Origin of the sequence: Caballeronia sp. INML2, from assembly GCF_023631365.1 — a bacterium.
Taxonomy (GTDB): domain Bacteria; phylum Pseudomonadota; class Gammaproteobacteria; order Burkholderiales; family Burkholderiaceae; genus Caballeronia; species Caballeronia turbans.
The window spans coordinates 1-57,671 of record NZ_JALQDH010000024.1; the positions used below are offsets into that span (position 1 = coordinate 1).

Consider the following 57,671-nt stretch of genomic DNA (forward strand, 5'->3'; position numbering starts at 1 on the left):
GAGCTCGAGGCTCAGTCAACTGTTCGGGTTCAAAGCGGTAAGGAGAAGCGGCGCCACCAGCTTTCTTTCGGGCTGCGGGCCCATGTAACACAAACGGGCTACCGCTTCGAGTAAGTGGAAAGATAGTTTGAATACTTGGAGTCAATATACAAGTAACCAAAGAAAGCAGCTCGAGACGCCCGCGGTCACACGCAATTTGGCCATGCTTGCCAGCCGGTCGTGGGCTGCCTAAGTGTCGCCCTCAAAGGTCTAACCGGGCTTGGATCGCGCACGGTCTGTCGCCTCGCGTCGCATGGCGAAGCGGTTCAGCACCAAAAGGTTCCGGCCCGCTTCGCGGCCGTTGGGTTGGTTTCCCTTGTGGACCCGGCGGCAGCGCGTAGCGCTGTGCCGGCGCTGTTTCGTGCTGAACCAGCGCGTTTGAACAACTAGCTTGTCAGACCGTGCGCGATCCAAGCCCGGTCGGGCCTATGAGGGCGACACTTAGGCAGCCCACGATCACATGGCAAGCATGGCCAAACTGCGTGTGACCGCGGGCCTAACAAGCTGCTTTCTTTGGTTACTTTCTTTGCAGCAGCAAAGAAAGTGACTGCCGCCCCGCATAGGGGCAACGCTAATAAACCAACAAGAAAACGGGATCCGCCGGAAAAGCCCAAACATGTCAGGCACTACGAAGTGCAGGCCGCAGCCACTCGCAGTGCCATCCAAACCGGCGAAGCCATTCAAAACGGCAACTTGGCATCCGGCTTCTCAGCCAAAATCACACGACGAAAATCTTCCTGAATCCGCTTCAGCGCCGCGTCGTTGTCCGCCTCGAAACGCATCACGACGACCGGTGTCGTATTCGACGAGCGCGCGAGCCCGAACCCATCCGGATATTCGACACGCAATCCGTCGATCGTCAGCACATCGTCCGCTCCGGTAAACTTCGCCGACTTCTGCAAACGCGCGATCAGCTCGAAGTTCTCGCCCTCTTCCAGCTTCAGTTGCAACTCCGGCGTCGACAGCGAATTCGGCAAATCGTTCAGCAGCTTGCTCGGATCCGCCACGCGCGACAGGATTTCGAGCATGCGCGCGCCGGTGTACAGACCATCGTCGAAGCCGTACCAGCGGTCCTTGAAGAACACGTGGCCGCTCATCTCACCCGCGAGCGGCGCGCCGGTTTCGCGCAGCTTCGCCTTCACGAGCGAATGGCCGGTCTTCCACATCACCGGCTCGCCGCCCTGCTCGCGCACCCACTTCGCCAGATTGCGCGTGCACTTCACGTCGAAGATGATCTGACCGCCCTTGTTGCGCGACAGCACTTCCTGCGCGAACAGCATCAACTGGCGATCCGGATAGATGACCTGCCCATCCTTCGTCACGACGCCGAGACGGTCGCCGTCGCCATCGAATGCGAAGCCGACTTCGGCATCCGTTTCCTTGAGCGCCTTGATCACGTCCTGAAGGTTTTCCGGATGCGCCGGGTCCGGGTGATGGTTCGGGAAGTTGCCGTCGATATCCGTGAACAACTCCACGAGTTCGCAGCCGAGCGCTTTGAACAGTTTCGGCGCGAGGCCGCCCGCGACGCCGTTGCCCGTATCGACGACGATCTTCATCGCGCGCACCGGCTTCACGTCCGACACGATGCGATCGAGATAGATCTGCGACACGTCGAACTCGGTGTACGTGCCTTCGCCCGTCGTGAAGTCGCTGTCGACGATGCGCTTGTACAAGCCCTGGATCTGCTCGCCGTAGATCGCGGCGCCGCGCAGCACCATCTTGAAGCCGTTGTAGTCGGGCGGATTGTGGCTGCCCGTCACGACGATGCACGAATCCACGCGACGCTCGCCCGAGGGCAAAGGCAGCGGCACGCTCGCCGCGAAATAACCGACGGGCGTCGGCACCATGCCGATATCGACGACATCGACGCCCGCCGCCCGCAGCCCGTCCGAGAGCGCACCAACAAGCTCGGGGCCGGAGAGGCGCCCGTCGCGTGCGACCACAACCGAATCGCCGCCCTGCTTTTTGATCTCGCTGCCGAATGCCTGGCCGATGCTCTTCGCGACATCCTTGTCGACCGTCTTGCCGACGATGCCGCGGATGTCGTAGGCCTTGAAGATGGATTGGGATACTTGGCTCATGAGATGGCTACCTCTTCTCTATTAGTTGATGGTTTCTCGGCGATGCAGCCATGAGGGCATGCAGGTCGTGACGGGTGACGCGCCAGCGCAGCGGGCATGGCGCGCGAACGACTGCCAGATGACGTACGAATTCTGCCTATGCGTCTGTTAAATCAACACGAAAGAAACAATTGGAAGCAACTGGATGCAAAAGCCGAGCAGTGCGCGGGCCGTCCGCGGATCGCACTTATAATCGCTGTCTTTCGGCGCTCTCGTGGTTGCGCGCGGCGCTCACAGCCTGCGCGTTCATTCTAATCCAATGCTCAAACCCTCTTTCGCCTCGATGCCTTCGAATGAGGCGCGTCTGCGTGCAAACACACAAAACTTGACCGATCACGCGCGCTTCTTTCAAGGCGGTCAGGCTTGGGTAGCACGCCGCGTGCCCGTTTTTACGGCGGGAACGGCCGCATGAAGGCCCTGACCCGCTCCGGCAATCCAGACGTCGCCCGCGCGCTCGCCAATATCGTGTGGCTCGGGCTGGAGCGGCTCACGCAGATTGCAGTCGCCATCGTCATTGCGGGACTGCTCGCACGCTATCTCGGCCCCGGCGATTTCGGCAAATGGCAATACGCGAACACGCTCCTGCTCGTGATCGCGCCGATCACCTGGGTTTGCGGCGCCGAGATTCTCGTGCCGACGATCGTCACCCGCACGCCCGCCGAAGCCGGCGCGGTGCTCGGCAGCGCGTTCGTGCTGCGCATGGGCGTCTCGATCGCCGCGCTGATCCTGACGTGGATCTGGATCGCGGCGGGCGGCACCGATCCGATGGTCGGTCTGATGCTCGCCGGCCTCGCCGTCACGATGCTCTTTCGCGAGCCGTTCATCGGCGTTGTCAATTCGTGGCTGCAAAGTCTCACTTACAGCAAGCCACAACTCATCGCGAGCATGGCGGCGGCCGTCGTCAAGGCGGCGCTCGTGTTCGCGCTGGTGCGCGCGGCGGCCGCGCCGTCGAGCTTCGGCTGGCTCTGGGCGCTCGAAGCCGCGGCGATCAGCACCGCGCTCGTCGTGTATTACATGCGCCGTCACGGCGGCACGCTCGGCTGGCGCTTCGACCGCGCACTGTTCAGACATTTCGCGAGCGCGGGCACGGTGTTCTGGCTCGGTCTCATCTGCATGTATCTGTTTCTCAAGCTCGACCGGCTGATGCTCGCGCATCGCGTGTCGTTCGCGGAACTCGGGCTCTACTCCGCCGCGCAGCAGTTGAACGAGAACTGGATCGCGCTCGCGCTGATGCTCTCGCAGACCATCGCGCCGGCGTTCGTCTATCGCGTGCAGGACACCGCGCGCCTCAGACGCAACCTCGTGCGCCTCTTCGCAATGACCGGCGCGCTGATGATCGCGGGCGCCGCCGTCCTCGATGCGCTCGCGGGCTTCATCATCGCGCGTGTGTTCGGGCCGAACTATGCGGGCGCCGCCGATATTTTCCGTTGGGCCGTATGGCTTTCCGTGCCGGCGGGCATCGAGGCGATCGGCAATCTCGTCGTGCTGAAATATCAGGCGAAGTACGTGCTGCTGTCGAAATGGCTGTTCGCGCTGGCGGTCGCGTTCGCGGTGAACTGGTTCACGATTCCCCGCATCGAAGGCTACGGCGCGCTGATCGGGCTCGCGGCGGGCTATGTCGCGGCGGCGTCGGTGAATTTCTATTACATCCGTTTCCGGCTGCGCGCATGAACGATCTATCCGATGTCGTCGTGCTGATGCCCGCGTTCAACGGCCAGGCCGAGGTCGAACGCACGCTCGCGTCGTTCAGGGAAGCGTCGACGGTGAACGCGCTGATCGTCGACGATGGCAGCACGCCGCCGATCGTCGCGCCCGTCATCGACGGCATGCGCATCGACATTCTGCGGATGCCGCAAAACGGCGGCATCGAGCGCGCGCTCGAAGCGGGCATCGCGGCGCTCGCAGCGCGCGGGGCACGCTATGCGGCGCGCATCGACGCGGGCGATCTGGCGACGCCCGGCCGTCTGGCGAAGCAGCGCGCGTACATGGAGGCACATCCGCGCGTCGCGGTGCTGGGCATGTGGACGCACGTCGTCTCGAGAGAAGGCGCGCCGCTTTTCGACCTGACGCCGCCGACCGAGCCCGCCGCGATCCGCCGCATGATGCTCGCGCGCACGTGCTTCACGCATCCGTCGCTGATGCTGCGTGTCAGCGCCGTGATCGAAGCGGGCAACTATCGCGCGCACTATCGCGCGGCGGAGGATCTCGATCTGATCCTGCGGCTCCTGCAGCGGCACGACGGCGCGAACCTGCCCGAGTTCGGTCTCTTCTACGAACTGAACGAAGGCGGGATCAGCGCGACGAAGCGGCGTGCGCAAGTGATGTCGACACTGCGCCTGCAACTGCGTCATTTGCGCGTGACGAATCCGCTCGACTGGGCGGGCATCGCGAAGAGCGCCGCGCATCTCGTGCTGCCGTATCGCGCGTTGCGCAGCCTGAAGGCGCGGTTGTTGAAGGCCACGCCTTCCGCGTGAAAATTTCAATGTTCAGTTCGCGCTGCGTTCAGCGCTCTTTCCGGATGACGAAAGAAAAATCGAGTCTTCGCATCGCCCTCGTCTGCAACACGGCGTGGGCGATCTACACCTACCGGCAGGGCGTGCTGCGCATGCTGACCGCGCGCGGCGCGCAAGTGACGATCATCGCGCCGCGCGATCGCACCTTCGAGCCGCTCACGGAAATGGGCTGCCGCTGTGTCGAGCTGCCGGTCGCATCGAAGGGAACGGACCCGCGCCAGGACCTGAAGACGCTTGCCGCGCTCTATCGCGAATATCGCACGACGCGCCCGCACATCGTGTTTCACTACACCATCAAGCCGAACATCTACGGCACGCTCGCCGCGATGCTCGCGCGCGTCCCGTCGATCGCGGTGACGACCGGCCTCGGCTACGTCTTCATTCAGAAGAGCCGCACGGCGCAGGTTGCCAAGCTGCTGTACCGTTTCGCGTTCCGCTTCCCGCGCGAAGTGTGGTTCCTGAATCGCGACGATCACGAAGCCTTCCTGCACGAGAATCTGCTCGCGCATCCTGATCGCGCGCGGCGTCTGCACGGCGAAGGTGTCGATCTCGATGAGTTCGCGCTTCAGCCGCTGCCCGCGCGCGAGGACTTCGTTTTCATCCTGATCGGGCGGCTCCTGTGGGACAAAGGCGTGGCGGAATATGTCGAAGCCGCGCGCAGGATCCGCGCGAAATTCCCGCATGCGCGTTTTCAGTTGCTCGGGCCGGTCGGCGTCGACAATCCGAGCGCGATCAGCCGCACGGACGTCCAGAAGTGGGAAGCGGAGAATATCGTCGAATATCTGGGCGAAGCGAACGACGTGCGCCCGCTCGTGGCCGCGGCGGACTGCGTCGTGCTGCCCTCATATCGCGAAGGCGTGCCGCGCACGCTGATGGAAGCCTCGGCGATGGGCCGTCCGATCGTCGCCACCGATGTTCCCGGCTGCCGTGAGGTCGTCGAGCACGGCGTGAACGGTCTTCTCTGCGAGGTGAAGAGCGCCGACAGCCTGACCGAAGCGCTCGAACGCATGCTGACGCTCCCTTTGGACGAGCGCGAAGCGATGGGGCTGCGCGGCCGCGAAAAAGTCGCGCTCGAATTCGACGAAAAGAATGTCGTCGAGCGCTACAAGGGCACAATACATGCCATTACCGGCATTTCACTCTGATTTCGAGTTTTTGGAGAACGCATGATGAATGGCAATCAGTCGCCGATAACTGGTGCGAAGGGCACGATTCTCGTCACGGGCGGCGCGGGGTTCATCGGTTCGCACACGTGTGTCGAACTGCTCGATGCGGGCTATGGCGTCGTGGTCGTCGACAATCTCGTCAATAGCCGCGCAGAGTCGTTAAAGCGTGTCGAGCGCATCACGGGAAAGCGCGTCGCATTTTACGAAGCCGACGCGCGCGACGAAGCCGCGCTCAATCGCATTTTCGACTCGCACGAGATCACCGGCGCGATTCACTTCGCGGCGCTCAAAGCCGTGGGCGAATCGGTGGCGAAGCCGGTCGAGTATTACAGCAACAACATCGGCAGCCTGCTCGCCGTGCTGAAGGTGATGAAGGAGCGCAACGTGCGCAACTTCGTGTTCAGTTCCTCCGCGACGGTCTACGGCATGCCGAAGAGCGTGCCGATCGACGAATCGTTTCCGCTTTCCGCGACCAATCCGTACGGCCAGTCGAAGCTCATCGCCGAACAGATCCTGCGCGATCTCGAAGTCTCCGATCCGTCGTGGCGCATCGCGACGCTGCGCTACTTCAATCCGGTCGGCGCGCATGAGAGCGGTCTGATCGGCGAAGACCCGGCGGGCATTCCGAACAACCTGATGCCGTATGTCGCGCAGGTGGCCGTCGGCAAGCTCGAGCGCCTGCGCGTGTTCGGCAGCGATTACGATACGCACGACGGCACCGGCGTGCGCGATTACATTCATGTCGTGGATCTGGCGCGCGGGCACATCGCGGCCATCGACGCGCTGAAGACGCTCGATCGCAGCTTCGTCGTGAATCTCGGCACGGGCCAGGGCTACAGCGTGCTCGATGTCGTCAAGGCGTTCGAGGCGGCGTCGGGCAAACCCGTGCCGTACGAGCTCGTGCCGCGCCGCCCGGGCGATATCGCCGCCTGCTACGCCGATCCGGCCGCCGCCGCGACGCTCATCGGCTGGCGCGCGGAGCATGGCATCGAACGCATGTGCGCGGATCACTGGCGCTGGCAGTCGCAAAACCCGAACGGGTTCGCGTAAAGTCTCGCTGCGCCCCGCGTCGTCGTTCCGAGCGCTGCGGGGCTGCTTCTCCCAACCGGTTCTATTTTCATGCTTAGTTTCGCGCTTGCTTTTCTGGTCTCGCTGCTCGTGACCTTGTTGATCGTGCGTTTCGCACACCTGCAGGAAGGCGTGCTCGGCGACACCGATCTCGCCGGCGTGCAGAAGTTTCACGCGCGTCCCGTGCCGCGCATCGGCGGCGTGGGCATCCTTTGCGGACTGACCGCATCGGCCGTGCAATTGCGATGGGGTTATCCGGCCGTGTCGGGCGGCATTCTCGGCATCGTCGCGTGCGGCCTGCCGGCGTTTCTCTCCGGGCTGATCGAAGACCTGACCAAGCGCGTCTCGCCGCTCGCCCGCCTCGTCTGCACGATGGCCGCCGCCGGCCTCGCCTACGCGTTCCTGAATATCGCGGTTACGCGCATCAGCGTGCCGCCGCTCGATTTCCTGCTGTCCTACGCGGTGATTTCCTGCGCGGTGACGGTGCTCGCCGTCGCGGCGCTCGCGAACGCCGTGAATATCATCGACGGCTTCAACGGCCTCGCGTCGATGGTCAGCTTCATGATGTTCGCGTCGCTCGCCTACGTGGCGTTCCAGGTGCACGATCCCGTCGTGCTGTCAGGCTCGCTCATCATGATGGGCGCGGTGATGGGCTTCTTCATCTGGAATTTTCCCGCCGGCCTGATCTTTCTCGGCGACGGCGGCGCGTACTTCGTCGGCTTCATGCTGGGCGAGCTATCCATCATGCTCGTGATGCGCAACCGCGATGTCTCCGCGTGGTATCCGGTGCTGCTCTTCATGTATCCGATCTTCGAAACGTGTTTCTCGATCTATCGCAAGAAGTTCATTCGCGGGATCTCGCCCGGCATTCCGGACGGCGTGCATCTGCATATGCTCGTCTACAAGCGCCTGATGCGCTGGGCCGTCGGCGTGAAGAACGCGCACGAACTCACGCGGCGCAACTCGCTTACGTCGCCGTATCTGTGGCTGCTGTGCCTCGTCGCGGTGATTCCCGCGACGCTCTTCTGGCGGCACACGGTGCATCTCTTCTGCTTCGTCGTCGTGTTCGCGGCGACGTATGTGTGGCTCTACATGAGCATCGTGCGCTTCAAGTCGCCGCGATGGCTCGTGTTTCGACGACCGCACACCGTGAAGAAATGAACCGAACGCCGCCCTGCCCCGGGCGGCGTTTTCGTTTGCGGCGTCGATTACGTCAGATGCTTCTGGAAGAACGCGGCGGTGCGGCCGTTCGCAAGTTGCGCGGCCGCCGCATCGTAATGCACGCCCTTGTTGCGCGCGAACGCGTGATGACAGCCGGGGTACGTGAACGCCTCGACGTTCGCGTGCCCTTGCACCGCCGCGAGCACGCGATTGCGGGCATCGGCGGGAATGAACTCGTCTTCTTCCGCGAGATGCAGCATGAGCGGCACCTTGATCTTGGGCAGCTCGCCGAGGTACTGGTCCGTGCCGCCGCCGTAATAGGAAACCGATGCATCGACATCGGTGCGCGCGGCCGTCAGAAAGGACAGCAATCCGCCGAGACAAAAGCCGACCGAACCGATTTTGCCTTTCACCTGCGAGAGCCCGCGCGCAGAGCCGATGGTCGCCGCGATGTCCTCGACGCCCGTGTCCACGTCGAACGCGTTGTAGTACTTCAGCGCCTGCTGCCACTCGGCTTCGGTCTTGTCGGTAAGCTCGACGTTCGGCTCGAGCCGCCAGAACAGGTCCGGACACAGCGCGACGTAGCCCTGGCGCGCGTACTCGTCGCACGTTTCGCGCATGTCCGCGTTGATGCCGAATATCTCCTGGATCACCACCACGGCGGGCGCGGGTGTCTGCGCGGGATAGGCGACGTAGGCGTCGAAATTGCCGTCGGGCGTGGAGATGCTGAGCCGGTCGGACATGGGAGTCTCCTGAGTGATGGTGTCGATCGAAAGCGCGCAAAGGCCCGCTCGAGCGTGCGCGTGGCCGATAGTCGAAGTGTGATTCGCGTGTGTGACGGTGAGACGTGGGCGATCGGAGAAAGCCCCGCGCGTTGCGAAGATGCAATGGATGCACGCAGCGCAACGCGGCCCGCCTTGCGGCAAGAACCTATTTGATACGCGAAAATCGGCGCGCGCGCCAGCGTTGAATCGCGCGGTTTCGGCGTGCGAAGACGGTCTGCCTGGATACGGCAGCGCTCATCCCGGCGATGCTCGCGAGTCCCCGGATGAAATCGAATCGTATCGATCGATCGGGTTTCGCATGCGTGTCGCGCCGAACAGGCCCATGCCGTTTCCCTTCTGCGAGGGGTCGCTCGTTGTCGAGTGGCTTGCGCGGCCTGAACCGCACGTCCTCGTGGGCCTGCTTGCCCCGAAACCGGGGTTACCTCGTATCGGCGCGTGCACGCACATCGCACGTATTGAGTGGTCTCACGCCGGAACATGTCGCTTCCGGTGATTCAATCTTCGGTCCGGAAATCGGGGGCGATCCGCCAGAATCCCGTGCTTTGCGGACATGAACCCGACGCGCGCGCCGTCGCGGACCGTGGCGATGGAACGCGCCGGACAAAGCGTGGCGCGGCGCACATGTGCGTCCGTCGTTTCGCGCCGAAGACTAGTCGCCTGACGCCGCTGCAACGGCGCGCGCGAACGGCCGCTGATATATTCGGCAAAAAAATGGGGTTCCCGGGGTCGTCATGCGCAACAAGTTCGCCGTCTTCTGGATATGGCTTTGCCTGCTTCCGCTCGCATTCGACTTGAAGGGCGTGAAGATGGCGAACAGGACGGTCGATATTCTGCTCACCGTGACGTCGATGGGCGCCGCCTGTGCGATTCTCCTGATCGCGCCGCGCTTCGCACGCCGTTCGCGCATGCGCGCGCTCGTGACCTCGCTCTTTCTGCTCACGATCTTCGGCAGCGTCGCGACGCAATTGCTGCAGGGTAACGAAGCAGGCAACTACGCCCGCGTGATCCTGCCGTTCCTGCTGATGCTGCTCGGCTATTTCGTCGGCTGCCGTCCGTGGGATGCGCAACGTATCGAGCAGATCGAGCGCGCGTTGACCGGCGCGATGATCGCATCGCTCGTGTTCAGCGTCGGCTTCGATATCGCGATATCCGATGGAACCGGGAACGTGAGCATTCACGCCGTCCCGGTTACGTTCCTCTGTCTGCAAGGGCTGCTGCTGCACGAGTTCGTCTTCGCGCAGCGCATCACGAAGTTCGCCGCGCTGATCTTTCTCGCGACGCTCGTCATCGAGATTCTGTGCGCCACGCCCAGCCTGCTCGTCGGCACGGTGCTGCTCATCGCCTACGCGACGTGGCTCGCCGCGCCTTCGATCCGCCTGTTCTTCACCACCGGCCTGCGCGCGGTCGTGATCCTCGCGCTGCTCGGCGCAATGGCGGCCGCATCGGCGACGTTCTTCCCGACCGTCGCCCAGCAATGGGTGCAGTACATCCCGTTCGCGAAGGATGCGCCGCCCGCACGCGATCCGGTCGCGATCGCGCGTCTTGCTGAAATGAAGGATCAGGTCGATCAGACCACATCCTCGACGCTCTCGACGATGGTCGGCATGGGCTACGGACACGACTATCGCTATTCGCCTTCGTACTTGCCCGATCTTGCTGGCCTGATCAGCGAGAAGGATTTTTACGCGATCAGAAAGTGGGCGGCCGGCCGCGACTTCTGGGTCTATCAGTTCTTCGCGGGTGGTCTGCTGTTCGGCCTCGCGCTGCCGCTCGCCGTGCTGTGGGCGCTCTGGCGCGGCTCGATGGCCTACCGCGCGTGGCGGCATCGCGCGCCCGATGCGCCGCATCTGCCCGTGCTCGGGCGCGCGCTCTTCGTGCTCGCGGCGCTGCCCGCGACGTCGATCGGCGGCAATCCGCTCGGCGACCGCTTCTCGGGTGTCGTGTTCGGCGTCGCGCTCGGCCTCGTCGTCGCGTCGTATGCGCGCATCGCGCACACGATGCAGATCCGCGCCGCCGAAGCGGCGGGGCACCGGCCGCCGCCGCGGCCTCCGTGGTTCGGCACGCCGCCCGACATGCGCCCGCCCGGCGAGCCGCTACCGGAGATCCTGCCTGCGAACCCGCCGCGCGCTTCCGGCACGCTGCCCGCGCGATAACGCGGTCACATTCACTGCGCGGGCAGATGCGTCCTCAGATACGGCGCGAAGCCGTTCTGCACGGAAATGATCTTTCTCGCGCAGTCGTCGAAATCGGAGCCTCGCGCGCGCTCGTCGCCATACATGCCCTTGCATTGCGCGAAGAGCGAGATGGTCGCGCCGTTGCCGTTCGCGATGCGCGTCGCCGAGAACACCGGCTTGCCGGTACCCGAAGGTATATCCGTTTCGATGGCGGCATCGTCGGCGCGTGTCAGGCGTTCCTTCGAATTCTGCTCGACGTAAGTCTTCGTCAGCTTCCAGGCCGCATCGCATTGCGCGGCGTCGCGGCATGCGACGGTCGCGTTGCGTTGCGCCGTATCGAGCGTCTGCTGCGAGAGCAGGAACGTACGTTCCTTCTGCTCCTCTTTTTCGACGGACGAGCAGGCGGTGAGGACAACCGAAGCGAGTGCGAGAGCGATGAGCTTTTTCACGGACGGACAGCCTAATAACCAGGTCGGACGGCGATTATAACGACGCCCGCTTTCGTCGCACGTAATACGCGGCTGCATTGCGTGCCGGCCGGCGTGAATGGCCGCTCGTGCAGGGTTTTTGGCGTTAGTGGCCGGCGGCGCGCAATATCCTGTGTTCATGCGTGCGCGGCTCGCCGCCAACGCACCCGACAAGCAAGCCCGGAGGAGACTCATGAAACATGCGCTACGCACGGCGCTTTTGTCGCTGACCATGACCGCTCTCGTGCCATCGGCCGTGCAGGCAGGCGATGCCGCCGATCCATCGGCGACGGACAAGCTGCTCGCGCAGCAGAACGGATATGTGGGTAATCCCGCGGGCGGCGCGCGGCTGCGTCCGAGCCGACCCAAGGCCGACGCCCGGGCGATGATGATGCCGAAAAGCGCGGCTGCGGCGCTCTATCCGGCGCCCGCGGGCCTGAATCCGCCAGCGGCGAATGCCGCGCGATCGCGCGACATCTACAAGTCGCCTTACTGAAGATCCGCAGGCCCGAGCGGGCTTTCACTCCGCGATGCTTTCGTAGCCGTAGTAGCCGGCGTACGTGCTGCCCATCAATATCTTCGATTGCGGAACGTCGGTGAGCAGAACGCCCTTCATGTGCACGCCGCCGTGATACAGGCGCTTCATCGTTTCGCCGATCTCCTGCACCTGATTCTTGCCGTGCCGCACGACGAGCAGGCTCGTGCCCGCGTGCCTGCCGACCACCGTCGCGTCGGTCACCGCGAGCACCGGCGGCGTGTCGATGACCACGAGATCGTAGTGCTGCTTCAGTTCGGCGAGCATTTCACCGAGGCGGTCGCTCGCAAGCAGCTCCGCCGGATGAGACGGCAGCGAGCCCTTCGGGATCAGATCGACGCCGGGCAGCACGTCGTGAAGGATCGTGCTCATCACGTCGGCGCCCATCAGCACGTCGGAAAGACCGGGCGAGTGGCGCACGCCGAAGTGCGAGTGAATGTCGCCGCGGCGCATGTCGGCGTCGATCAGCAGCACGCGCTTTCTCGTCGAGGCGACGAGCGTCGCGAGATTCGCCGACATGAACGACTTGCCCGCTTCCGGACGCGAGCCCGTCAGCATCACGACGTTGTTGCGCGCATCGGAAAGCTGCAATTGCAGCGACGTGCGCAGGCTGCGGATGCCTTCGACCGCCGCGTCTTCCGGCGCTTGCGCGGCGAGCACGTGCAGCCCCTCGCGGCGCATGCCGACCTGGCGCTGCAGACGAAGCTGCTGCGTGCTGCGCGGCACGATCGCGAAGACGCGCGTGCCCAGTTGCCGTTCGATGTCTTCCGGACGCTCGACGCCGCCAAACAGCGCCTTGCGGACGAATGCGACGATGATGCCGAGCACGAGTCCGATCGCCGCCGAGATCAGGATCACGAGCGCGCGTCTCGGACGCACGGGATCGTCGGCGACCTGTGCGAGGTAGACGATGCGCACGTTGCTCACCTGCCCCGCCTTCGCGATGCGCAGTTGCTGCACGCTGTTGAGCAGGTTCGTGTAGAGCTCGCTGTTCGCGCGCACGTCGCGCGTGTAGCGCAGCGCGGTCTGCTCGGTATCGGGCAGCGTCGACACGTTCTTACCGAGGCGCGTCTGCGCGGCGGTGAGCGCGGCGATCTGCGCATCGAGCGCCTGGACCGACGGATGATTCGCCGTGAAGCGCAGCGACAGCTCCGCGCGCTGTTGCTGCAAGTCCGAGAGCTTCGTCTTGTTATCGACGATCTGTTGCAGCAGAAGCCGGCTTTCCTCGGAGAGATCCACCGACCCTTGCTTGTTGCGAAACGCGCTGTAGCGCTGCTCGGCTTCGTCGAGCTGCTTCTTCACGACCGGCAGTTGCTGTTCCAGAAACGCGAGCGTGTGCTCGGCTTCGGCCGAGCGCTTCTGCGTATCCTGCTCCACATAGCGGTTCGCGATGTTATTGACGATCGCGGCGATTTCCTTCGGATTACTACCTTCCAGAGACACGCCGATGATGCCCGATTGCAATGCGGTCTCCGCCACGGTGAGACGCTTTTGCAGACGGTCGATGGTCGTGAGCGTCGAGAAGCGCTGCAAGTCGAACTGCACGCCGGGCTTGCTCGTGAGCTTGTCGACCTTGAGCGTGATGGGGCCTTGCGGCGTCCTGCCGGAGGCTTCCTGGCCGACATGGCCGGTGAGAATTCCCAGGCCGTCCGGGTCCTGCAACACGTATGCGCCGCGTTCACCGGCGACGAGCGTGAACTTTCTGTCGTAGAGCGTCTTCGGCGTGTCGAAGCGCGGCACGTCGATCTCTTCGTCGCCCCATGCAAAGCGCGACAGATATCCCGATGGAACCGGCTTGTTCAGCATCGAGAATACGTTGCCGACGAGCTTGCCGACGACCGGAAACGAACGCGGCGACGCGCTGATGTCGAGATGCATGCGCCGCACCGTGTCGTCGATGAAGAGGCGCGAGCGCAACAACTCGATCTGCGCGGCGGTGATGGATTTCGTATCGGTGAGCTGCGGCACGACGGCCTGCGCCGCATTGGCGCTGGCGCTCGGCTTGTTGCCGCTGGCCTCGTCGACCTGGATCATCGCGTCCGCCTTGTAGGTCGGCGGCGCGAGGTAGGCGTAGGCGGTTCCGAGCGCGACCACGGCGAGCATGACGAACGTCACGAGCTTCCAGTTGCGCATCACCGCGGCCAGATAATCGGACAGCCGCAACTCGTCGGCTGTCGATACGTCCGTATACCGCGTATCAAAGTTCATCGCCATGATCTCGCTCGCTTGTATTTTTTGAGTCGAACAATGATGCTCCGGCGCGCCCCCGCGCGCGCCGGTCAAACGCCTGCGGTCAATCCACTTACTTCGTCAGCACGGCCGCCGTCAGACCCGCGTTGATCGCCGGCAAGAGCAGGTTCAGCACGCGCGAGAAGCGGACGAGCCCGTTGTTGTCCACGTACACGACGTCATGCGGCTGCAGTTCGAAGTTGTTCGCGAGCAGCATCGATACCGGCGAACGCGCATCGAGCTTGTAGACCTCCGGGTTGTCCGTCTGGCCGTTGCGGATCACGTAAAGCTCGCGCGGGTCCGACGTTTCCGGATTGAAGCTGCCCGCCTGCGAGATCGCGTCCGAAAGCGTGAGCTTGCCGTTGCGCATCGGGATGACGGTGGCGGGCTTGGTCACTTCGCCCATCACGTAGACGCCGTTTTCGTCGCGCGAATCGACACGCAGCGCATCGCCCGGCCTGAGCATGATGTCCGACGGGCTGCGGCCCTTCGCCGTCATGCCGGCCATGTTGATGTTGTACGTGACGCCGTCGCGGATCAGCGTGACGCGGCTCTGGTCCGCCGTCGTCGCAAAGCCGCCCGCGCGCCCGATCGCCTCGGTGAGCGTCATCGGAATGTCGTTGATCTGTTGCGCGCCCGGCGTGCGCACGTCGCCGTCGATATACACCTGCGACGCGCGGAACGACGCGACGCGCACCGTCACCTGCGGTTTCACGAACACCTTCGAGAGCTCCGAGTACAGCTCGCGCTGAACCTGCGTCTCGGTCTTGCCCGCGACATGCAGCGGACGGGTCACGTACGGGAACTGCAGATTGCCGTCCGCATCGACGACGAAGCCGGGTGCGGCATCCGAGGTGCGCGTCTGCTGCGCAGGCTGGCCGAGTGCCGCGACGAGCTCGGGGTGATCCCACACCGTGATCTGCAGCACGTCGCCGACGCCCAGCTTGTACGGCGCCGGCTTGCCGTAGAGCGAAGCGTTCGGATCGGTCGCAGCCGAAGGCTGCGCGGTGCGCATCTTCTTCACGAGCGCGGCGTCGATCGTCGTGATCGGAATGTTGGTCGTGGTGGCCGGATCACCCTGATCGTTCGACGTCTCGACGAGCGCGGCCGGCTTTTCCATGTGCATGCCCGGCGCGAGCCCGCAACCCGTCAGGATCACGGAGATGGAAGCTGCCGCAGCCAGGCTCGTGAGGCGGAAGATACGCGACACGTTGGTGTTGGCGGCCATGGAGGTGGTGCCCGGTTGTTGTTGATTGTGCATAATGGTCGTCCCCTGCATCAGTAAGCGTTGGTGTGGCGTAGTCCCTTGAAGATCGTTGCGGCAATGATTCTCATATCGAGTCCGAACGACCAGTTACCCAGGTAGTACAAATCGTGAGCGACGCGTCCTTCCATCTTTTCGATCCGATCCGTTTCTCCACGAAAACCGTTGACCTGGGCCCAGCCGGTGATGCCCGGCTTGATCCGGTAACGATGGATATACCCCGATACGACCTTCTGATACAGGTCGTCATGTTCAAGCGCGTGTGGACGCGGGCCCACGACCGACATGTCGCCACGCAGAACGTTGAAGAACTGCGGTAGCTCATCGAGGCTGGTGCGGCGCAGGAATGCCCCGACACGGGTCACGCGCGGATCGCCGCGCGTGGCCTGGCGGAGCACCCCGGCCTGTTCCGTGTGCATGCGCATCGAACGGAACTTGTAGATGGTGAAGACGCGGCCATCCGCGCCCTTGCGGCGTTGCCGGAAAAGCACGGGCCCGCGCGAAGTCAGCTTGATCGCGAGCGCGATGCAGATCAGCGCCGGCGAAACGGCGATGATCGCGCCGAGCGCGAACGCGCGGTCGAAGAGTTCCTTCTGCAACTGCGCGGACGCCGACAGCGGCGACGCGACCAGATTGATCGCGGGCTCGCCGAGGAGATCGGTCACGCCGCTTTCGAAGAGCGCAAGGCTGCGCACGTCCGGAATGAAGCGCACGTTGAGCAGATCGTCGCGGAATTCGTTCACGAAGCGCAGGATCGTGCGCTCTTCGGAAAGCGGCAGCGCAAGCCACACCTCGTGCACGTTCTGCGTGCGCACGAAGTTGACGAATTCGTCGAAGTCGTCGTACACCGGCAGGCGCGTGTTGAGCCGTGCCTTTGCCGGCGCCGCATTGAACGCGGCGCGCATGCGAAAGCCCGCGTCCGGCGAGCGCTCGATCTTGCGCAGGATCGAATCGCAATGCCTGCCGCAACCGACGATCGCCACCTGTTGAAGGTTCAGGCCGGCGTGGCGCATGTGCGCGAGGATCGCGTGCGTGATGAGACGCCCGGCGATCATGAGGCCGCCGGACATCGCGGTCCAGTAGGCGAACCAGAGGCGCGACACGTAGTCGAGTCGATGCAGGGAGAACATGAGCGCGAGCGCGCAGCCCTGCACGACGAGCCAGCCGAGCGAGACCTGGCACGCGAGCTGAAGCTTGCTGCGGCCGCGCCACGACTGGTAGACGCCGAAACCAGGAAAGAGCGCGAGCGAGAACGCCGCCGCGAATGCGACGAACGCCACCGAATAGGTGTGAGCCTCGATGTACTCGAACCTGATTTGCGACGCCACTGCCGCGCCGCCGACGATCATCACGACGTCGAACAGGCGCGCGAGCAATCCCTGTAAATCGCGCATGTTGTTTTCCCCGAACGCAATCAGCCCTTAACCGCCCTCTTCAGTCTCCTCCTCGCGTCGCGCCCGTCTTTGTCGAATGAAAGCCGTTGCAAAGAAGTCGGTCGCATCAACCCGTCATGCCATCGCCCGCCGAGCGCTCAATGGCGCCCGTAGGTGTCGTCGAAGCGCACGATGTCGTCTTCGCCGAGATAGCTCCCCGACTGCACCTCGATGATCTCGAGCGGCACCTTGCCCGGGTTCTCCAGACGGTGCCGCACACCGAGCGGAATGAACGTCGATTCGTTCTCACTCAGCAAAAACTGCTCTTCACCGCGCGTCACGAGCGCCGTGCCGCACACGACGATCCAGTGCTCCGCGCGATGGTGATGCATCTGCAACGACAGCTTCGAACCCGGCGACACCACGATGCGCTTCACCTGAAAGCGCTCGCCGTGCTCGATCGAATCGTAGAAGCCCCACGGACGGCGCACCTTGCGATGCGTGTCCGCTTCGGGCGCATGCTGCTCGCGGATGCGCGCAACGAGCCCCTTGATGTCCTGCACGCGCGAACGGTCCGCGACGAGCACGGCGTCGTCCGTCTCGACGACGATCACGTTGGTCGTGCCGACACACGCGACGAGCCGTCCGCCTTCGGAGCGCGCATAGCTAGATGTCGCGCCTTCGAACACGACACGGCCGCTCGCGACGTTGCCGGACTCGTCCTTGTCCATCGCGTCCCACACGGCGTCCCACGAGCCGAGATCCGACCAGCCCGCGACGAGCGGCACGACGATGCCGTCGCACGGCTTCGTCGGCGTACCGATGTGTTCCATCACGGCATAGTCGATCGAGTCCGACGGCGCGCGGCCGAATTGCGCGGCCTGCGGACGGAAGAACTTGCCGTCGTCCTCGCCTTCCTTCGCCGCGGCCGAGCAAGCCGCGTACATATCGGCGTTGAGCTTCCCGAGTGCCGCGAGCCACACGCTCGCGCGCACGATGAAGATGCCGCTGTTCCACCAGTACGTGCCCGCCGCGACATATTGGGCGGCAAGCTCGGCCGCGGGCTTCTCGACGAAGCGATCGATCTCGTGCGCGCCATCGTCGAGCGCGTCGCCCAGACGGATGTAGCCGAAGCCGGTGTCGGGGCGCGTCGGCGGAATGCCGAGCGTCGCGATCACGCCGCGCTCCGCATGCTCCGCCGCGATCGCGATCGCGCGATGCAGCGCGGGAATGTCGGCGATCGAGTGATCGGCCGGCATCGCGACCATGATCGCGTCCTCGCCGTCCTTCACCGCGGCGAGCGCCGCGAGCGTGAGCGCGGGCGCGGTGTCGCGGCGCGCCGGCTCGACGATGATGCGTGCGTCGACGCCGCTTTCGCGCGTCTGCTCTTCCGTCGTGAAACGATGCTCCTCGCCGCACACGATGATCGGCTCGCCATCCACCCTGAAGTCGCCCGCAAAGCCTTTCAGCCGCGAAACCGTGGCCTGCAACAACGAGTCGTGACCGATGACGCCGATCAGCTGCTTCGGGAACTGTTCACGCGACATCGGCCACAGGCGCGTGCCCGAGCCGCCGGCGAGGATCACAGGAACGAGGCGGCGGCACGGCCCGGCCAGTCCGGCCAGGCTCGCCTCGACACCCGCTGCTCCCTGCTCCAACTCGCCCTTCGTGCGTGCTTCATTCGTCATAGAGGACTCTCCTGCCTGCAAATTCGTTCGAACGGCAATGCCGTCCGGGAAATGATTAAGTGCCGGACCGATCGGGTCCGGCCAAACATCCGACGCTTTACGCCATAGTCGGCGTCAGCGCGGCCCACGTCACACTTCGCGCGGGTCAGCCGTTCGCCTCGCGCCTGCTCTGCATCCGGTATTCCGTCGGAGAGATCAGAAGACGCTTGCGGAAAATCTTTGCGAGCCTGTCGCCGTTGCCCATGCCGCTTCTGCGCGCGATCTTGTCGACCGGCAGTTCCGAATCCGTCAGAAGCGCGCAGGTCACGGCGAGGCGCGCCTGCAGCAAATAATCGGATGGCGTGATGCCCATCTCGATCTTGAAGCGGCGCAAAAAGTTGCGCTCGCTCATCGCGGCCACCTGCGCCGCATCGACGACCGAAATCGGCCGTTCGCAGTTGTCCTGCAGCCAGCGCGCCGCCGCTCGGATCTTGTCCCCCGCGGACGCCGCGCCGCTGTCGCCGAGAATCGACACGAGCTTCGCGGCGGAGCCGGGCATCAGGCGCTCGGCGACGCTGCGTGACACGTCGATGCCCAGGTCGCGCTTCACGATCAGGAGCGCGCCCTTCATGGATTCGTAGCGGTCGCCCGCGTCGCCCTGCTGCTCGTCGCGCACGAGATGCATGGCGTTGCCCAAGCGCGCCTGCGCGTCCTGCGCCTGGCCGATGCCCGCCGCGTCGAGCACCTTGCGGCCCTCGGAAATGGCGCGCACGACCGTCGTCTTGGACTGCACGCGGCGCAGCCATTCGATGATGCGATCGTCCTTCGCGGCGTCGTCGGCGCCGCGGCCGCCCGCGACGAAGAGCGCATCGAAGCCGCCGTAATGACGCGCGTCCAGGCCGTCCGTCCACACGCGCACCGACGACGAGCACGCCACGTTGCCGCCCTCGACAGACAGGAACCGCACGTCATAGCTGCAGTCCGGCCGGGACTTCACCGACGCGAACTCGTTCGCCATGTGGAAGACCTCCGCGACGATCCCCGCGCCGAGCAGGGAAAAACCGTCGAACAGCAGGATCGCGATCTGGCGGACCTCGGTCTGCGACGTTTTCGTCGCGGGAGGCGTCCAACCCATGACGGCGGGTTCTAGAGTGGCGTAAGGCATGGTCATCCTCTGCAGCTTTGCATCCTGGAAGGCGCGGAAGAGTTTCTCGGCCATTGCGGCGCATCAATGGACTTTCCCGAACTTCGCCGGGTTGCCGTGACCGATTGGAACGAAGTGTTGGCGGAATCGATCCGCTGGCTTGAATAATAAGCAGACAATCTTTTTTGTGCTCTAGATTTTCGCGCTTAAACCACAGAATCTGTTCCGATGTGAGGGTGAGCGCACATTGAAATCCCTCCCCAAATTCTGGAACGCCGTTTTCAAAGCGGCGATTATCACAATTCATTCGTCATACAAAGGCTGACGGCAGCCTAGTGGAATCCGGTTGACGCGCCGCCAGATCGGACAGGTGCGCGGCCCCCATACCACGGGCGGCGGCTCTGCGCGGTTTGGCGGCAAGCCGGACGACATGTCAGATCAAATAAATTGATTCAATTTTGAAACGTTGAAAGTCGAAAAAGCGGACGTTCGTACTGCGGGGAATCGGAAAATTTTGGATTTGCCGTTACATTTCGGAACCGGATGTAATAGGCATTTGACACGCCGGTTTAAAAGTAGGATTTGATCGTTTATTAACTACCATGGATTAATCGTTAATCGGATGGCTGGCAATCGAGCCATTTTCAATTAGACAACTGGGTTTTATTGAATGGCGTAATGCGGTATTTTCATATGACGTTGGATGTTGCGCCGCAATAAGCGGATCGCAGCGCCGAAGCTGCATGGGCGCGGGATACCGGGCCCTCTCCGCTACGGCGTACGGTGGTGTTTTGCGGCGGCGCACGCGGCGACACGATTTTTGAATCGTCCAATCAAACCTTTGCAAGCTTCGCGCGGGTGCCGCTCAATTCGCGCGCACGTTCGCAAATCGCGCGGCGGGATTTTTGCGCGCGGCGAGCGCGTGCGGATCGGTCAAGTTTGCCGTCCGTGCACGGGCCTGTGACGACCGAATTCGTCAGCCTTGCTTGTTTCACTCATGAGAATCGATCCGAAGATGTGCACCGTCGCTACACGCCGACGCCCCCGTCGCGTCTTTCGGACGAAGCACGTCGGCGCGTGCGCGTACGCACGGTCATGCGGTGGCGCAGGCATCATCGTTTGCGCTGTGCCGGGCGTGCACTTTCACCGGCGCTTGCCTCGCGCACGACGATCGCAAACACGGAGCAACGATGCTTAGCAACGCGGACTTCCTGACGGTGGTGCGGCTCACGCCGCTCGTGGCGATCGATCTGATCGTCACCGACGGCAACCGGCGCATTCTCCTCGGACATCGGCGCAACCGGCCTGCGCAAGGCACGTGGTTCGTGCCGGGCGGGCGCATCACCAAGAACGAATCGCTCGACGCCGCGTTCAAGCGCATCGTCCACAACGAGCTCGGCGTCGCGAGCGCGCAGCGATCGGCCGCGCGTTTCTTCGGCGTGTACGAGCATCTGTACGACGACAACTTCGCGGGCGCCGAGGATATCGGCACGCATTACATCGTGCTCGCGTATTCGATGACCCTGAGCGGCAAAGTACCGATCGGCCGCTTCGACCAGCACAGCGACTATCGATGGCTCATGCCCGACGAGATACTCGCGCGCGACGACGTGCACGAGTACACCAAGGTGTATTTCCGCTGAGCCGGCAAAGCACGCGCCGAAGGACAAACGGCGCCCATTGCTGCGCGCCGCCCACCCTTTCCGCCAAGAAATTTCGATCCGGTCGCGTCACTTCTCGTCGAAGACACATCGCCCGATTCCGTCACACGACTGGATGGATGTGAGCCTATTCCTCGCGTACCGAGATCATCTGCCAACAGTTCGTCAATTTCGGACTTGGGGCGCGGCGACTGTTGGGCGCCGCGTATAGTGCGACCCATGTAAGCTCACTTTCCCGCTACTTACGTTCCTTCATGGACCGGACCCGCACAAGGCGTGACAACGCCGGCCCGGTCCGCACAGGGGAGAAGTCGATGGTGTACGCCAATGGTACGGGCAGGCTTCAGGTCGTGCGCGCCGTCGCGCCCGACACGCCGCCCGCCGATATGGCCAGCGCGGCAAAACGGATCGGCATTCTGATCTTCGAGGATTTTTCGCTCGTCGAAGTCAGTTCGATCTCCGAGGTCTTCTCGGTCGCGAATCAGGTTCGCATGCCCGCCGAAGCCGGCGAGCGCGCCGAAGCGCCGAACTATTCGCTGCGCTTCGTATCGAGCGAAGGCGGCAGCGTGGCGAGCAGTTGCTCGATGCGCATCTGGACAGAAGGGCTCGAAACGCGCTGGATGAACGAGTGCGACGCGCTTTTCATCGCGGGCGGCGTGGGTGCGCGCCATGCGCGAAACGACGCCGTGCTGAGAAAGCGGCTCGGCCGCGTGGCGCCGAAGATCCCGTTCATCAAGGCGATCGGCGAGGGCGCGCACATTCTCGCCGCGGCCAATCTCAGCGTGCAGAACCGCTCGCTCGATTTCACCGGAGGGCCCGAGCGCAGCGCGCGGCCATCCATGTTGTCGAACCCGCTTTTCATCGCCGAGCAGACGCTCACGCTCGACGATCCGAAAGGGCCGATCGCAGCGGCGCTGTCGATCATCAAGCGCGATCACGGCGCCGCGCTCGCGCGTGAAGTCTCGGAGCGCTCGATTCCCGGCGCATGGCAAAAGCTCGCCACCGTGCTCGACGATACCGAAGCCGGCGGCGTACGCCAGAAGATCGACGCGGCCGCGCGCTGGATTCGCGAGAATTACGTGCGACCGATCTCGATCGCCGACGCCGCACGCGTCGCCGCGATGAGCGAGCGCAATTTCCTGCGCCGCTTCAAGGCGCAGATCGGGCTCACGCCATCGGAATACCTGCTGCGTGCCCGGCTCGATGCGAGCTGCATGTTGCTCGCCGCGACCGACTTGCCGATCGACAAGATCGCACGGCGCTGCGGCGCGGGCAGCGGCGATGGCCTCGCGAAGATCTTCCGCAAGCGACTGTCGATTTCGCCGACCGAATACCGCATGGCCGGCCGCCGAAAGCTGGGCGACACTTCATAACGGCGTCGGTCGAGCCCGCGAGCCTGCCCATAACGGATACGCATGGAATCACAGGTACTCTGGACGCTTTCGAATCTGGGCGATGCAGCCTTCATGCTTCCGCTCGCGCTCGTCTGCGCACTGTGGCTGCGCACCGTGGACGCGCGTCTCGCGTTGCGCTGGGCGATCCTGCTCGCGATCGGCATGGGGCTCGTCGGTCTCTCGAAGATGCTGTATGCCGGGTGCGGCCTCGAAATCGCCGCCATCCAGTTGCGCATGATCAGCGGTCATACGATGCTCGCCGCATCGATCTATACGGTCGCGGGCGGACTGCTGTTCAGCGGCTTAGGCGGCGGCTGGCATCGGCTGGGCGCGGCGGGCGGCCTTGCGCTCGCAGCGGCGATCGGCGCGAGCCGCGTCATGCAGGACGCGCATACGCCCGCGGAAGTCGTCGCGGGCTGGGTGCTCGGCGCGGTCATCGCCGCCCTCTTCCTCATGCGCGTTTTCGACCGGCCGCGCAAGATGCCGCGCGCGCTCGTCGCGGGTTGCGGACTGCTTGCGGTATCGTCGATCGCTTACGGCCATCACGCGCCGTTTCAGCGGATGATCGAACACTACTCGTGGTGGCTTTGTCAGGGCTCCGGGCTTTAGATTCATCACCCGCCCGGTGAAGGCGCGCGCAGAGGCGATCCCAAGTATGATCGTCGCTTTGAAAGTCACGCTCTTCTTTCGCGCGCGCCCCCAAGAGGCGCGCGTTCACGTTTCCGGAACCCGAGCATGGACCGCTTTCTCGCAATGAAAGTCTTCGCGCGGGTCGTCGAGGCGGGCAGTTTCTCGAAAGCCGCCGACGCCCTGCGCCTGCCTCCCGCAAGCGTCTCACGCACGCTTCAGGCACTCGAAGCGCATCTCGGCGCACGCCTCATCAATCGCACGACGCGCAGCATCAGCATCACCGAGGACGGCGAAGCCTATTACGAGCGCTGCGTGCGCGTGCTGGGCGAAGTGGACGACATGGAAGCGTCGCTCTCGCATTCGAAGCTCAGTCCTAAGGGCAACGTCAAAGTGAGCCTGCCGCAGGTGATGGCGAAGAACACGATCATTCCCGCGCTGCCGGATTTTTTCGCGGCGTATCCGGATATCGGCGTCGAGCTGCTGCTCACGGACCGGCAAGTGGATCTCGTCGAGGAAGCGGTCGATTGCGTCGTGCGCGTGGGCGCGGTCGGCGACGTCGGGCTCGTCGCGAAACGCATCGGCGCCTATAAGCAGATCACGTGCGCGTCGCCGGGATATATCGAGAAGCACGGCGAGCCGGCGTCGCTCGACGATCTCGACCAGCACCTCGCCGTCGGCTATGTGCTCAACAACTCGGGGCGCGTGCGCAACTGGGAATTCGTCGTCGATGGCGAAACGCGCATCGTCCCGATGAAGCACAAGATTGCCGTGAACGACGGCGATTCGTATATCGCCGCGGGCGTGACGGGGCTCGGCCTGATTCAGAGTTCGAGCTATACGCTCGATCCGCTCATCAGAAGCGGCGCGCTCAGGGAAGTGCTGAGCGCGTATCCGTCGTATCCGCGTGTGGTGTCGGTGCTCTATGCGGCCAATCGGCATCAGCCGCGCCGCGTGCGCGTGTTCATTGACTGGGTTGCGGAGCTGTATGGGCGGCTGCCGTCGTTTCAGGTCAACGGCTCGCCGAACTGAGCGATGCCTCGCGCGCAAAAGGCATCGCGCGCCAGTCGTAGTCGCGATACGCGCGTTCGATAGCGTCCAGGTCCGCGGGCCGCGCGCTCGCATGAATGCCTTGCAGATGCGGCAACGCGAATTCGACCGCGACGCAGTTCGTGTAATCGCGCGCGCGCATGAAGGCGGGAATCGTCGTGAAGAACGCGGTCGTCGGAACTTCGAAGCCGGCCGCGATGTGCAGCGCCGCCGTGTCCGCCGTGACCAGATAGCGCGCATGCCCGACCCACGCGAGAAAATCGTCCGTGTCGATGCAAAGCGGCGCAATGTCGCGATAGCGCGGATGATCCACCGCGCCGAAGCCGAGCACCGGCATGCCGGTTTCGTCCGCGAAGCGCGCGACGATACGCGCGCGCATCGACGCGGGAATGCTGCGCACCGGCGTGCTCGCGTCCGGGCAGAACAGCGCGTATGGCTCGCGCTCGATGGCGGCGAGCGGCACATCGGCGAGCCATCGATTGCGCTTGTCGCCGGCGGCGATGCTGTCGGGCGCGATGCCCATCGCCCAGAGGAAGAAGTCGATCATCGGCATCGAAGCGAAACGCGGCCAGAAAAGCTGATTGCCGATGTCGATCTTCGGTTCATCGGCAGGCAGGCTGGCGAGCGGCACGGGTAAATCGATCAGATCGGCAAAGCGCGGCGCGGCGAGCGCGTAGAGACGCTGCACGTGGCGTGGCGCGCGGGCCGGTCGATAAATCGTAAACCGAAGATGCGGATGAAGGCGTTTCACCGCCGATAGCGCCGAAAGCCCGATGATCGAATCGCCGAGCGTGACGCCGAACGCGTTGACGAGATGCACGCGGCTCGCTTGCGCGTAGTCAGCGTCGAAGGGGGCGCGGCCCGCGTTCAGGATATCGGCGGGCAAGGCGGAAAAACCGGAGGCATCGGCGTGCACGACTTCGAGATCGTACGGTGCGACGATCTCGCCGCCCGGCGACAACAGCGAGCCCGCGTGTGTCAGCGCATGAACATCGTCGAGCGTCGTCATGCGTCGACCGTCCGCGTCAGCCCGCCGCGCCGCGCTCGCGCGCCGTCTGTACGGCCGCGACGCTCTGCAGGACGGGCAGCGTCGCCGTCTGATATTCCGGCACCCAGCGGCGCAGGTCGCGGCGCACTTCTTCGTCGGAAAGCACGCGATGCTGCATGAGCCAGGGCAGCAACTCGTCGATGAAATCGTTCGGCACGCCCCGCGCCTGCGCGATGCGCAGTTTCGGATGCGGCGTGCGCGTGGTGGTTTCGTCGTCGGCGAGCAGTTCCTCGTAGAGCTTCTCGCCGGGGCGCAGGCCCGTGAAGACGATGCGGATCTGCTCTTCCGAAAAGCCGTAGAGACGAATCAGGTCGCGCGCGAGATCGACGATCTTCACGGGCTGGCCCATGTCGAGGATAAAAATTTCGCCGCCGCGCCCCATGCTCGACGCCTGCAACACGAGCTGCGCGGCTTCCGGAATCGTCATGAAGAAGCGCGTGATTTCCGGATGCGTGACGGTCACCGGCCCGCCTTTCGAAATCTGCTGCTGGAACTTCGGGATCACGCTGCCCGCGCTGCCGAGCACGTTGCCGAAGCGCACCGTCTCGAACTGCGTGTGCGGCGCGGATTGCTGCAACGCCTGGCACGACATTTCGGCGAGACGCTTGGAGGCGCCCATCACGTTGGTCGGGTTGACGGCCTTGTCCGTGGAAATCAGGACGAAATGGCGCACGTCGTGGCGTATCGCCGCGCGCGCGACGCGCAGCGTGCCGAGCACGTTGTTTCGCACCGCCTGCCATGCATTCTGCTCTTCCATCAGCGGGACGTGCTTGTAGGCGGCTGCATGGAAGACGATGTGCGGCGTGAAGCGTCCCATCGTCTGATCGAGCAGCAGCGAGTCCTTCGCATCGCCGACGACCGGAATCACCGAGCACTCCGGAAACCGCTCGTGCAGTTCCTCGATCAGGCGATACATCGCGTACTCGGAAAGGTCGTAGGCGACCAGTTGCGCCGGCGAGAAACGCAGAATCTGACGGCACAGTTCCGAGCCGATCGAGCCGCCCGCGCCCGTCACCATCACGACGCGCCCGTACAGCAGTTGCTCGACGTGCGGCATGTCGATCTTCACCGGCTCGCGGCCGAGCAGGTCTTCCAAGTCGATCTGCCGCACGCGCGACAGGAAATTCTGGCCTTGCGTGAGCGGCGTGAGCGCGGGCAGCACCATTACCTTCACGCCGGCGCGCACGCACAACGTGGCAACGCGCCGCTGCTCCTCGACCGACGCCGACGGAATCGCGATGATCACGTAGTCGACCTTCAACTGTTCGGCAACGCGCGACAGATCGCCGAACGAGCCGAGCACCTTGTGTCCGAGCACTTCGCGGCCCTGCTTGCCGGGATCGTCGTCGAGCAGGCCGACGAGGCGCCATTCGCTCGAACGCGCCAGCTCGCGCACGAGCATCGCGCCCGCCGTGCCCGCGCCGAGCACGATTACCGGCTTGCCCTGTCCGACGAGGCCGCCGTACAGGTAGAACTCCTTGCTCGCGCGATAGAGTGCGCGCGCGCCGCCCATCGCCAGGAAGAGCAGGAGCGGAGAAACGATGAGCACCGAGCGGGGAATGATCGGCGTCGGCTGCGACATCACGGCGCCCACCATCACGATGAGCGCGCCCACGACGATGGATTTCGAAATGCGCATGAGGTCGGGCAGGCTCGCGAACACCCACATGCCGCGATACAGCCCGAAGACGCGGAAGACGACGGCGTAGACCGGTACGACCCAGATGAGCGCCGCGAGCGCGCCATGACGGAAGTCATGCGGCACGGCGCCGTTGAAGCGCAGCAGATAAGCGATGAGCCAGGATCCGACGACGGCTACGAGATCGAAGCCGAACGCGCCCGCCGATAGCCATGTAGCTTTTATTCGATTCATCAGCATGGACCCTCAAGATTGGTCGGAATGGCGCGTCGCATGACGCCGCCAACGCGCGTCGACCACCGCGCCCGCTGCCACAACCACGACTGCCCAGCCCGCAACTGCCGCCCACTGCCCCGCGAGAGAAAATCGCAGCGCCCCATTCGCGAGCATTATGCCCGCCAGCATGAACAGATACCACGTGAGCGCGGTGCGCGCGTGCCCCATTCCAAGGCGCACCATGCGCTGATAGTAATGCTCGCGGTGGGCCTGCCAGAATTTTTCGCCGCGCGCGAGGCGGCGCAACAAGGTGACCGTGGCATCCGCGATGAAAGGCGAAAACACGAGCGCCGGAAACCAGACCGGCCACGCGCCCCGTTGCCAGCCCCAATAGCCGAGCGCGCCCGCGAGAAACCCCAAGGGGATAGACCCGGCATCGCCGAGAAAAATCCGGGCCGGATGGAAATTGAGGGTCAGAAATCCGGCCGCCGCGCCCGCGATAGCCAGGCTCGCGAAGCCGAGATCGGCTTGCGGCGCGGGTCCGGCGAGTGCCGCGAGCGCGTAACCGCCGAAGCCGAATAGCGCCATGCCGCCGGCGAGCCCGTCCGAACCGTCCATGAAGTTGTACAGATTGACGAGCCACAGCATCAGAAAGCCGACCAGCGCGAGCGCCCACCACGGCAGGTGCGCCGGATGCACGACGATGACGAGCGCCACCGCGACGATATGCGCCGCGAAGCGCACGCGCGCGGGCAGGCCGCGGCGATCATCGATTTGCGATACGGCAGCGAGGAAGACGGCGCACGCTGCGACGAGCCACATCGACGGTGCCGCGACCAGAAGTGCGATCACCGCGACCGGCACGATGCCCCATCCGCCGACGCGCGGCGTGGGCCGTTCGTGCAGCGAGCGATCGTTGGGAATATCGGTGGCGAGACGCCACGCGAGGCCGGTGTGGATGAGCGTACGGAGAATCAGCACGCACGCGGCGAGCGCCAGTACCGCAACGGACACCGCGGCCAGCAGCGGCGAAGCTTCAAAATACGAATGCAGCATGCAATGTTATGAGTTGTCGAAAACGAGGCCTGGTCGTCCCGGCAGTTCTTCGCTCGGGAAAAACCCGAAAGCATACGCGAACGCTCGCCGCATTTAGTTTAAATATCTGACGAACAAGGAAAAATCGCGCTGACTGAAGCTGTCAGGAATCTTGCAATGCCGGTGTGGAAGCAGCGCGTATTTTAACGTTCGCGACCGGCGGTTTCGACCGGCGCGAAGCGTTCATTGCCCGCGCGTCGAGCGAAACCACGCGGCCGTGGCGGCCAGACCTTCATCGAGAGATTGCGGCGCCTGCCAGCCGAGCGCGTCGCGGATACGGTGCGAATCGACCCGCAGGCTGCCAGTCAGCCGGTCGATCTGCGCGGTCTTTCCGGCAACGCGAGCGAGGCCGCGCAGCAGTCCGGCCGGAACCGGCACGAGCCGCGCGGGCCTGCCGAGATGCGCGCCGAGCTTGCGCGCGAGTTCGGCGACGCTCGGATCGTAGCCGTCGGTGACATGGAACAGGCGTCCCGCGGCGGCGGGATTGAGCGCGCATTCGATCGTCGCGCTCGCCAGATTGTCGACGGAGACGAGACTGCGACGCGCATCGATTGCACCGAGCGGCAACGGCATGCCGCGCGCGATGGCGCGCATCATCGCCAGAAAATTGGCGCGCACGCCGGGACCGTAGACGAGGGGCGGCCGCACGATCGCGATCTCGAGCCCCGTGCGGCTGCCGAATTCGAGCAGTTTCACTTCGGCTTCGGCTTTCGAGACGCCGTAGGCATCGGGCGGATTGCGCGCGTCGTCTTCGGTGAACGGGCGGCCCGGGTCGCTTTCGCCGAGCGCCTTGATGCTGCTCATCAGGACGAAGCGCGTGACGCCAGCGCGGCGCGCGGCTTCGGCGGCGGCGAGCGTGCCGTCGACGTTGATCGCGCGGTACGCGTTCAGCAGCGCCTCGGAGGTATTTTGCGCGGCGGCGTCGGTCATCACATGGACGCGCGCGGCGAGATGGATCACCGCGTCGCAGCCTACAAATGCGTCGGGCGTGATCGAGTCGAGGCCGTCTATATGCAGTACATCGACGCCCGGTTCGCACTGCGCGTCATGCCGCACGAGCCCGGTCGCGCCGATGCCGCGCGCGAGCAGCGCCCGGCTCACCGCGCGGCCGACGAAGCCGTTGGCGCCGGTGATCGCGATGCGTCGGCCGGTTTCGCTCATAGCCATCTCCAGCCGAAGCGGTTGAAGAACCGGTACGCCGACGTGACGAAGAGCTTGATATGCACCGAGCCCTTCTTCGCCGCGCCGCCGCCGTGATGCAGGATGCGCACCGACGGCACATACGCAATGCGCGCGACCCGGCGCGTGCGCAGGCTCAGATCGTAGTCTTCGAAATACAGGAAATAGCGCGGATCGAAGCCGCCGAGCGACTTGAGCACGTCGCTTCTGAAGAGCATGAAACAGCCGCTCACGATCGGCGGGTCCCACACGATGTTGTTCTCGCCGATGACGTCGCGCATCTCGTAGCGCGCGAGGCGGCGCGCGAACGGTTTGCGCAGCGCGGACGGCAGAAAGCCGCGCACGAAGAGATCGAGCACCGTCGGATAGCGGCGGCAGAGAAACTGCTGACGGCCGTCGTCTCCGCCGATCCACGGCGCGAGCAGCCCCGTTTCCGGCGAGTCGCGCAGAAACGCGAGCGCGCGGCGCAGGCCGTCCGCGTTGAGCTCGACATCCGGATTCAGGATCAGGTGATAGCGGCTGTCAGCGCGCGCGATCGCGAGATTGTGTCCGCGCCCGTAGCCGACGTTGCCGTGCCCTTTCAGCACCACGGTATCGAATTCGGCGTCCGAGGGCGCCGGCAGGTCGGCGAGTTCGCCGGGATTACCGTTGTCGATCAGATACAGGCACGGGCGCCCGGCGACGTCGTGCAATTGCGCGAGCGCGGTTTCGAGCGTTTCGACGGTGCGCGCCAGCAGCGCGGCATCCGGCCGGTAGACGACGATGGAAATGCTGAGGGTGATGGCGGGATCGGACTGAGGCGCCGATCGGTTCTGCGGGGCGTTCGCGTTCATCGGACAAGGGGGGTGTCCGCGCCACGAAAGGAAAACGGACCGCATCGACGAGTGGAAGACGTCAGATTGTCCTCAATGTCGATGTTTTCGGCAACCGCGCGAGGTGGCGCAAAGCGCGACGCGACGAACCGTTCTTGTTAAAGATTGTGCTAGATTGCGCCAGCAAGCGGAGGATTCTGTCGCGCCCGTCCCTGGTTGGGACCGGGCGCGCTGTGGGCTTAACCGATCACCCGACGCGAATTGTATGAACAAGCCCATTGTCGTGGATCTCGACGGTACGCTGATCCACTCCGACATTCTCGTCGAGAGCGGATTCGCCTTTCTGAGATCGTTTCCGCAAAAGTTCTACAAGCCGCTGCAATGGCTCTCGAGCGGCGGCAAGCCCGGACTGAAGTCGCGGCTTGCCGAGCACGTGAGCATCGACGTCACGACCCTGCCGTACAACACGCAAGTCGTGAACTGGCTGCGCGAGATGCGCGCCACGGGCCGGACGATCGCGCTCGCCACGGCGAGTCATGAGACGTTTGCGCAGCGGATCGCGGAGCACCTCGGCATCTTCGATCGCGTGTTCGCCACCGACGAGCACGTCAATCTTTCTTCGCATCGCAAGCGCGACCGGCTCGTCGAAGAGTACGGCGAGAAGGGTTTCGACTACGTCGGCAATTCGCACGACGACATCGTCGTCTGGGCCGCCGCCGATCGCGCATACGTGGTCAATCCGCATGCGGGCGTCGTTCGGGCGGCGTCGAAGCACGACAACATCGAACAGGTCTTCGAGAGCCGCGAGCCGAAGCTCAAGGTCTGGGCGAAATCGCTGCGCCTGCATCAGTGGTTGAAGAACGTGCTGGTTTTCGTGCCGCAGTGATTGACGCCTAGTTCCACGCCCCACAAGACTGCCGTGGTGACGAGGCCCATCGTCACGTAGAGCGTGAACGCGGCCGCGTCATGGCGCGCGTTCTCCGCCTTGAAGCGGAAGATCCATTTCTTGTCGAGCACGTATTTCACGACCAGTCCGACGCCAGTGCCCATGAACACCGCTAATAGGATGTGCCACGAGCCGGTGCAGAGACGCGTAGTGAGGTCCTTCGCGCCGATGTTGGCGGCGGTGGCGATGGCGGCGAAGAAGGTGCAGAGCGGTGCGGGGTGCACGGGTCTACGACCCCGACGATGATGCGATGTCTTCCCGTCGGGAGGCAAAGAGCCGTTCGCCTCGTCCCAGCAGGAGCCCCGCAAAACTCCAGAACGCCAGCGCGGTGGTCTGCCACATGAAGTCGTCGGTGCTGTTCTTCGCAAGCATGCCGACGACCAGCGCCACGCCTGCCGCGCAAATATACGGCGTGGCATGACGCAGCCGGCAGAATCGCACGACGAGCGCGATCAGGAGCGACATTTCCAGCACGACGCCGATCAGTCCGGATTCAAGCCATGTGTTCAGGAACAAGTTATGGGCATGCGTTAAGGCTTGCGGTTCCCTAGACAGAAACTGCGTCGGAATATCGCTTTTATAGACGCGTCCGGGAAGCGGCTTTCCAAATCCGACGCCCGTCCAAAAATGCGTCTCTCCCGCTTTCAGATAAAAGTGCCACATTCGCGGACGCGTGTCGGCGGAGACGGACGCCACGATGCCACCGAGAAACTCGGGCAACTGCACCTTTTCTTGGCCGAGACTCACGACCTCTTCCGACGCGGGAACAGGGCGTACATTGCGCATTCGCGCGCTGTACTCCAATGTTCCGACCGCAGCGACGCCCGTCAGCACGACCACGATCGTCGCCAGAAAGAGATGCTTTCGATACATAGGGAACAGCGCGACGAGGATAGCGAGACCGGCTGCAGGCCAAAAGAAGCGGTTGAGCGTTGCAAGCCCCACGAAGAAGCACAGCAGCAGGCCTGTGACTCCGATGATTCGCCATCGTCCTTGCATCGTCAAACCGGTGAACAAGGACATGGCGAAGACGACGAGCGTGCTCGTGTGACCGACGCGATTGTAATAGTGCAACAAAAATGTATCCGCAGTGGGCGGCTGCAGTTGCCCCCAGTGGACGATGCTCGTTACCGCAAGCAGCACGCATGCGACCCAGCTGATCAGAACAAGACGCTCCGGTCGCTCCGATTGGATTCCGACTAGCCAGAACGCAATGAATGTAACCAGGGGATAAGCCACTTCATCCAGCCAGGCATGCATGCTCTCCGCCGGAAACGGCGACCACGCCACGGACGCGAGCGACCATGCCCCCCACAGAAGAATGGGAACGATGAGCGGCCATCGCGAAACCGAAGGCTGTGTCTCCGAACATGCGGCAGCAATCACACCCACGCCAACCAGGCCGAGCAGGATATTTTCAATGGCCGTCATGTGGGCGTACATCACTACAAACATGAGTAAAGGACACGCAATCCAAAGTACGCGTTCCACGCGCAGGCCCACTCTCGTCATCACACTCCCGCTGATTCGTCCGTTATCCATTCCGACGCCACTGGCAGGACCCGGGTCGCAAACGCGACCTTTTTTGGTTCCGGCCTACAACGTATTGGGGCACTTCGCGGTGCCACGACTATTTGAAAAATCCGATCGGGCGTTGCCGCGATAGCAAAACCGACATTTTAACGCTCGCATATCACTGCGGCGCCGGCTCTCCGGAACGTCGTTCGCGGCCGTGCTCTGGCAAACTCGCTATAAGTGGTTCGGCATGCGTCGTCGATCACTCGTGCTTCCATCGAAGAAATTGGCCTTGCTGTCAGGCAAAGTGCACCCGTTCCAATCGATCATCCCCTACCGTCGATGGGGAAGAGATCGCCATCGAGGCACATTCGCAGCGCTTGACAGTCGCATACAACGTCACGGACAGAACAAGCTTGGCGAGAAGGTCGCGACGGACGTCGTACGCATCGTCGAAAGGAAGAAGACCGTCCTTTTTATGCAGTGCTTCTGGAAGGGCATCATGCTGAATCCCGCGATGTACCGCGATTCTTCTTCATGCACGCTTCCCTCTAGGAGAAGGTGCAGAACAACTAGCGCTCGTAGAGCCGGTACTTGATGACGTAATCGATCGCATGACCGATGCATGCGCCGAGGGAACGCGCCTCGGGTGACTTGAGAAGGTAGTCCATGGTGAATTTCACAAGCGAGGAATGTGCAGAGCAATACTATTTTCACTTTATCGGGGGCCGGGATAGCTATTTAACATTTCGGCGCCCCTTCCGGGTCTCTGAATCGAACGCGCCTCACGTCGCGCGCGATGCCTCGAACTAAAGTGAAAGGTATTCGATGTCGAAACGGAAGTGTCGCGTCCAAGCGCTGCCTTAATGGCCAAAACCACACCGTGTCAGCTAAGAGACGAGATCATTAAAGTTGCGCCACTGTGCGCCCGCATACGCGTCAGCGGCCCGTGCGGCAGTCGAGCGCATTTACCAAGTTAAGGCGCCGGTTAAAAACAGCGCAATTACTGTATGGTGAAGCAGCCGTTTAGCGACACGAAAAGCCGCTCGACTTTTCGTTTCGAGAAACGATTAAGTACATTAAAATATAATCCAACCGGCCAGCACAAACCTCCTAAGTGACTCAATTCAATTATTTCGCGATTCGAACGCTCCCAAGCCAACCAGAATACTTTCTCGCTCTTTTTACGCTCTGCGACAATACCGATACAAGTCGCTTCAATGTTATCACGCATCCTCGACAGAAAATCTATTGCTTCGCCCACATCCCACTCGCCTCTTCATGGCTCAGCTGCCAAGTGCCACAACAACTCATGCGACAACTCTTACTTATTCAGAAAACAACAGTGCCTAGACTTTGCGAGGCTACCAACAAATCGGCCTACCCACGTTCGGCAACTCATTTATTGCCCGAATCCAAGTCGCAAGATCCAGTGAACTGAGTGTTCTGGAAATTGAGTTTCGCTGGACTCGTAGGTCATTTGCCGCGCGAACACAAATCGACACAACGGCGGGTTGAGGACATCTTCGAGCGGACATTCAGGCCGAAGCGGTACTCCTTGCTTCGACGGCCGATGCAAGCCACACAAACTAAAACCAGGATCCAGCACGAGATGATATGAACCACTGCCACGACGCTAACTGCCAGGTTGCGCGCATCCCTGTTCGATAATCCTCCTATGAGTCTTGATCGAACAACACCATTCTTTCACAAGAGCGTCATTCGCGACCTATAGCCACGAGAGTACATCGTCTGCAGGAGAACAGAGTCATAGTTTGAACACCGATTAAAGGCAACGATCGGAGAATCCGAATAAGACGTTGATGAACCGTTTTACTGGTTCAAGAGATGCCTAACGACCTCGGCAACTATAAGCAACGATGATCTGCTCTGATGTACTGAGGACCCTGAATATTCACTAGCGTGCTGTGGAGGCGAGAAAGCGCAAGGCCCGGACGGCCTTTGGCTGCGAATGACCGGCCATGAATCAGTCCATGCGTCAATTCCGAACATGCATCGAAATTGCGTGCCAGGACGTGGATCAGCACCATCACTTTCCGAGACGAAAAATCGGTCTCCATCTGCGCTAAATCGTCGCGCAAACTCGTTTGCAATGAGTCGATCAGTAGCAGCGCTTCGTAGGTTTTCATCAAAAATTCACGCGCACGCCCTCGACACGCGCCCGATCAAACGCAACCGGATCCATCCCGCGGCCGTTCACGGAAGCTCGAGTTCAGTCAAATTACAATGCTATCAAACTCGACGACAAGACGGTAACTACGGAGGCACTGCTTCGTTTTTGCGCTTTACTCAAGCTAGAGGTTGATCGGCGCGGTGATTTAGTCCCGTATCGCTCATCGGATCGCACGGAAGACGCTTAGCGGTCCGACGACGCGGCGCCCGAGTTTTGGTCGGTTTAGTTGGTTGGAGCCATCCAAACCCGCTCCGCCACACGTCGAATAGGACGTGCGCGGCGCGCCATGCGACGTGAAGCATAATGGTGAAAATCAATCGCAACGCCTTTCGTGACGCCGGCCTGGAACTTGTGTTGGGCACGGGCCGCTTCGTCGCCCCCGCCGGCTCGCCGTTAAACAAATGATGGCAGTCTGCGAATAATCGAAGGTAAGCATGCTTTCATCAACACGGGCACGACGGCGGCGATTTCCCGACGTGTCCGTGTTGAAGGCCGCCGCGGCGATTTCCCGACGTGTCCGTGTTGAAGGCCGCCGCGCCGCTGACCCACGTCGAAGCGCTGGTGCTGACGACCTTGCCCGAGAGCCTGATCGTTCTCGGTGGTGGATATATCGGGCTCGAAATGGCGCAAGCATTCGGTGAGCTCGGCAGCAAGGTCACACTGATACAGGACGCGCCACGCGTGGCGATGCGTGAAGAGGAGGACGTCACCGAGGCAATAGAAACAGCGCTGAAAGAGGAAGGCATCGATGTCAGAACCGGCGTGAGGCCCGCCCGCGTGACGGGCAAGTCGGGTGAGTCAGTGACACTTGTATCGCAGAACGGCAGCATGGAGAGCGGTAGACCTTCTGGTCGCGGCAGGCCGCACCCCTGTCACATCCGGTACCGGCCTCGAGGCCGCCGGCGTGGAAATGGACGCGCGCGGCTGCATCAAAACGGATGAACGTCTGCGGACCCCCAGCAGGGCGCACATGGACGATCGGCGAGGTGGCAGGGACACCGATGTTCACGCATGCATCGTTTGACGACTACTGCGTTCTGCGCTCGCAACTCGTTGGGGGAATTGCGAAAACCACGCGCGGCAGAATCATCCCGTATGCGCTATTTATCGAGCCGGAACTCGGTCGTATCGGTTTGAGCGAAGTCGACGCGAAGGCGCGCGGCATCCCGGTGCGTATTGCGAAGCTGCCGATGGCGGCGGTGCCACGGGCGCGGACGAACGGCGCGACCAAGGGCTTTATGAAGATCCTGATCGACGCGCAGTCAAACGCTATCCTTGGCTTCGCGATGCTGGGCGCCAATGCCGGCGACGTAGTCGCCACGGTGCATATGGCGATGCTTGGGAGATTGCCTTATACAGCGGTGCGCGATGCGATCATTGCGCATCCGTTGATCTCCGAAGGGCTGAATATCCTGCTTGCGAAGGTGCCGGAGCGTACCCTCAATGCGCAGCGGTGAAAAAGACTGCCAGCTGTGGGGAACAAGTCGCGGTGCTGGACCCGGAGCACTGGCGACTGTCCCATGCTTCTCGACAAACCACAGCCGTACGTCGCTCCGTTACAAGGCAATTGACTTCCACTCTTGGAATTACGTCTTGATCGTTTTACCCCTTAGCTCGTGTTTTCCGTTACGGTAGCCAGTTTTCGAACACGCCTGATCAGCGCTTCCTGCTGCGCCTTGCACACAGCATCCGCCACGAGCGTATCCGCGGAGCGGTCCGGACGACGAGCCTCTAACGGCTTCTTCGGCATGCATCATGCGGTGCCTCGCTTGTCGGAATTTCGTTCCCGCTGCAATCATCCGATAGCAGCCCTACGGTAATACGCCAGTTTCCTTTAAGTCAAACTCGTCTTCGCGCCCGGGCTTCAAGTGCGGCCTGCGGGTCTTGTCCAACTCGGGGGCCCCTACGCGATGCTTTGCGGCTGCTCACCAGAACGACCTTGCCGTGCTCGCTTTTCGACATCAAGGCTAAAGAGTGTTCAGGCGAGCTCGACGATCCCACGTTCGCGTAGTCCATTTCGTCTAATGTTCTTTACGTGCTCGTGGATACCGCTCAACAGCTTGGGCGAGATCGCGAAATTGCCGCACGATGGATTCGAGCCCACCCGGCCGCGGACGTCGAAGAGAAAGTGCTGCAGGTGTAGCGCGAGTTCTGGTTGAAGCGCTGACACGCTAGATCAACTTGCCGGGGTTCAAGATGCCGTTCGGGTCGAGCGCGCGTTTGATCGCGGTCATGGCCGCGATCTCCTCGGGCGAACGCGAGAGCGGCAGGAACTCGCGCTTGAGCAACCCGATGCCATGCTCCGCCGAGACCGATCCGCGATACGGCACGACCATGTCGTAGACGAACGCGTAGACCTCATGATGCAGCACGCCCGGCACCGAATGTCCGTCCACGGTCACGTGCAGGTTCGAATCGCCAATATGGCCGAAGTAGTACGAGCGGTTCGACGGCCAGCGCGCATCGAGCGCGGCGCGGCATTCGTCCACGAATTGGCCGATTGAGCCGACCGGCAAGCTGACGTCGAAATTGATCGGATCGAGCCGTGCCGGAAATTCCGCAGTGCACTCGCGAACTTGCCACAGCGCACGCGCATCCGCCACCGATTGCGCGACGATCGCATCGCGCACCGCGCCGGCGTCCAAGGCCTCGGCGAGCGCGGCAGCGAAGCGCTCGCCGTCGCGGTCGGCATCGAAGCCCGCGTGTTCGATCAGCGCGTAAAGCGAATGCGCCGCGGCAAACGGCGAGCGCGCCGAGGGTGTGAGCGAAACGCCGAAGTCGAAGAAGTCCGGCCACATGATTTCGAACGCGCCGATATCGTTGCCGAAGCGTGCCGAGAGCGCACGCAACAGCGCGACGACCTGATCGTAGCCATCGAGCGCGACGAGTGCCGTGTGACGCCCCGCGCGCGGCGGATGCAGCCGCAACACTGCGCGCGTGATAACGCCGAGCGTGCCCTCCGAGCCGACGAAAAGCTGTTTCAGGTCATAGCCCGTGTTGTTCTTGATCATCTTGTTCATCGAACTGAGCACGGCGCCGTTCGCGAGCACGGCTTCGAGGCCGAGCACCTGTTCGCGCGCGGTGCCCGACTGGATGACACGATTGCCGCCCGCGTTTGTCGCGAGGTTGCCGCCGATCTGACACGAGCCGCGCGCGCCGAGGTCGAGTCCGAGTTCGAAGCCCTCCGCCGCCGCGGCTTCCTGCGCGCTCTGCAAGGTGGTGCCGGCGAGCACGGTCATCGTCGCCGATGCCGCGTCGATTTCCTCGATTCCAACGAGCCGTTCGAGCGAAATCGCGATGTCAGCCGCACGCGCGATTGCGCCGCCCGCGAGCCCCGTCATGCCGCCTTGCGGCACGACGCTCTGGCGCGCTTCGTTGCAGATCGCGAGCGCGCGCGACACCTCTTCGGTCGAGCGCGGCAGCACGAGCGCCGCGGGTCGCGCGGGCGCGTGGCCGGTCCAGTCGGTCATCGAGCGTTGCCCGATGGCTTCGCCCACGCGCACGCGGTCGTTGCCCAGGGCCTCGCGCAACGCGGTGATGGTGGCGTCGAGCGGCGCGCTCATGCGGCTGTGCCCTGCTGCTCAGCTGCGCGTTTCTTGCGATAGCCCATTGAATCGTTGATGCGCCCGAGGATGTAATCGCCTGCCGCTACCGGCGCATGACGCACCTCGCTCGCCGGTGTGCCAAGCTCGGCCGGATCGACGATGGCGCCGTAGGTCGGATCGTAGAAAGTCGCGATCGAGTAGCGCTGCTGGCCCGACGCATTGATCACGCGATGCAACGTCGAGCGGAACCGGTCGTTGGTCCAGCGCGCGAGCAGATCGCCGACATTGACGACGAAGCTGCCCGGAATTGGCGGCGCGTCGATCCAGGTGTCGTTCGCGATTTCACGCACTTGCAGACCGCCCACCTGGTCCTGCCAAAGCAGCGTGATGCAGCCGTAGTCCGTATGAGGCGCGACGCCGAATTGATCCTCGTCGGATTGGCGCGGCTGCGGTGGGTAATAGACCATTTGCGTGCGCTGCATGCGCTTCGTGTAGCGCGAGGCGAAAAAATGCTCGTCGATGTCGAGACTTGACGCCACAGCCCGCAGCAGATGACTGCCGCACTCGCCGATCGCCTCGTAATACCCATAGAGCGCCGGCCTCAGCTCGGGCATGAAGTCAGGCCAGTTGTTCGGGCCGCGCAGCGCCTGGCCCGCGAGCACGTCGGGATCGTCCTCGGGCAGTTCGAGGCCGATGCTGTAGAACTCCTTATAGTCAGGGCGCTTTGCCTGATACATGGTTGCGTCACCGAGCGAATTGAAGCCGCGATGCCGTTGATTCACCGCTGCGCGCCGCTTCGTTTCGACGGGAAACGCAAAGAACTTGCGCGCGGCGGCTTCGGCTGCGTCGATCACATCCTGCGGCACACCATGATTAACGATGTAGAAGAAGCCGATGGTCGTGCAGGCTTCGCGAATTTCGTGGCCCACGCGCACGAGAGCGGCAGCGTCGCCTTCGCGCACGCCGCTGAAATCGATGAGGGGAATTCGGGTGACTGACGGCATCGGCTGGCTCCTGGAGCGGCGTGGCGAGGGGGGTGTTCGGCTCGCCGTCACGCGAAAAGACTCGCGCACGGCATCACGCATCTCCGGTTGTATATACCGCCAATTCCAACGCCGCAAGTTGCAACGCAGCGAATCGGACCGCGACTTGCTGGCACGCTCATGCGCCTAGGAATCTGCAAAGAATTTCTTTTTGGTCATCGAAATTTCGCGGTATATACTGCCTCGCATACCGCGCTGACCAATGGCTGCCGCACGCGCGACGACCGCTTTGCTACCTGGAGACTCTAATGAATATCCTTGCAGGCTGGAGAAGTCGAGTGCTGATGTTGACCCTGTGCGCCGCGAGCGTGTGCGCGCATGCCGAAGATCAGCTCGCGAAGGTGAAGAAGGCGGGCGAACTCGTGGTCGGCACGGAGATGCAGTTCGCGCCGTTCGACTTTCTCGAAAACGGCCAGCAAGCAGGTTTCAACAAGGATCTTTTCGCGGAGATCGGCAAGGAGATCGGCGTGAAGGTGCGCTTCATCGACTTGCCCTGGCCGAGCGTGCTGCCCGGTCTTGAAGCGGGCAAGTTCGACATGGTCGGCGGCCCGATCACGGTGACGAAAGCGCGTATGGAACGCTATACGTACACGCTGCCCGTCGCCGATGCCACCGACGCCTTCCTCAAGCGTGCCAACGATTCGAACCTCAAGCAATCGTCCGATGTCGCGGGCAAGACCGTCGGCGCGGGTAAGGGTTCGGCGCAGCTCGATCAGTTGAAGGTCTACGCGGCCACGCTGCCGAAGCCGCCGGAAATCCGCGAATACGTTGATAACAATCAGGCCTACGCGGACCTCGCGGCGGGCCGGATTGTCGCAGTGGCAAATTCGATGACCAACATCGCGTACGTCGCAAAGCAGCGACCGGAGACGTTCGCGGTCGTCCAGCCGCCGTTCGGCGCGAAGGTGTACTTCGCGTATTGCCTGCGCAAGGACGCGGACAGCAAGCCGCTGGCCGACGCGTTCAACAACGCGCTCCTTAAGCTCGACAAGGACGGACGCCTCGCCACGCTGCAGAAGAAGTGGTTCGGCGTCGCGATGCAGGTCCCGCCGACGCTGCCCACGCCGAACTACTGAGTCAGCGCATCACGCGTCCGAACACGGAGGCCCCATGTTCAGCATGACTGTTTTCGTGCAAGGCATCCCGCTGCTGTTGCAGGCGGCGGTCGCGACCATCGGCATTTCGCTCGCCGGACTCGTGATCGGATTTTTCGTGGCGATCGGCGTGTGCTCGGCGCGGCTCTCGCCGAGCCGGGCCTGGCGCGCGGCGGGCGGCGCGTACGTATTCTTCTTTCGCGGCGTGCCGATGCTCGTGCAGTTGCTGCTCGTCTACTACCTGCTGCCGTTCGCCGGCATCAACGTGCCGCCGCTCGTCGCCGCAATCAGCACGGTGTCGCTGTGTTCGGCGTCGTACATTGCGGAGATTTTACGCGGCGGCTTTCTCAGCATTCCGCCGGGCCAGATCGAAGCCGCGCGCATGCTCGGCCTGCCGCCGCTTGACACGCTGCGCCGCATCCTCGTGCCGCAGGCGTTCCGACTGACGCTGCCGTCGCTCGTGAACGAGATGGTGCTGCTCATCAAGGCGTCGTCGCTGATCTCGGTGGTCGGCATCGCCGAAGTTACGCGCACCGCGCAGAACATCGCGGCCAGCACGTACCGGCCGCTGGAGGCGTATGTCGCGGCGGGGCTCATCTATTTCCTGATCTGCGGCGCGCTGTCGCTCGTCGCGCACGCCACCGAAGCGCGGCTGCAACACGCCTAAGGACGACGCCATGCAGCAGTTCGACCCCGCCGTCATTACGCACAACCTGTCCGCCATCGGCGCGGGACTTGCGACGACGCTCGGCACGTGGATCGCCGGTGTCGTGCTCGGCCTCGCAATCGGCTTCGCCATCGCGCTGCTGCAACTCTTTTGCGGACGCTGGGTGCGTGCCGTGCTGCGCGCCTACATCGAACTCTTTCGCGGCACGCCGTTTCTCGTGCAGCTCTTTTTGCTGTACTACGGCGGCCCGTCGTTCGGGCTGACGCTCGAACCGCTGACTGCGGGCATCCTCGGGCTTGGACTCTACGGCAGCGCGTACTTCGCCGAAGCGTTCCGCTCGGGCTTTCGCGCGGTGCCGCCGGGACATCTCGAAGCGGCGTCGTGTCTTGGCATGTCGCGCTGGCAGATCGTCCTGCGCATCCAGATTCCTCAGATGTTCGTACTGATCGTGCCCGCCATCGTCAACTTGATCATCGTGCTTAGTAAGGAAACCGCGGTGCTGTCGATCGTGACCGTTCCCGAACTCACGTTCGTCTTGACCGGCATCGGCTCGGCGACCTTCGCCTTCGTCGAGACGCTGCTTGCGCTATGCGTGTGCTATCTGCTGCTCGTCGAACTCGCATCGCGCGCGGGACTCTGGGCGGAGGCACGGCTCACGCGCTTTCTCGTCTGACATGTGGACCATGTGGATTGTTATCCCTCGTCACCAGGTGAACCGATGAATGCCATGATCGACCTTCCCGCTTCCGCGTCCTTCGTCGTCGAGCCGCGCGCGCCGTCCTCGCCGCTGATCGAAGTGCGCAATCTCGGCAAGCGCTTTGGCGACGTCGAAGTCCTGCGCGGAGTCGATCTCGACATTGAACGCTCGGAGGTGGTCTGCATCATAGGGCCGTCTGGCTCGGGCAAGAGCACGCTCTTGCGCTGCCTCGCCGCGCTCGAAACGTATGACACGGGCGAAGTGCGCATCGAAGGCGAACTGCTCGGCTACGGCGAGAAGAACGGCCGGCGCGTGCGGGCGTCACAGGGCGAGATCAATCGCGTGCGGCGCAACATCGGCATGGTGTTCCAGCAGTTCAACCTGTGGCCACACATGACCGCGCTCGAAAACGTAATGGAGGCGCTCTTGCGCGTGCAGCGCCTGCCGCGCGCGCACGCACAGCGGCGCGCCAACGCGATGCTCGAGACGGTGGGCCTTGCGAACAAGGGCGACGCCTATCCGGCGAAGCTCTCGGGCGGGCAACAGCAGCGCGTGGCGATCGCGCGCGCGCTCGCGATGGAACCGCACATCATGCTCTTCGACGAACCGACCTCCGCGCTCGATCCTGAACTCGTCGGCGAAGTGCTGCAGGTGATGAAGCAGCTCGCGCGCGACGGCATGACGATGGCCGTCGTCACGCACGAGATGGGTTTCGCCGCGCAAGTTGCGGACAAGGTGATGTTCATCGATCAGGGACGCATCGCCGTGCAAGGCAAGCCCCGCGAAGTCTTTCACGACGCCCGAGATCCGCGTCTGCGCCAGTTCCTACAAAACTATTTCGACCGCAACGCGTTCTGGTCGCGCGGCGGCGAAGGAGAAACGGCATGAGCGCCACTGATGCGTTCATCGCGGCGCTGCGTCCCGATGTGCGCGATCTGCCCGCCTACAATGCCGGCGCATCGGCGGAGCGCGTGCGCGAACAGTTCGGCGTGTCGCGCGTCGCCAAGCTCGCGAGCAACGAGAATCCCTGCGGCGCGAGCCTGCTCGTGCGAGAGGCGTTGCAGCGTGCGGTCGAGGAAAGCGTCGCGCGCTATCCGGACTCGTCGTGCAGTGCATTGCGCAACGCGATCGGCGCGACGCTCGACGTCGAGCCCGCGCGCATCCTGTTCGGCAATGGATCAGAGGATCTGCTGGCGGTGGCGGCGCAGACGTTTCTCTCGCCCGGCGATGAAGTCGTCACTGTTACGCCCTCGTTTGGCTTGCATGTGATCTATCCGCAACTCGCGGGCGCGCGCGTGCGCGCCGTGCCGATGCGCAAGCTGCGCTTCGATGTCGATGCGCTTTGCGAAGCGCTCACGCCGCGCACGCGCATGCTGCTCGTGAGCAATCCGTCGAACCCTGTGGGCGCGGCGCTTTCGGGCGACGAATTCGGGCGACTGCTCTCGGCGGTCGCGCCGGGCACGCTGATCGTCTGGGACGAGGCGTATTTCGAGTACGCGCGCGTCGATCCGTCCTACGCGGCAAGCTTGCCGGCCCTTGAGCACTCGCATTCGCCGTGGCTCGTGCTGCGCACGTTCTCGAAGGCCTACGGGCTGGCGGGCTTGCGCATCGGTTACGGCGTCGCGTCAGATGCGCGTCTCGCCGATCTCATGAACCGTGTGCGCACGCCGTTCAACATCAACCGTCTGGCGCAGTGCGCGGCGCTCGCGGCATGGTCGGACACGGCGTATGTCGCCGACGTCGTGCAACACACGATCCGCGAGCGCGAACGCATGCGCGACGCGCTCACGGCGATGGGCTACGCCTGCGCGCCGTCGCTCGCCAACTTCCTGTTCTTCGACGCGCGCGAAGACGCGGACGCGCTTGCGCAACGCCTGATGCGCGCGGGCGTGATCGTGAAAGCGTGGCGCGAGCCGGACTTCGCGCGATGCGTGCGTGTCTCGACAGGCAGTCGCGACGACAACGATTTCTTCATCGAAACGCTCGGGCGCGTGCGCTCGGCGCGGCACTGAGGAGGCGGCGCGATGTCGGGGACCCCGCATGCGAAGCCGGCCGAGCGGGCGCACCAGACCCTCGAAACCGCCGATATCGGTGCTGAGGCGGACGCTCCGCTCGCCCGCTACGCGCAGGTGAAGACTTACATCCGCGGCAAGATCGAGGCGGGCACGTGGCGGCCGGGCGATCGCGTCCCTTCGGAACTGAGCCTTGTCGACTCGCTCGGCGTGTCGCGCATGACCATCAACCGCGCGCTGCGCGAACTGACGGCCGAGGGCTGGATCACACGCCTGTCGGGCGTCGGCACGTTCGTCGCCGAGGCCAAGCCGCAGTCCACGCTGCTGATGATCGCCCACATCGGCGACGAAATCCGTGCGCGCGGCCACGAGTACACTTCCGAGACGATCCTCGTGCAGCGCGAGAGCGCGCCCGCCGCCGTAGCGAACGCACTGAGCCTGCCGCCGAGTTCGTCGGTGTTTCACCTGATCTGCGTGCATCGCGAGAACGGCGTGCCGGTGCGTCTTGAAGACCGCTATGTGAATCCTGCCGTCGCGCCTGAGTTTCTTGAACAGGACTTCACGATCCTGCGCCCTTCCGAATACCTCGCGGCGACGGTGCCAGCCCATGAGATCGAACACGTCGTCGATGCATGCCTGCCCACGCGTTCCGAAGCCGAGTTGCTCGAAATGGCACCCGACGAGCCGTGTCTCACGCTCGTGCGCCGCACATGGTCGGGCGATGCCGCCGTCACGTTCGTACGCTTCGTCCATCCCGGTTCGCGTTATCGGCTCGGATGCCGCTTCAAGCCCGACCACTCGCGTTACCAGGGCTAATTAGCCGCGACCATGCGCTTGCCGGTTCCTCGCGGGATGGGACACCGCGCTTCTCAGTCGGCACTGCGCTGACAATGACCCGCCTCCCCAAGTCCCCTTTCGCATTGTGTCGCTGCTATGTAACTCTCCTGCGAATCCCAGCTAGTAGTGTTGGCGCGACGCAATTTTTGCGTGCAGTTGCTTGAGCACGAACACCCGCGTTTTAGGCACTACCTCGCGGCTTGCCGGTTGCATAGCTTCGGAGAGCGGTTGCTCAGTTGCTCACACAAGCCATGCAGGATTTGTGAACACGTGGAAGCGGCTCATCGACGGATGCGCGCAATAACCGGCAGGCCTGTCGTGCTGATAGCTACCCGCGTTGCTTCCTACGACCTTATTCTTTTTAACGTCCTGCTTCGGGCACGTGGCGAACATTGGACGATCACGGTCACTCCGCAAGAAGGGACGAAACTCGAAAGCTACCCCTTTTTCGAGAGCTTTCGCATGCTCGCATGTGCCTGCGCCTCGGTACAGTGGGATCTGACCTGTCGAGGCTGGATTGCCTATCAGCCACGGAAGGCCGAAGAGCCTTGTGCTCGCAGGCGCAAAGCGCGCCTTTGGAGTGCAACGTCAGCCCTCAGGGTCCCGACCCACAAATCCATGCTATGGCAAATCCCATCCTTCGATTCGGGCGTTTTCTTCGCTGAGGCCGGCAAGGCAACCTCGATGCGAGAGAAGAAGCCCAACAATGGAATGAACAAATGACGACTTCATTGATAGTAAAGGTAACCATTGACGAGTTTGCCACGCCGGGATTGTTTCGCGCTGTGTCGGCCGTCGCGAGTCCAAGGCAACGAGCGTCGCTACTAAGGCGCCTCGCCGAAGACACGCTGCGCAACAGCGTTCCGACCGCCCAGATAGCGCCGGCTGCGACCTCTGTCACGGCAGGCGCCCGTGTCATGTCGGGTGCCATTCACTCAGAAGCTGAGTCAAGTCCTTCTTCCATTAAGCCCGCATTCATCCTCTCTGAAACAGGCGTTTTCGACGATAACCGGAGGCAGTTCGGATGCGCATCCGACGTTTCGTCGGATGCGGGCGCCCTGCAAAAGCTTCAGCCCATCGCAGGATCTCGACACGATCTCGTGACAGGAACCCCCTCGCAGCGTGAGACCGTCGCGTCTTTTGCATCGATCGTCTCTGACTGCAAGGAGAGCGCGACGAATTCGACAAAAGGACCAACGATGCCTGCACAACCTGTCGAATACGGCGAGACGCCCTATACCGACACTATCACCCAATCGAACCGCAGGCGTGGCTTTCTAACACGGGCGTTGGTCACAGCGGCGCTTGCTATGGAGAGAAGCGGATACCGGCTCCGTCGCACCATCATCGGTCGGGAAAGAAGGGCAAAGATGACTGGTAAATGATGGAAAAGCTTTGCGCCGCCTGTTGCTCCCTGCGGGTGACCGATTCCGCTCCTGCTTGATTCCGTACTTCTGGTTGAAAAGGAGCGGGTCTAAGAACGGCGGTTGGCGTCAGGCACTGACCGGTTCGAGCGCTTGATACGCTCCTCCCCGTTTATCGAAGTTTCAAAGCGCCTGCACACGTGCCAATGCGTCGGTTTCGGGGTTCACGACGGTCGCTTCTCAATAGCACGCGGTGTATGCGCGAGGCTGCGGTCCGTGTCATATATCGACGCGTTTGGAAGCGAGCCGCGCGCCCCTTGCCATTTAGGGTCCAGGGTAAGCTGGATTTCAGGCGACACCGCAGACGTCTTCAAGGTCCTCGGTGTCTCCGCTTGGCACGGAGCGAAATAGCGGGAGGCTGCCCGTCGACTCAGCGCAGGCACGTATGAAGCGTCGTTACACCACGCGACGGTAGACAGCCTCGGGCCTTCGCCATTCCCGCCCGAATCTGATATCGCAGACTGACACCGATCAGATCGTCACATGGCTCACGCTTTGGCGACGCAGGTCGCTGTTACGCTTCGGCTGTTCGTCCGCATATCGTTGAAATCTGGGTTTTTGCATACAACCAGATTGGCATGCGACGCTCGAAGATCTTCCGAAACGCCGTTTCGGAGCTCCGATGCAAACGCGTATGAGTAGGCCCTATGGCGTGTCGCCAATGGGAAAGGAAATCGATGTTTGACCGATCCAGCGATAGGCCCCAAGGAATCGCTCTTTCTCGTAATAGAAGTCGTACCAACACAAGGGCGTCCCATTGAATACCAGCTTAAGACGATCCGTCAAGACGCCGTCGCCTCCACGTAGGGCTCGAAGCGAAATAACCCTCCTCGCAGTGATCAGGTATGCAGATAGAAAACTTCGTGGATCATGTGAGAAAAGCGGACCACCCTGATGAGTTGCGTCGATCGCTTGCCCGAGCGTTGCGTGCGCCCGGAGAGCAGTCAAATCGCGCATGTCATTGAACGCAACGAGACGGAAGCAATAGCATTCCTGCTCGAGCGCCTGCAAAAGACCGAGCGAGCGACGCGCAATCACTTCAACCTCATCGCAGACATCAAAGACATCCGTCTTCTCGTGCGCCTCTCGGAAGCAGGCGGAAATATCCTTTCACCCAGTGCGCCTTGCCTCTATTCTCCCGGGCGTGTGACGGCAAGTCGGATACGGCAGCGCCGCAATGCTTACATTTGAACGCCTTCGTTTCGGCAAGAGAGGCGATTTCATCCGCGACGATTTCCCGCCCCTCCATTGCCACTGCGGATCCCATCTTTGCAGCCATTACTTTTTCTCCTGAGCGCTCGGGCGGCACCGTTTACTATGAGTGGCCATTTGATGTATTTTTTACTCGCGTCTTTCGATTTGTACTTCAAAATAAAAGATGGCTATTCGACTAGGATACGCGAACATGCGTACTGAAATGTCTCAGATTCATCCGCTTTTCTGTTCCCGATAAATGTGATTGGCAACCCACGCTAGCGACCTGTGCTAGGTTCACTGACCTGCGTGCCTCGGAACGAGCGGGAGTTTGCCTGGGCCTTACGCACCTCCGGACATTGCTTCTGCAGGCCGTGCAGCGCCCTGAGGGTGGATATCGCGTTGCATGATTAGGGCAAGCCGCGTCGTACGCCGCGGCTTGCAATCAACGAAAAATTGCAGACGCGCTGACGGCGCGCGTCGGCTATCAAACGGCCTATATCGATGATTCGAGAACCCAATGGCCTGGCGGCCTCAAAAGTGAGGTGCAACACTTATCTCGTATAAGGTGTTGCAATGCCCGACAAAACTATTTCATACCAGCACCTTCAACCTGAAGAACGCCTCGCCATCGCAAGCCTACGAATGCAGGACGTGAGCATACGGGCCATGGCCCGTATGCTCGGGCGCTCGCCTTCCACCGTGAGCCGTGAACTGACGCGCAACAGCTCTCCTGCTGGCTACGCATCAGTGCCAGCTATAGCGCTGTGCGCCGCCCGCCGTAGGGCTGGTCGCGGCCCCGCCAAGCTTTGCACGCAAGGCGTTCGCTGGCGGATTGTGCTCACGTTGCTGGACTGGAAGTGGTCGCCCCAGCAGATATCGGGCACACTTAGGCGCATGTATCCGACCGACCCCACCCAGCACGTATCGCATGAAACCATTTACACGGCTATCTACGCTCAGCCGCGTGGCGAATTGCGCCGCCAGTTGATTGCCTGCCTGCGCCACGGCCACAACACCCGCATGTCGCGCACGCGCGGCACAGACCGACGCGGGCAGATTCCCAACATGGTGAGTATTCACGTACGCCCGCCCGAAATCGAGGACCGACTGCTGCCTGGTCACTGGGAGGGCGACTTCATAAAAGGCGCTGGGAACCAATCCTCCGTTGGCGTGCTGGTTGAGCGCACCAGCCGGCTGGTGCTGCTTGCCAAGATGGACGATGCTACCGCCGCCTCAGCTCTGGCGGGCTTCTCGGCCAAACTCAACTCGATTCCTGAACCCCTGCGCCAGAGCTTCACTTATGACCAAGGCAAGGAACTTACGCGCCACCAGGAACTCGCCGCGGCCACCGGCGTGCGCGTGTACTTCTGTGACCCCCATAGCCCCTGGCAACGCGGCACATGTGAAAACACCAACGGTTTGCTGCGACAATACTTGCCCAAAGGAACCGACCTCTCGGTCTACACCCAGGACGAACTCGATGCTATCGCCGACAGCCTGAACAACCGGCCACGCGCAACCCACGCGTTCTATTCGCCGTTCGAGGTCTTCGCCGCCACGCTCGCCTCAGCAAGCCAATCTCAAGGCGCTAAACATTAACCCCTGTTGCACTTCGGCTTGAAACCGCCCCTCGATGCCGAACTACACGGTCAGCGATCGGGCCTATGAACATCCGAAAAGCAAATGTGCCCGATCACGAACAACGTCACCGATGTGAAGCAAAGCAAAACTGTTTCAATGACTGCGCGTAAGTCCCAGGTCTTCGTCGTGTAGACCAAATAGCCTGCACCGATAAGCGCCCAGGCGCTCAACAAGTGGGCGAATTGTCCATTAAGCCGCCGTTGAGACTCACTCGGCGCTTCAAAGAGTCGCAGTCTGGACAAGCAGCGCTCGCCAATGCTTAGCCTCGCGCCTACGACATATTCACCGTTCTGCTTGCGTTCGACTCGATAGCTGACCCCGTCTACTTTGACGCTCATACTGATCTGTCGCTCCGACGTCTCTAGGATGTCGAGCAACGCACTCAGACGTGGCGAGAGGGTCAGACGAGATGACGTCTGCACCACGACATGATCGGTCAACTCCAGACCGCCTGCATAACGGACTTCCAATACAGCGACTTTCATAAAACCTCCTTAGGTTGAAATGTGCATGCCTTCAGCGTTATGCCGAAAGCGGACTACAACGGTTGAAAACAACGATGGCGGCGGTATGCGCGTCGCGATCAGCTAAGCCCATCGGCCCTCAAGCGCAGACACGATGGAAGTAAAGTGGAGGTGGAGCGGCACGCGAATCGTTGCCGTCGATAAACGTCCGGTCCGACTAATCGGCATCAAGAACGCGACCGACAATGGTGGAAACACGTCGGACGCGCTCGCGAGGGCAAGCGTGTTCTTAATTCCGCCAGAATAGAGAGATGAAGATCTGGTGACGGGCGAGCTGAAGCCGCTCGCCTGACATGTCGATGCGTTAAAACGCGGTGGGTGAATTAATATAGGCCGACAGCCGTTCTCCGTGAGGCGGAAAGCTTCGAAAAAACGCAGTCTTTCCGGTTTTGCTTGGAGCCGCGCCGAGTTCTGTCCGGAACGAGAGGTACGGATCGCTCTTGTGGCCGCGTGTTGCCCGAGTTGGATCGACGCTGCGCTTGCCCTACCCTTGGCGTTGTTTCGCCATATCGCTTTCGTTGTACTTCCGCTCCGGTTCTTCGTCGCGTTACCGTCTTGTTTTTAAACGACGGGTTAGCACTACCCGGTGATCGACAGCGTGACAGGCTTCGCCGGCATGACTGCATGTCCGAGCTATCTGGCTATCAAGTCGCGCTGCGTCCAGATGACGTGCATGCGTTGCGCGAAAGCTGAGCAATCTCGTGCGCAAAAAATAATGTAAATCGGACAACGCTAGAACGCCGTCCGGTGCGGTCGGATGAAGGCAACAGTCCGCCTCAGCAAATATGGCTATGCTCTCGACCGGACAATCGTGTTGAGAGAGCTCCGACCGTAGATAACGCAGTGCCGGCTTTGCGCGCCGTAGAGGCGACGTGTGCACCGTGACCCCGCCCAAGTCATCGATCACCAACAGCTCATCTTCGTTGGTCCCGGGCCTGACCTCGCCCCTCCAATCGTAGTCGTTGACGACGAAAACACCGAAATGCGTGACGGCGAGGCAATGGACCAATGTCGTTGCGTTTGCGGTGCCCGGCGCATGTTCGAGGGTTACGTCTTCATGAAAGCGCACTTGGCTCTCACACACGCGGCCGAATACGGGCGCGATCTGGCGGCGCAACCAGCGGCAGACCCGCCGACGGCGCGCGCCTGAGACTGAATCGTGCTCTTGCGGAAGAGTGGGGCGATCGGCACCGCTTTGCAATCGATCGTTAAACGGATGGAATGCGGCTTCTCGTTTCTGAGTTGGATCTCTCATTCATTTCTCGCGGTTGGTTTGTTGCGTTCACCAATCAGTCTTCGCAGAGCGCTGCAGGTTGATGGACGACGCTTTGCTAAGTTGGCCTGGCTCGCTCGCACCCAGCAAAAAACATTGAGCGAGAGGCATCGTGACGTCCAAGATTGCGTGCCGTCCTGGTTATGGAACCGGCAATCGCGCGCAATCAAAAGCGGCGCCTGGGTCCATTGCTGCGTGATAAGTTGTGTAGGGCGCGTTCCAGTGCGTGAACATTTATGCACATTCCCGGCGACATAATGCTTCCGCCATCAGAAGGTGTCGTAGAGCGCCTAATCGCTTCAACTGCGCGGGAACGAGGCAGGTTTCTTTCTCTAAACGCTCGAGCCGCCTGAGCCAGTAAGACCGGTCAAGGTAAAGCGGCATGGGCGCTGCATTCGCGTTTAGCAGGTGGCGTATCATGCTTTCAAGGTGCGCCAATTCGGCGTCCGCGAACCGTGAAGGTCGCTTCAGCTCCGACGCTCCAGACGTTGCGGTGGGTTGCCGTTTCATCGCAGGCATGCTTTCGCTCCACCAGCGCGAGGGCGCTTCGCGCGCATCGGGTCGCGCGTGCGCGCTCGAGCTCGCATAAGGCGCGAGATACGCTGCTTAGGAGCGGAGCTGTGCGCTCGTTGTGCGGGTGGCGGATGACACAGACGTTTCGTTGTCGGCATGGCGGCGGATAACTGGTTTGAACAAAACCAGCATGCCCGCGACAAGAAAAAGTCAAGGCGCGGCCCGTGACCTGCAGGAAATACGGAAAGAAAGATTTGCGCCCCGTCAGGCAGGCGGGGTCACTACCTTCGCATGCCCCAACTACGAGCGACACAAGACACGAACGAAAGCAGCAGTCGCCTCGAGTCGTTTGGAGGTTTCTATAGGATCACCGAGCGGCGCGCAAAAAGCCGCACGCGGCCGCCATGCGCTCCCTTCGCGCGCCGCGGCGCTAGTCTTTCTTAGCGTACGAGCGCATGAATGCACGCGCGTATAAGTTGCTGAATTTTTTTGCCGACCCAGAGTTGTGCCTCCGTCTCGTCAGAATGCTGGTTGAGACGGACGAAGAAAGGTCGAGCGGACCGTAAGTGTGACAATTTTCATTGGTGCCACTTTTTGTCACACTCCGTTGTGACCCAAAAACGTCTTTTCAATCAGATACATGGGAAATTCTGTAAGGTTGCGCAGGCTATATCATGATATAGGCTATCTCTCTACGCCTTGGTTCAGCAGGCGTAGCACGGCATAGCGTTCCGGCAGGAACGGCGAGTAAAAACGATCGCCCAACGGTAGGCTCGCAGTCTTCTACCGATGCCGAATATTGCGTCTCAGATGCACGTGAATGGCGTTCGCAACACTGCTATCACCACGGCCGCAGCGTGTGCCCACGCCGCGGACTCGAGCAAATAAGCCCTGTGTCTTGACTGCGTCATTCCTAACGCCATTCAGAGGAGGGAATATGAGCCGACGTCCCCGACGTCCATGCATTGACACGCTCAGCAGACCGGGATGTTATGAGCGTCTGGTCGCGATAGTTGAGCGATGATCCGGCCGATGGCTATCGGGCATCGTCGCGGCCATCATCGGCAGACACTCAAGATCGATGATTGTCGTCCGAAGCATGCGAGACACGTCGCCCAACGCATCGCTTAATGTGATCTTCAGGAGGGACGGGGCGCGAATGTACTGGGCAAGCGGGCGAGAAGAGTTTTATTGAAGATGCCACCAAATTCGCGCATCACCTCAACAAATTCGGCATCAGTAATCCGCTTTTTCAGAACTTTGCTGATCGACTTCTCGATCTCAGCGCGGTACTTCCAGAGAAGCTCCGAATCTTTACATTCGATCACCAGCCGATTCCGGCCTCTTCCTTTCTTAATGCGTACACGGGTAAAAGTCGACGGGCGGATATTCTCCGCGTTGAGCTCAGAGAGGATGTTTGCTGCCGTCCGGCCGCTCGCGTCGAACATGGACTCCACGCTGCGTGCCCGCACAAGCATCTCGTCGAGTCCCAGTTCGTCCTTCAGCGCGAGAAGTCGCTTCCCAACCGCAAACGTTAGGTCCGTCTCATAGAACAGATGGCGAACTGGGTCGGGAAGCTCCCGGATCGAAACGGCGACGCTAACATTCCGTCTGGATATCCCGAGCGCCTTCGCACATGCACTGAAACTTGCCCATTCTCCATTCGTCACCCCGAGGTGATAGCGGTCTGAGATGTTTTTAGGCAAATCAAGCGCGCGGGCCGCGATCTTTACGGGGTCCTGTCCGGACCAGCGCAGCATTGCCTTGGAATTCAGTGCTTGGCCTTTGACAATCTTCAATACTGTCTTATTCGAATGCTTCGCATTGGTCGCCCCGCTATGCCGGATACGGGCGAGCACCGTTTTGATCCCATCATGAATGATTGTGTGGCGAATCACTCGAACGGTGTGGCTGCTGATTCCAATGCGGTCATCAAATAGGTCAAGAACCTCATTGGGCAAACCTTGAAGCTGCAATGCCAACGACAAATCTCCCTGACTCACGCGCAATGTGTTTAACGCGCCGAGTTGCGTCTTCCACTTCCCTTCGTTGAGTCCTTCTTGGTAGGTTCTCGCAAGCAATAAACAACTGCGACGGCTTATCAAGCGATATGGCCTTTTTGAAGTTTTCATTTGGTCTCCTTTCGTTCAGCATCTGGATGATCGCATATTCAAAGCGCGAATGAGCGACTTGTGGCGACGATCTAAGAGATATTTTCGTTGCTTTAGCGAAAGACGTATAAAAAACATCGTCTTTCAACTTTTTCGCGATCAAAATGTTATGCGGGGCGTCGAGTTGAGCGGGCAGCGTGCTTTGCAGCGGTGGCTATAACCTTTTCGATACAGTCCGCTTCCATTGTCCGCTGCCCCATTACGAAAGCGTAGAACCCAGAAAGCGCTTGTGCGTCGCCGAAAGTCCGCGTAGACTTCACGCTAGTCTAGGAATTGCGTTATCGACAAGCTGGACTATCATGGCAAGTCAGCAAGCAGCTGCTTCGCCGCCAAAACCCTTCCGCCTTTTCGCTGTATATCCCACTGCAATATTTAACTGGCATCACGGAAAAGTTGCGTCCGGATAGCTTCACTTTTTCGTCGATACCAACCGATATAAGTCGTTGATTTTTACGCGAAATGTCCGGAATATTGCGAAACTGAATTTGTGAACCACGTGGTCATGTTTCGCTTGCGCCGGGGGGTCGAACGGCGGCGCCGGCCTTGGCGCAAATCGCCAAGGCCCTGGGTTCGTCTTTGTAAAGGCGCGACTAACGTTGCTCACGGACCTCCGCGCATAACTGAGAGAAAGCTTTTAGTCGGTACACACGCGAAATCAGGCGCCTCACCGCCCAGCCTCCCTTTGCGACTTCAATACCACTCCTCCAACGTTTCACTTTTCGTCACGGAGAAAACTACCGCGACGTGCCGACAGCGATGCAACATGTTGATTTGATTGGAACATTGGGCGATATTGCGAAACTGAATAGACTGGCCAGATGCTCGCTTTTCGCTTGCGCCTAGCTAGCAACAGCCTTCGAAGCCAGCCTCGCGTGCGCCGAAGGGTAGTGTTGATTTCCTTGAGGAAGGCGCTCGGGCACGATGCTAGTCGAACTCGTTCGAGGAATATCAGCGATCGTCGAATCGATTCGCGCACCGAGACCCGGAGATCACAAGACTGCCAATAGGTCTTTCGTCGCGGAAACCGCGAGCGACGCCGAGAGCGGACGTACGATAGTCGGTGGGCGTTTCTGGTCGATGCGTGCCGTCGCAACGACGAGATCTGGATCGGCAGCAACCGGTCGACGCGAAGAACTGAAGCGCTTTGTGACTTCGAGGCATGTGGAAGGCTACGCCGTAGCGGTAGCCGAGACTGAACGAATCACCACCCAGCGGGAAACTGCCTCGTGGCGGATGCCCACGAACCGGTCGCACTCGCCAGAAAATATCATGATATTTTCTGCAGAAGCTTTGCTTATCGCCCATCCGCCCGATTTATAAGGAGTTTTCGTTCGGCAGAGGCGTGTGACAAAAACCGGCACGCGGGAATGTTGTCGCATCAGTGCTCTTCGTCGCGCGCATTCTTTCTGCGGTAACACATTTTGAGCACGTCAGGGGCCGGAAAGAGATACGTTTTTGTGCCTCTTTTCCCGTTTCGACTTATATCATGATATTTCCTAGCTCGCCGTTTCTAATCGGCACACCCGCTCAGGCCGGGCATCGGGTACTACTATCGCGACCGTGTGACCGAGGGAGACATCCAAAATGAACGAATTTTGCAAGGATTCCGGTGAAAAGCCAGCGGAGAAGTGCGAGCAGAGCGACGCACTCATTCTGCATTACGATGCGCTATCCAGATAGCGTTCGTCGTCAACCGCCCATTCGCGGTGTCGTGAAGAATACTTCTCTCACGCCCGGACGTTCCGCCCTAGCTGAGTATTGGGCGCCCTCCGTTATCGCGCGCACGGCGCGAAAGACGGGAGCATTCAGCGTCTGTCACTGACCGAGCGATGCGCGTCAGCGACTTTGCCTTACGGTCGACCGGTGCATCAAAGCGGTGCCGGTTCTCACAAAGATGACGACGATCGGAAAGAGCACTGTCGAACCCCTTGAGCGACGATGTTGCGCATTGAACCGCCGATTACATGCAGAATCAAACGCCTTGAAGAGAATGAGCTTACATGGTCGAGAACGCCGGGCGAGATGACCGACGCTACCCTTGCCAGCCATGCAACAACCATCGACTTTGCGAGAATTGGATATGTCAGTCCGGCAGATCGCCGAGCAACGACAGTTGACCACACACAGGACCGTCGAGCGACGCATCGCCACGTTCGGTCAGCCTGGAACCAGGGCAAACTGGTGCTGGCACTGCATGCGCGACGGCGGAAACCGCGGTTGTGGCGAATTGCGAAGGCCCGCATTTCGCAAGGAGGCGGTAAAAAGCTTGCCTCGAGATGTTCAAGCTCTTCGCAGCTTCCGATTTGACGCCCCGTGCGTCCTGAAGGGCGGCGATCACCTGTTCGGGCGTGATCACGGGTCGCGACAGGCGCTCGGCCGTGGCAAATGTCGAGATGTACGCCGTAGCCTTTGCTGCGAGACTATGTCCGGCGGCTTCCACTAACTGTTGCATGGCCCTCTGATGAAGCTCCGGGTCGGGCCGGTGGTCGGCCCGCTTGATGGGTGCCGGTACGCCGGTAATTTGCTCGTACATTCTCTGGAGGTACGCATGGCGTAGTCCATGCACCGTGACGCCCAAGCCGCCGCGGGTAATGCCCTCCTTCTGCAGGACGTGGTAGAAATGGCGATACCACTTTTTCAAGGACCACGGCTCCGGAATCATGGACCCCGTGCGTGGGTTGGCGAGCCGTGCAGCACGGATCAGAACTTCGTATTGCCACTCGGCGTCAATCGGCACGAGCCTGGGCCGCCCGCCCTTCGTGCCGTCGATGACATGCAGATGGCCTGATACGCGCAAACACTGCAGGGGACGCAAGAGCATGCTTTCCTGTGCACGCAGCCCAAAGGTGGCCTGCAACTCGACCTGGATTGCGACCCAGCGATCGCGCTCGCAGAGTCGAGAGATCGTGTTATTGACGTCGACGTTGGCCGCTTCCCAAGATTTATCTTCCTGAGCCACATAGTAGCGGCGATATCCGTCGGGCCGCTTGATGTAGTCATCGACGGTACCTACGAGTTGATGCTTTTTCATCCACGCGGCGAGTGTGCGCCAGTAGGTGAGCTTGTTCTCGACGGTGCCCGGCGCCTGCTCCTTCTCGGTGACCCAAAGCTTAACCAGATAGGCGATGTGTTTTTCCGATAGGTTCCACGGCGACTGAAGCGCGAAGCCGCCTTTTCGTAGTTCGCGAAAACCCGCGATGAGATGTCGCACGCGGTATGTTTGGGTCTTAATGGAAATCGCGTTGGAGGTCACGCGCGTCTTGCTGTGGGCTTTCGATAAGTGGTGTTGGAAGAGTTCGGTGAGTTCCTTCGTGAGCCGCTGTGGCAGCCCGGCGTTGTCCAACAGCGTCGAGAAGTTGAGTTGGATTTTCACGGCTGTGATCCGAAAGGCGACGTTCTCACCTATCAAAAGAACGTCCCGGGGTGGTTGGAATACTGCACGCTTTGCTTTCCGGGATCTTAGAGATCAGATTTTCGATTCACCCGGCGCAGGGAAGCACTGCGACCTGATGATCCATACTCCGGACGAGTCCGAAGCACGGCTACTTGACCGCAGGCATAGCCTGTCGCGCCAAGCAATTCTTGTTGCGCATTTTGTTTTCGGCTGCGCGGGCCGACAGAAAGAGATGAAGAAATCCGCACCGATGGTGCAAGTGATTTCCCGTCTCAAGAGCTTGTTCATCACGGTCGCCTCGAATCGGGACCGCGTGAGTCAGGCTTGGCTGCTTGCCGGAGACGAAAGGAAAGTGGACGTTCGCACTGTCCGTGCGAGGTTGTTCTCAGTCGATGAGGTTCTGCGTTTTGCTGGAAAGGCTAGCGTTCATGCGGTTCTTGTTGAACTCAGTTTCCGACATGACACGGCCAGTTCAATGGGCAGCGTCGCTGCCGTTCAGTGAGATTGCGCTCATCGAGCGCGAGGCTTGGTACAAATGGAGTGCGATGCACTCAGGTC

42 protein-coding genes and 2 pseudogenes are annotated in these 57,671 nt (G+C 61.9%); 23 read left to right on the top strand and 21 right to left on the bottom strand.

The features are described 5' to 3' along the window. Positions 1-719: 719 nt before the first annotated feature. Positions 720-2,120, bottom strand: coding sequence for a phosphomannomutase/phosphoglucomutase (locus NCT32_RS10385; protein ID WP_061119276.1), 1,401 nt, complete (start codon positions 2,118-2,120; stop codon positions 720-722). A gap of 447 nt (positions 2,121-2,567) precedes the next feature. Here NCT32_RS10385 and NCT32_RS10390 point away from each other — a divergent pair, with 447 nt between their 5' ends. From NCT32_RS10390 to NCT32_RS10410, 5 genes are all read left to right on the top strand, one after another. Then, the gene (locus tag NCT32_RS10390) at positions 2,568-3,830 is read left to right on the top strand and encodes an oligosaccharide flippase family protein (RefSeq protein ID WP_250490172.1); all 1,263 of its coding nucleotides are present in this window, start codon (positions 2,568-2,570) and stop codon (positions 3,828-3,830) included. Beyond that, on the top strand, positions 3,827-4,633 hold the full coding sequence (locus tag NCT32_RS10395) for a glycosyltransferase (RefSeq protein ID WP_061119278.1): 807 nt from the start codon (positions 3,827-3,829) through the stop codon (positions 4,631-4,633). Before NCT32_RS10390 ends, NCT32_RS10395 begins: the two co-directional genes overlap by 4 nt. A gap of 44 nt (positions 4,634-4,677) precedes the next feature. Next, the gene (locus tag NCT32_RS10400; RefSeq protein ID WP_250490173.1) at positions 4,678-5,817 is read left to right on the top strand and encodes a glycosyltransferase family 4 protein; all 1,140 of its coding nucleotides are present in this window, start codon (positions 4,678-4,680) and stop codon (positions 5,815-5,817) included. A gap of 24 nt (positions 5,818-5,841) precedes the next feature. Beyond that, on the top strand, positions 5,842-6,888 hold the full coding sequence (gene galE, locus NCT32_RS10405) for a UDP-glucose 4-epimerase GalE (protein ID WP_061119425.1): 1,047 nt from the start codon (positions 5,842-5,844) through the stop codon (positions 6,886-6,888). 69 nt (positions 6,889-6,957) lie between these two features. Further along, positions 6,958-8,067, top strand: a complete 1,110-nt coding sequence (locus tag NCT32_RS10410; protein ID WP_061119280.1) for a glycosyltransferase — start codon at positions 6,958-6,960, stop codon at positions 8,065-8,067. Between the two features lie 47 nt (positions 8,068-8,114). Here NCT32_RS10410 and NCT32_RS10415 read toward each other — a convergent pair whose 3' ends face one another. Next, positions 8,115-8,810, bottom strand: a complete 696-nt coding sequence (locus tag NCT32_RS10415) for a dienelactone hydrolase family protein (protein WP_250490174.1) — start codon at positions 8,808-8,810, stop codon at positions 8,115-8,117. 773 nt (positions 8,811-9,583) lie between these two features. On the opposite strand from NCT32_RS10415, the gene NCT32_RS10420 reads away from it, so the two are divergent. Continuing rightward, positions 9,584-11,005: a hypothetical protein gene (locus NCT32_RS10420; protein ID WP_250490175.1), complete on the top strand. Its 1,422-nt coding sequence runs from the start codon at positions 9,584-9,586 to the stop codon at positions 11,003-11,005. Positions 11,006-11,016: 11 nt separating this feature from the next. Here the strand turns inward: NCT32_RS10420 and NCT32_RS10425 are convergent, their stop codons facing one another. Further along, a complete protein-coding gene (locus tag NCT32_RS10425; protein WP_061119283.1) occupies positions 11,017-11,475 on the bottom strand; it encodes a hypothetical protein in 459 nt (152 codons plus the stop codon). 211 nt (positions 11,476-11,686) lie between these two features. Between NCT32_RS10425 and NCT32_RS10430 the strand changes: the two genes are divergently transcribed. Then, positions 11,687-11,989 carry a hypothetical protein gene (locus NCT32_RS10430; protein ID WP_061119426.1) on the top strand — a complete coding sequence of 101 codons (303 nt, stop codon included), beginning with the start codon at positions 11,687-11,689 and terminating at the stop codon, positions 11,987-11,989. A gap of 24 nt (positions 11,990-12,013) precedes the next feature. Here NCT32_RS10430 and NCT32_RS10435 read toward each other — a convergent pair whose 3' ends face one another. From NCT32_RS10435 to NCT32_RS10455, 5 genes are all read right to left on the bottom strand, one after another. Then, a complete protein-coding gene (locus NCT32_RS10435; RefSeq protein ID WP_250490176.1) occupies positions 12,014-14,242 on the bottom strand; it encodes a polysaccharide biosynthesis tyrosine autokinase in 2,229 nt (742 codons plus the stop codon). Positions 14,243-14,330: 88 nt separating this feature from the next. Further along, complete coding sequence (locus tag NCT32_RS10440) at positions 14,331-15,485, bottom strand: polysaccharide biosynthesis/export family protein (protein WP_061119285.1); 1,155 nt, start codon at positions 15,483-15,485, stop codon at positions 14,331-14,333. Positions 15,486-15,535: 50 nt separating this feature from the next. After that, complete coding sequence (locus tag NCT32_RS10445) at positions 15,536-16,915, bottom strand: undecaprenyl-phosphate glucose phosphotransferase (RefSeq protein ID WP_061119286.1); 1,380 nt, start codon at positions 16,913-16,915, stop codon at positions 15,536-15,538. A 137-nt stretch (positions 16,916-17,052) separates the two neighbouring features. Next, the gene (locus NCT32_RS10450; protein ID WP_250490177.1) at positions 17,053-18,582 is read right to left on the bottom strand and encodes a mannose-1-phosphate guanylyltransferase/mannose-6-phosphate isomerase; all 1,530 of its coding nucleotides are present in this window, start codon (positions 18,580-18,582) and stop codon (positions 17,053-17,055) included. 145 nt (positions 18,583-18,727) lie between these two features. Next, positions 18,728-19,726 (bottom strand): GlxA family transcriptional regulator, encoded by a 999-nt coding sequence (locus NCT32_RS10455; RefSeq protein WP_250476961.1) that lies wholly within the window; start codon positions 19,724-19,726, stop codon positions 18,728-18,730. Positions 19,727-20,895: 1,169 nt separating this feature from the next. Between NCT32_RS10455 and NCT32_RS10460 the strand changes: the two genes are divergently transcribed. The 4 genes from NCT32_RS10460 (at position 20,896) to NCT32_RS10475 (ending at position 24,419) form a co-directional block, all read left to right on the top strand. Continuing rightward, positions 20,896-21,348, top strand: coding sequence for a GDP-mannose mannosyl hydrolase (locus NCT32_RS10460; RefSeq protein ID WP_250490178.1), 453 nt, complete (start codon positions 20,896-20,898; stop codon positions 21,346-21,348). A gap of 332 nt (positions 21,349-21,680) precedes the next feature. Beyond that, the gene (locus NCT32_RS10465; RefSeq protein WP_061119287.1) at positions 21,681-22,739 is read left to right on the top strand and encodes a GlxA family transcriptional regulator; all 1,059 of its coding nucleotides are present in this window, start codon (positions 21,681-21,683) and stop codon (positions 22,737-22,739) included. A gap of 42 nt (positions 22,740-22,781) precedes the next feature. Further along, positions 22,782-23,369 carry a phosphatase PAP2 family protein gene (locus tag NCT32_RS10470; RefSeq protein WP_061119288.1) on the top strand — a complete coding sequence of 196 codons (588 nt, stop codon included), beginning with the start codon at positions 22,782-22,784 and terminating at the stop codon, positions 23,367-23,369. Between the two features lie 126 nt (positions 23,370-23,495). After that, entirely contained in the window at positions 23,496-24,419 is a 924-nt protein-coding gene (locus tag NCT32_RS10475; protein ID WP_250490179.1) for a LysR family transcriptional regulator, read from the top strand. Here NCT32_RS10475 and NCT32_RS10480 read toward each other — a convergent pair. The 5 genes from NCT32_RS10480 to NCT32_RS10500 all read right to left on the bottom strand — a co-directional run bounded on the left by NCT32_RS10480 (position 24,400) and on the right by NCT32_RS10500 (position 30,447). After that, a complete protein-coding gene (locus NCT32_RS10480) occupies positions 24,400-25,446 on the bottom strand; it encodes a glycosyltransferase family 9 protein (protein WP_250490180.1) in 1,047 nt (348 codons plus the stop codon). The genes NCT32_RS10475 and NCT32_RS10480 overlap by 20 nt on opposite strands. A 16-nt stretch (positions 25,447-25,462) precedes the next feature. Continuing rightward, on the bottom strand, positions 25,463-27,358 hold the full coding sequence (locus NCT32_RS10485; RefSeq protein WP_250490181.1) for a nucleoside-diphosphate sugar epimerase/dehydratase: 1,896 nt from the start codon (positions 27,356-27,358) through the stop codon (positions 25,463-25,465). A 12-nt stretch (positions 27,359-27,370) separates the two neighbouring features. Beyond that, positions 27,371-28,396 carry a glycosyltransferase family 4 protein gene (locus NCT32_RS10490; protein WP_250490182.1) on the bottom strand — a complete coding sequence of 342 codons (1,026 nt, stop codon included), beginning with the start codon at positions 28,394-28,396 and terminating at the stop codon, positions 27,371-27,373. Positions 28,397-28,618: 222 nt separating this feature from the next. Beyond that, positions 28,619-29,596 (bottom strand): SDR family oxidoreductase, encoded by a 978-nt coding sequence (locus NCT32_RS10495; RefSeq protein WP_250490183.1) that lies wholly within the window; start codon positions 29,594-29,596, stop codon positions 28,619-28,621. Beyond that, complete coding sequence (locus tag NCT32_RS10500) at positions 29,593-30,447, bottom strand: glycosyltransferase family 2 protein (RefSeq protein ID WP_250476966.1); 855 nt, start codon at positions 30,445-30,447, stop codon at positions 29,593-29,595. Before NCT32_RS10500 ends, NCT32_RS10495 begins: the two co-directional genes overlap by 4 nt. 244 nt (positions 30,448-30,691) lie before the next feature. On the opposite strand from NCT32_RS10500, the pseudogene NCT32_RS10505 reads away from it, so the two are divergent. Beyond that, positions 30,692-31,306: pseudogene (locus NCT32_RS10505) on the top strand (hypothetical protein); the annotation flags it as partial. Here NCT32_RS10505 and NCT32_RS10510 read toward each other — a convergent pair. From NCT32_RS10510 to NCT32_RS10520, 3 genes are all read right to left on the bottom strand, one after another. Further along, entirely contained in the window at positions 31,273-31,596 is a 324-nt protein-coding gene (locus NCT32_RS10510) for a GtrA family protein (protein ID WP_250490184.1), read from the bottom strand. The pseudogene NCT32_RS10505 and the gene NCT32_RS10510 sit on opposite strands and share 34 nt — an antisense overlap. A 4-nt stretch (positions 31,597-31,600) precedes the next feature. Next, the gene (locus tag NCT32_RS10515; RefSeq protein WP_250490185.1) at positions 31,601-32,884 is read right to left on the bottom strand and encodes an O-antigen ligase; all 1,284 of its coding nucleotides are present in this window, start codon (positions 32,882-32,884) and stop codon (positions 31,601-31,603) included. A 1,871-nt stretch (positions 32,885-34,755) separates the two neighbouring features. Beyond that, entirely contained in the window at positions 34,756-35,037 is a 282-nt protein-coding gene (locus tag NCT32_RS10520) for a hypothetical protein (protein WP_250490186.1), read from the bottom strand. A 347-nt stretch (positions 35,038-35,384) separates the two neighbouring features. Here NCT32_RS10520 and NCT32_RS10525 point away from each other — a divergent pair. Continuing rightward, positions 35,385-36,538 (top strand): annotated as a pseudogene (locus tag NCT32_RS10525) (FAD-dependent oxidoreductase); the annotation flags it as partial. A 714-nt stretch (positions 36,539-37,252) separates the two neighbouring features. On the opposite strand, the gene NCT32_RS10530 reads toward NCT32_RS10525, so the two are convergent. Together NCT32_RS10530 and NCT32_RS10535 are read right to left on the bottom strand one after the other, a co-directional pair. Further along, positions 37,253-38,644, bottom strand: a complete 1,392-nt coding sequence (locus NCT32_RS10530) for an FAD-binding oxidoreductase (RefSeq protein ID WP_250490187.1) — start codon at positions 38,642-38,644, stop codon at positions 37,253-37,255. Continuing rightward, complete coding sequence (locus NCT32_RS10535; RefSeq protein ID WP_250490188.1) at positions 38,641-39,630, bottom strand: isopenicillin N synthase family oxygenase; 990 nt, start codon at positions 39,628-39,630, stop codon at positions 38,641-38,643. Before NCT32_RS10535 ends, NCT32_RS10530 begins: the two co-directional genes overlap by 4 nt. 287 nt (positions 39,631-39,917) lie before the next feature. Between NCT32_RS10535 and NCT32_RS10540 the strand changes: the two genes are divergently transcribed. The 9 genes from NCT32_RS10540 to NCT32_RS10580 all read left to right on the top strand — a co-directional run bounded on the left by NCT32_RS10540 (position 39,918) and on the right by NCT32_RS10580 (position 49,196). Then, on the top strand, positions 39,918-40,745 hold the full coding sequence (locus tag NCT32_RS10540) for a transporter substrate-binding domain-containing protein (RefSeq protein ID WP_250476972.1): 828 nt from the start codon (positions 39,918-39,920) through the stop codon (positions 40,743-40,745). A 34-nt stretch (positions 40,746-40,779) separates the two neighbouring features. Further along, positions 40,780-41,430 (top strand): amino acid ABC transporter permease, encoded by a 651-nt coding sequence (locus NCT32_RS10545; protein WP_250490189.1) that lies wholly within the window; start codon positions 40,780-40,782, stop codon positions 41,428-41,430. Between the two features lie 10 nt (positions 41,431-41,440). Further along, positions 41,441-42,103 (top strand): amino acid ABC transporter permease, encoded by a 663-nt coding sequence (locus tag NCT32_RS10550; protein WP_250476973.1) that lies wholly within the window; start codon positions 41,441-41,443, stop codon positions 42,101-42,103. Positions 42,104-42,148: 45 nt separating this feature from the next. Continuing rightward, the gene (locus tag NCT32_RS10555) at positions 42,149-43,015 is read left to right on the top strand and encodes an amino acid ABC transporter ATP-binding protein (RefSeq protein ID WP_284508511.1); all 867 of its coding nucleotides are present in this window, start codon (positions 42,149-42,151) and stop codon (positions 43,013-43,015) included. Further along, positions 43,012-44,139, top strand: coding sequence for a histidinol-phosphate transaminase (hisC, locus tag NCT32_RS10560; protein WP_250490190.1), 1,128 nt, complete (start codon positions 43,012-43,014; stop codon positions 44,137-44,139). The genes NCT32_RS10555 and hisC overlap by 4 nt, the downstream gene beginning before the upstream one ends. Before the next feature lie 12 nt (positions 44,140-44,151). Then, a complete protein-coding gene (gene hutC, locus NCT32_RS10565; protein WP_250490191.1) occupies positions 44,152-44,955 on the top strand; it encodes a histidine utilization repressor in 804 nt (267 codons plus the stop codon). 740 nt (positions 44,956-45,695) lie between these two features. Beyond that, positions 45,696-46,361, top strand: a complete 666-nt coding sequence (locus NCT32_RS10570) for a hypothetical protein (RefSeq protein WP_250490192.1) — start codon at positions 45,696-45,698, stop codon at positions 46,359-46,361. A 933-nt stretch (positions 46,362-47,294) separates the two neighbouring features. After that, positions 47,295-47,591 (top strand): hypothetical protein, encoded by a 297-nt coding sequence (locus NCT32_RS10575; protein WP_250490193.1) that lies wholly within the window; start codon positions 47,295-47,297, stop codon positions 47,589-47,591. Between the two features lie 594 nt (positions 47,592-48,185). Continuing rightward, positions 48,186-49,196, top strand: coding sequence for an IS30 family transposase (locus NCT32_RS10580; protein WP_409241528.1), 1,011 nt, complete (start codon positions 48,186-48,188; stop codon positions 49,194-49,196). Between the two features lie 50 nt (positions 49,197-49,246). Here the strand turns inward: NCT32_RS10580 and NCT32_RS10585 are convergent, their stop codons facing one another. From NCT32_RS10585 to NCT32_RS10595, 3 genes are all read right to left on the bottom strand, one after another. Next, positions 49,247-49,723: a hypothetical protein gene (locus tag NCT32_RS10585; RefSeq protein WP_250490194.1), complete on the bottom strand. Its 477-nt coding sequence runs from the start codon at positions 49,721-49,723 to the stop codon at positions 49,247-49,249. A 2,964-nt stretch (positions 49,724-52,687) separates the two neighbouring features. Beyond that, positions 52,688-53,680 carry a hypothetical protein gene (locus NCT32_RS10590; protein ID WP_250490195.1) on the bottom strand — a complete coding sequence of 331 codons (993 nt, stop codon included), beginning with the start codon at positions 53,678-53,680 and terminating at the stop codon, positions 52,688-52,690. Between the two features lie 2,122 nt (positions 53,681-55,802). Next, positions 55,803-57,092 (bottom strand): integrase domain-containing protein, encoded by a 1,290-nt coding sequence (locus NCT32_RS10595; RefSeq protein WP_250490196.1) that lies wholly within the window; start codon positions 57,090-57,092, stop codon positions 55,803-55,805. Between the two features lie 136 nt (positions 57,093-57,228). On the opposite strand from NCT32_RS10595, the gene NCT32_RS10600 reads away from it, so the two are divergent. After that, positions 57,229-57,615: a hypothetical protein gene (locus NCT32_RS10600; protein WP_250490197.1), complete on the top strand. Its 387-nt coding sequence runs from the start codon at positions 57,229-57,231 to the stop codon at positions 57,613-57,615. The last annotated feature ends 56 nt before the right edge of the window (positions 57,616-57,671 follow it).

Excerpts from the sequence above, each read along its gene's own strand:
- NCT32_RS10385 (WP_061119276.1), bottom strand. The coding sequence starts at position 2,120 with ATGAGCCAAGTATCCCAATCCATCTTCAAGGCCTACGACATCCGCGGC.
- NCT32_RS10390 (WP_250490172.1), top strand. The coding sequence starts at position 2,568 with ATGAAGGCCCTGACCCGCTCCGGCAATCCAGACGTCGCCCGCGCGCTC.
- NCT32_RS10395 (WP_061119278.1), top strand. The coding sequence starts at position 3,827 with ATGAACGATCTATCCGATGTCGTCGTGCTGATGCCCGCGTTCAACGGC.
- NCT32_RS10400 (WP_250490173.1), top strand. The coding sequence starts at position 4,678 with ATGACGAAAGAAAAATCGAGTCTTCGCATCGCCCTCGTCTGCAACACG.
- galE (WP_061119425.1), top strand. The coding sequence starts at position 5,842 with ATGAATGGCAATCAGTCGCCGATAACTGGTGCGAAGGGCACGATTCTC.
- NCT32_RS10410 (WP_061119280.1), top strand. The coding sequence starts at position 6,958 with ATGCTTAGTTTCGCGCTTGCTTTTCTGGTCTCGCTGCTCGTGACCTTG.
- NCT32_RS10415 (WP_250490174.1), bottom strand. The coding sequence starts at position 8,810 with ATGTCCGACCGGCTCAGCATCTCCACGCCCGACGGCAATTTCGACGCC.
- NCT32_RS10420 (WP_250490175.1), top strand. The coding sequence starts at position 9,584 with ATGCGCAACAAGTTCGCCGTCTTCTGGATATGGCTTTGCCTGCTTCCG.
- NCT32_RS10430 (WP_061119426.1), top strand. The coding sequence starts at position 11,687 with ATGAAACATGCGCTACGCACGGCGCTTTTGTCGCTGACCATGACCGCT.
- NCT32_RS10435 (WP_250490176.1), bottom strand. The coding sequence starts at position 14,242 with ATGGCGATGAACTTTGATACGCGGTATACGGACGTATCGACAGCCGAC.
- NCT32_RS10440 (WP_061119285.1), bottom strand. The coding sequence starts at position 15,485 with ATGGCCGCCAACACCAACGTGTCGCGTATCTTCCGCCTCACGAGCCTG.
- NCT32_RS10445 (WP_061119286.1), bottom strand. The coding sequence starts at position 16,915 with ATGCGCGATTTACAGGGATTGCTCGCGCGCCTGTTCGACGTCGTGATG.
- NCT32_RS10450 (WP_250490177.1), bottom strand. The coding sequence starts at position 18,582 with ATGACGAATGAAGCACGCACGAAGGGCGAGTTGGAGCAGGGAGCAGCG.
- NCT32_RS10455 (WP_250476961.1), bottom strand. The coding sequence starts at position 19,726 with ATGCCTTACGCCACTCTAGAACCCGCCGTCATGGGTTGGACGCCTCCC.
- NCT32_RS10460 (WP_250490178.1), top strand. The coding sequence starts at position 20,896 with ATGCTTAGCAACGCGGACTTCCTGACGGTGGTGCGGCTCACGCCGCTC.
- NCT32_RS10465 (WP_061119287.1), top strand. The coding sequence starts at position 21,681 with ATGGTGTACGCCAATGGTACGGGCAGGCTTCAGGTCGTGCGCGCCGTC.
- NCT32_RS10470 (WP_061119288.1), top strand. The coding sequence starts at position 22,782 with ATGGAATCACAGGTACTCTGGACGCTTTCGAATCTGGGCGATGCAGCC.
- NCT32_RS10475 (WP_250490179.1), top strand. The coding sequence starts at position 23,496 with ATGGACCGCTTTCTCGCAATGAAAGTCTTCGCGCGGGTCGTCGAGGCG.
- NCT32_RS10480 (WP_250490180.1), bottom strand. The coding sequence starts at position 25,446 with ATGACGACGCTCGACGATGTTCATGCGCTGACACACGCGGGCTCGCTG.
- NCT32_RS10485 (WP_250490181.1), bottom strand. The coding sequence starts at position 27,358 with ATGAATCGAATAAAAGCTACATGGCTATCGGCGGGCGCGTTCGGCTTC.
- NCT32_RS10490 (WP_250490182.1), bottom strand. The coding sequence starts at position 28,396 with ATGCTGCATTCGTATTTTGAAGCTTCGCCGCTGCTGGCCGCGGTGTCC.
- NCT32_RS10495 (WP_250490183.1), bottom strand. The coding sequence starts at position 29,596 with ATGAGCGAAACCGGCCGACGCATCGCGATCACCGGCGCCAACGGCTTC.
- NCT32_RS10500 (WP_250476966.1), bottom strand. The coding sequence starts at position 30,447 with ATGAACGCGAACGCCCCGCAGAACCGATCGGCGCCTCAGTCCGATCCC.
- NCT32_RS10515 (WP_250490185.1), bottom strand. The coding sequence starts at position 32,884 with ATGACGAGAGTGGGCCTGCGCGTGGAACGCGTACTTTGGATTGCGTGT.
- NCT32_RS10520 (WP_250490186.1), bottom strand. The coding sequence starts at position 35,037 with ATGAAAACCTACGAAGCGCTGCTACTGATCGACTCATTGCAAACGAGT.
- NCT32_RS10530 (WP_250490187.1), bottom strand. The coding sequence starts at position 38,644 with ATGAGCGCGCCGCTCGACGCCACCATCACCGCGTTGCGCGAGGCCCTG.
- NCT32_RS10535 (WP_250490188.1), bottom strand. The coding sequence starts at position 39,630 with ATGCCGTCAGTCACCCGAATTCCCCTCATCGATTTCAGCGGCGTGCGC.
- NCT32_RS10540 (WP_250476972.1), top strand. The coding sequence starts at position 39,918 with ATGAATATCCTTGCAGGCTGGAGAAGTCGAGTGCTGATGTTGACCCTG.
- NCT32_RS10545 (WP_250490189.1), top strand. The coding sequence starts at position 40,780 with ATGTTCAGCATGACTGTTTTCGTGCAAGGCATCCCGCTGCTGTTGCAG.
- NCT32_RS10550 (WP_250476973.1), top strand. The coding sequence starts at position 41,441 with ATGCAGCAGTTCGACCCCGCCGTCATTACGCACAACCTGTCCGCCATC.
- NCT32_RS10555 (WP_284508511.1), top strand. The coding sequence starts at position 42,149 with ATGAATGCCATGATCGACCTTCCCGCTTCCGCGTCCTTCGTCGTCGAG.
- hisC (WP_250490190.1), top strand. The coding sequence starts at position 43,012 with ATGAGCGCCACTGATGCGTTCATCGCGGCGCTGCGTCCCGATGTGCGC.
- hutC (WP_250490191.1), top strand. The coding sequence starts at position 44,152 with ATGTCGGGGACCCCGCATGCGAAGCCGGCCGAGCGGGCGCACCAGACC.
- NCT32_RS10570 (WP_250490192.1), top strand. The coding sequence starts at position 45,696 with ATGACGACTTCATTGATAGTAAAGGTAACCATTGACGAGTTTGCCACG.
- NCT32_RS10575 (WP_250490193.1), top strand. The coding sequence starts at position 47,295 with ATGAGTTGCGTCGATCGCTTGCCCGAGCGTTGCGTGCGCCCGGAGAGC.
- NCT32_RS10585 (WP_250490194.1), bottom strand. The coding sequence starts at position 49,723 with ATGAAAGTCGCTGTATTGGAAGTCCGTTATGCAGGCGGTCTGGAGTTG.
- NCT32_RS10590 (WP_250490195.1), bottom strand. The coding sequence starts at position 53,680 with ATGAAAACTTCAAAAAGGCCATATCGCTTGATAAGCCGTCGCAGTTGT.
- NCT32_RS10600 (WP_250490197.1), top strand. The coding sequence starts at position 57,229 with ATGATCCATACTCCGGACGAGTCCGAAGCACGGCTACTTGACCGCAGG.